Annotated in this window: 53 protein-coding genes and 1 pseudogene; 16 read left to right on the forward strand and 38 right to left on the reverse strand. The window is 39.3% G+C overall.

The features are described 5' to 3' along the window. A partial coding sequence (locus OA91_RS23105; RefSeq protein ID WP_157203881.1) for a transposase occupies positions 1 to 717 on the forward strand: 717 nt, incomplete at its 5' end. Between the two features lie 210 nt (positions 718 to 927). On the opposite strand, the gene OA91_RS23110 is transcribed toward OA91_RS23105, so the two are convergent. Beyond that, positions 928 to 1,704, reverse strand: coding sequence for a c-type cytochrome (locus OA91_RS23110; RefSeq protein WP_063336955.1), 777 nt, complete (start codon positions 1,702 to 1,704; stop codon positions 928 to 930). 259 nt (positions 1,705 to 1,963) lie between these two features. Here OA91_RS23110 and OA91_RS23115 point away from each other — a divergent pair, with 259 nt between their 5' ends. Beyond that, positions 1,964 to 2,842 carry a class I SAM-dependent methyltransferase gene (locus tag OA91_RS23115; RefSeq protein ID WP_063336954.1) on the forward strand — a complete coding sequence of 293 codons (879 nt, stop codon included), beginning with the start codon at positions 1,964 to 1,966 and terminating at the stop codon, positions 2,840 to 2,842. Between the two features lie 266 nt (positions 2,843 to 3,108). After that, positions 3,109 to 3,360, forward strand: coding sequence for a hypothetical protein (locus OA91_RS23120; protein WP_063336953.1), 252 nt, complete (start codon positions 3,109 to 3,111; stop codon positions 3,358 to 3,360). 91 nt (positions 3,361 to 3,451) lie between these two features. On the opposite strand, the gene OA91_RS23125 is transcribed toward OA91_RS23120, so the two are convergent. After that, entirely contained in the window at positions 3,452 to 3,703 is a 252-nt protein-coding gene (locus OA91_RS23125; RefSeq protein ID WP_063336952.1) for a hypothetical protein, read from the reverse strand. 519 nt (positions 3,704 to 4,222) lie between these two features. Here OA91_RS23125 and OA91_RS23130 point away from each other — a divergent pair. Beyond that, a complete protein-coding gene (locus OA91_RS23130) occupies positions 4,223 to 5,380 on the forward strand; it encodes a BCCT family transporter (RefSeq protein ID WP_063336951.1) in 1,158 nt (385 codons plus the stop codon). A gap of 155 nt (positions 5,381 to 5,535) precedes the next feature. Further along, positions 5,536 to 7,818, forward strand: coding sequence for a bifunctional diguanylate cyclase/phosphodiesterase (locus tag OA91_RS23135; protein ID WP_063336950.1), 2,283 nt, complete (start codon positions 5,536 to 5,538; stop codon positions 7,816 to 7,818). A gap of 33 nt (positions 7,819 to 7,851) precedes the next feature. On the opposite strand, the gene prpF is transcribed toward OA91_RS23135, so the two are convergent. The 5 genes from prpF to OA91_RS23160 form a co-directional block, all read right to left on the reverse strand. Further along, positions 7,852 to 9,030: a 2-methylaconitate cis-trans isomerase PrpF gene (gene prpF / locus OA91_RS23140; protein ID WP_063336949.1), complete on the reverse strand. Its 1,179-nt coding sequence runs from the start codon at positions 9,028 to 9,030 to the stop codon at positions 7,852 to 7,854. Positions 9,031 to 9,148: 118 nt separating this feature from the next. After that, positions 9,149 to 11,752, reverse strand: a complete 2,604-nt coding sequence (gene acnD, locus OA91_RS23145; protein WP_063336948.1) for a Fe/S-dependent 2-methylisocitrate dehydratase AcnD — start codon at positions 11,750 to 11,752, stop codon at positions 9,149 to 9,151. Between the two features lie 203 nt (positions 11,753 to 11,955). Then, on the reverse strand, positions 11,956 to 13,080 hold the full coding sequence (prpC, locus tag OA91_RS23150; protein ID WP_063336947.1) for a bifunctional 2-methylcitrate synthase/citrate synthase: 1,125 nt from the start codon (positions 13,078 to 13,080) through the stop codon (positions 11,956 to 11,958). A gap of 128 nt (positions 13,081 to 13,208) precedes the next feature. Further along, positions 13,209 to 14,114 carry a methylisocitrate lyase gene (prpB, locus tag OA91_RS23155; RefSeq protein ID WP_063336946.1) on the reverse strand — a complete coding sequence of 302 codons (906 nt, stop codon included), beginning with the start codon at positions 14,112 to 14,114 and terminating at the stop codon, positions 13,209 to 13,211. 24 nt (positions 14,115 to 14,138) lie between these two features. Then, the gene (locus OA91_RS23160) at positions 14,139 to 14,831 is read right to left on the reverse strand and encodes a GntR family transcriptional regulator (RefSeq protein WP_063336945.1); all 693 of its coding nucleotides are present in this window, start codon (positions 14,829 to 14,831) and stop codon (positions 14,139 to 14,141) included. A gap of 364 nt (positions 14,832 to 15,195) precedes the next feature. Here OA91_RS23160 and OA91_RS23165 point away from each other — a divergent pair, with 364 nt between their 5' ends. Further along, entirely contained in the window at positions 15,196 to 16,455 is a 1,260-nt protein-coding gene (locus OA91_RS23165) for an iron-containing alcohol dehydrogenase (protein WP_063336944.1), read from the forward strand. Between the two features lie 67 nt (positions 16,456 to 16,522). Here the strand turns inward: OA91_RS23165 and OA91_RS23170 are convergent, their stop codons facing one another. Then, entirely contained in the window at positions 16,523 to 17,782 is a 1,260-nt protein-coding gene (locus tag OA91_RS23170) for an HD-GYP domain-containing protein (protein ID WP_063336943.1), read from the reverse strand. 496 nt (positions 17,783 to 18,278) lie between these two features. On the opposite strand from OA91_RS23170, the gene OA91_RS23175 reads away from it, so the two are divergent. Together OA91_RS23175 and OA91_RS23180 are read left to right on the forward strand one after the other, a co-directional pair. Beyond that, positions 18,279 to 19,805 carry an extracellular solute-binding protein gene (locus OA91_RS23175; protein ID WP_082828096.1) on the forward strand — a complete coding sequence of 509 codons (1,527 nt, stop codon included), beginning with the start codon at positions 18,279 to 18,281 and terminating at the stop codon, positions 19,803 to 19,805. Beyond that, complete coding sequence (locus OA91_RS23180; RefSeq protein WP_063336942.1) at positions 19,798 to 21,498, forward strand: diguanylate cyclase; 1,701 nt, start codon at positions 19,798 to 19,800, stop codon at positions 21,496 to 21,498. Before OA91_RS23175 ends, OA91_RS23180 begins: the two co-directional genes overlap by 8 nt. A 60-nt stretch (positions 21,499 to 21,558) precedes the next feature. Here OA91_RS23180 and OA91_RS23185 read toward each other — a convergent pair whose 3' ends face one another. Further along, positions 21,559 to 22,890: a sensor histidine kinase gene (locus OA91_RS23185; RefSeq protein ID WP_063336941.1), complete on the reverse strand. Its 1,332-nt coding sequence runs from the start codon at positions 22,888 to 22,890 to the stop codon at positions 21,559 to 21,561. Further along, positions 22,887 to 23,612 carry a response regulator transcription factor gene (locus OA91_RS23190; RefSeq protein WP_063336940.1) on the reverse strand — a complete coding sequence of 242 codons (726 nt, stop codon included), beginning with the start codon at positions 23,610 to 23,612 and terminating at the stop codon, positions 22,887 to 22,889. The genes OA91_RS23185 and OA91_RS23190 overlap by 4 nt, the downstream gene beginning before the upstream one ends. A gap of 172 nt (positions 23,613 to 23,784) precedes the next feature. Here OA91_RS23190 and OA91_RS23195 point away from each other — a divergent pair, with 172 nt between their 5' ends. Together OA91_RS23195 and OA91_RS23200 are read left to right on the forward strand one after the other, a co-directional pair. Then, positions 23,785 to 24,222 carry a Spy/CpxP family protein refolding chaperone gene (locus OA91_RS23195; RefSeq protein WP_063336939.1) on the forward strand — a complete coding sequence of 146 codons (438 nt, stop codon included), beginning with the start codon at positions 23,785 to 23,787 and terminating at the stop codon, positions 24,220 to 24,222. Positions 24,223 to 24,320: 98 nt separating this feature from the next. Beyond that, complete coding sequence (locus OA91_RS23200; RefSeq protein WP_046017128.1) at positions 24,321 to 24,515, forward strand: hypothetical protein; 195 nt, start codon at positions 24,321 to 24,323, stop codon at positions 24,513 to 24,515. A gap of 117 nt (positions 24,516 to 24,632) precedes the next feature. On the opposite strand, the gene OA91_RS23205 is transcribed toward OA91_RS23200, so the two are convergent. From OA91_RS23205 to OA91_RS23240, 9 genes are all read right to left on the reverse strand, one after another. Then, positions 24,633 to 26,030 (reverse strand): YdgA family protein, encoded by a 1,398-nt coding sequence (locus OA91_RS23205; RefSeq protein ID WP_063336938.1) that lies wholly within the window; start codon positions 26,028 to 26,030, stop codon positions 24,633 to 24,635. A gap of 94 nt (positions 26,031 to 26,124) precedes the next feature. Continuing rightward, a complete protein-coding gene (locus OA91_RS23210; RefSeq protein ID WP_063336937.1) occupies positions 26,125 to 26,742 on the reverse strand; it encodes an RraA family protein in 618 nt (205 codons plus the stop codon). Between the two features lie 262 nt (positions 26,743 to 27,004). After that, the gene (locus OA91_RS23215; RefSeq protein WP_063336936.1) at positions 27,005 to 27,400 is read right to left on the reverse strand and encodes a hypothetical protein; all 396 of its coding nucleotides are present in this window, start codon (positions 27,398 to 27,400) and stop codon (positions 27,005 to 27,007) included. Positions 27,401 to 27,447: 47 nt separating this feature from the next. Further along, a complete protein-coding gene (locus tag OA91_RS23220) occupies positions 27,448 to 28,371 on the reverse strand; it encodes a hypothetical protein (RefSeq protein ID WP_063336935.1) in 924 nt (307 codons plus the stop codon). A gap of 103 nt (positions 28,372 to 28,474) precedes the next feature. Continuing rightward, positions 28,475 to 28,732 carry a hypothetical protein gene (locus tag OA91_RS24480; protein WP_082828097.1) on the reverse strand — a complete coding sequence of 86 codons (258 nt, stop codon included), beginning with the start codon at positions 28,730 to 28,732 and terminating at the stop codon, positions 28,475 to 28,477. Beyond that, positions 28,729 to 29,046 (reverse strand): hypothetical protein, encoded by a 318-nt coding sequence (locus tag OA91_RS24485; RefSeq protein ID WP_082828098.1) that lies wholly within the window; start codon positions 29,044 to 29,046, stop codon positions 28,729 to 28,731. Before OA91_RS24485 ends, OA91_RS24480 begins: the two co-directional genes overlap by 4 nt. Positions 29,047 to 29,387: 341 nt before the next feature. Next, complete coding sequence (locus OA91_RS23230; protein ID WP_063336934.1) at positions 29,388 to 30,146, reverse strand: transporter substrate-binding domain-containing protein; 759 nt, start codon at positions 30,144 to 30,146, stop codon at positions 29,388 to 29,390. A gap of 135 nt (positions 30,147 to 30,281) precedes the next feature. Then, positions 30,282 to 31,400, reverse strand: coding sequence for an aminotransferase (locus OA91_RS23235; protein ID WP_063336933.1), 1,119 nt, complete (start codon positions 31,398 to 31,400; stop codon positions 30,282 to 30,284). A 63-nt stretch (positions 31,401 to 31,463) separates the two neighbouring features. Beyond that, positions 31,464 to 32,450, reverse strand: coding sequence for an ornithine cyclodeaminase family protein (locus OA91_RS23240; RefSeq protein ID WP_063336932.1), 987 nt, complete (start codon positions 32,448 to 32,450; stop codon positions 31,464 to 31,466). Between the two features lie 312 nt (positions 32,451 to 32,762). Here OA91_RS23240 and OA91_RS23245 point away from each other — a divergent pair, with 312 nt between their 5' ends. After that, entirely contained in the window at positions 32,763 to 33,398 is a 636-nt protein-coding gene (locus OA91_RS23245) for a helix-turn-helix transcriptional regulator (RefSeq protein WP_063336931.1), read from the forward strand. A 75-nt stretch (positions 33,399 to 33,473) separates the two neighbouring features. Here OA91_RS23245 and OA91_RS23250 read toward each other — a convergent pair whose 3' ends face one another. Then, positions 33,474 to 33,803 (reverse strand): gamma-glutamylcyclotransferase family protein, encoded by a 330-nt coding sequence (locus OA91_RS23250; RefSeq protein ID WP_063336930.1) that lies wholly within the window; start codon positions 33,801 to 33,803, stop codon positions 33,474 to 33,476. 615 nt (positions 33,804 to 34,418) lie between these two features. Then, a complete protein-coding gene (locus OA91_RS23255) occupies positions 34,419 to 34,793 on the reverse strand; it encodes a tautomerase family protein (protein ID WP_063336929.1) in 375 nt (124 codons plus the stop codon). A gap of 153 nt (positions 34,794 to 34,946) precedes the next feature. On the opposite strand from OA91_RS23255, the gene OA91_RS23260 reads away from it, so the two are divergent. After that, on the forward strand, positions 34,947 to 35,621 hold the full coding sequence (locus tag OA91_RS23260) for a pirin family protein (protein ID WP_063336928.1): 675 nt from the start codon (positions 34,947 to 34,949) through the stop codon (positions 35,619 to 35,621). A 72-nt stretch (positions 35,622 to 35,693) separates the two neighbouring features. On the opposite strand, the gene OA91_RS23265 is transcribed toward OA91_RS23260, so the two are convergent. Beyond that, on the reverse strand, positions 35,694 to 36,773 hold the full coding sequence (locus OA91_RS23265; protein WP_063336927.1) for an SPASM domain-containing protein: 1,080 nt from the start codon (positions 36,771 to 36,773) through the stop codon (positions 35,694 to 35,696). Positions 36,774 to 37,097: 324 nt separating this feature from the next. Here OA91_RS23265 and OA91_RS23270 point away from each other — a divergent pair, with 324 nt between their 5' ends. Beyond that, positions 37,098 to 37,898, forward strand: coding sequence for a substrate-binding periplasmic protein (locus OA91_RS23270; RefSeq protein ID WP_063336926.1), 801 nt, complete (start codon positions 37,098 to 37,100; stop codon positions 37,896 to 37,898). Here the strand turns inward: OA91_RS23270 and OA91_RS23275 are convergent. From OA91_RS23275 to OA91_RS23320, 8 genes and pseudogenes are all read right to left on the reverse strand, one after another. After that, positions 37,841 to 38,452, reverse strand: a complete 612-nt coding sequence (locus tag OA91_RS23275; RefSeq protein ID WP_063336925.1) for a GNAT family N-acetyltransferase — start codon at positions 38,450 to 38,452, stop codon at positions 37,841 to 37,843. The genes OA91_RS23270 and OA91_RS23275 overlap by 58 nt on opposite strands. Before the next feature lie 78 nt (positions 38,453 to 38,530). Further along, a complete protein-coding gene (locus OA91_RS23280) occupies positions 38,531 to 39,538 on the reverse strand; it encodes a hypothetical protein (RefSeq protein WP_063336924.1) in 1,008 nt (335 codons plus the stop codon). A 24-nt stretch (positions 39,539 to 39,562) separates the two neighbouring features. Continuing rightward, positions 39,563 to 40,363 (reverse strand): annotated as a pseudogene (locus OA91_RS24650) (YHYH protein). A 276-nt stretch (positions 40,364 to 40,639) separates the two neighbouring features. Beyond that, positions 40,640 to 41,428 (reverse strand): GNAT family N-acetyltransferase, encoded by a 789-nt coding sequence (locus OA91_RS23295; protein WP_063336921.1) that lies wholly within the window; start codon positions 41,426 to 41,428, stop codon positions 40,640 to 40,642. Positions 41,429 to 41,572: 144 nt separating this feature from the next. Continuing rightward, positions 41,573 to 41,926: a hypothetical protein gene (locus OA91_RS23300; RefSeq protein ID WP_063336920.1), complete on the reverse strand. Its 354-nt coding sequence runs from the start codon at positions 41,924 to 41,926 to the stop codon at positions 41,573 to 41,575. 491 nt (positions 41,927 to 42,417) lie between these two features. Next, a complete protein-coding gene (locus tag OA91_RS23310; protein WP_063336918.1) occupies positions 42,418 to 42,672 on the reverse strand; it encodes a GNAT family N-acetyltransferase in 255 nt (84 codons plus the stop codon). Positions 42,673 to 42,830: 158 nt separating this feature from the next. Continuing rightward, positions 42,831 to 44,087, reverse strand: a complete 1,257-nt coding sequence (locus OA91_RS23315) for a MalY/PatB family protein (RefSeq protein ID WP_063336917.1) — start codon at positions 44,085 to 44,087, stop codon at positions 42,831 to 42,833. A gap of 139 nt (positions 44,088 to 44,226) precedes the next feature. Then, positions 44,227 to 45,141 (reverse strand): LysR family transcriptional regulator, encoded by a 915-nt coding sequence (locus OA91_RS23320; protein ID WP_331709785.1) that lies wholly within the window; start codon positions 45,139 to 45,141, stop codon positions 44,227 to 44,229. Positions 45,142 to 45,339: 198 nt separating this feature from the next. On the opposite strand from OA91_RS23320, the gene OA91_RS23325 reads away from it, so the two are divergent. Beyond that, the gene (locus tag OA91_RS23325; protein ID WP_063336915.1) at positions 45,340 to 45,828 is read left to right on the forward strand and encodes a nucleoside deaminase; all 489 of its coding nucleotides are present in this window, start codon (positions 45,340 to 45,342) and stop codon (positions 45,826 to 45,828) included. 203 nt (positions 45,829 to 46,031) lie between these two features. Further along, positions 46,032 to 47,210, forward strand: a complete 1,179-nt coding sequence (locus tag OA91_RS23330; protein ID WP_063336914.1) for an alpha/beta hydrolase — start codon at positions 46,032 to 46,034, stop codon at positions 47,208 to 47,210. A gap of 86 nt (positions 47,211 to 47,296) precedes the next feature. On the opposite strand, the gene OA91_RS23335 is transcribed toward OA91_RS23330, so the two are convergent. After that, positions 47,297 to 47,704, reverse strand: coding sequence for a GFA family protein (locus OA91_RS23335; RefSeq protein WP_063336913.1), 408 nt, complete (start codon positions 47,702 to 47,704; stop codon positions 47,297 to 47,299). Positions 47,705 to 48,005: 301 nt separating this feature from the next. Between OA91_RS23335 and rarD the strand changes: the two genes are divergently transcribed. Then, positions 48,006 to 48,911 carry an EamA family transporter RarD gene (gene rarD / locus OA91_RS23340; RefSeq protein ID WP_157197010.1) on the forward strand — a complete coding sequence of 302 codons (906 nt, stop codon included), beginning with the start codon at positions 48,006 to 48,008 and terminating at the stop codon, positions 48,909 to 48,911. Between the two features lie 125 nt (positions 48,912 to 49,036). Here rarD and OA91_RS23345 read toward each other — a convergent pair whose 3' ends face one another. From OA91_RS23345 to OA91_RS23375, 7 genes are all read right to left on the reverse strand, one after another. Further along, a complete protein-coding gene (locus tag OA91_RS23345; protein ID WP_063336912.1) occupies positions 49,037 to 49,336 on the reverse strand; it encodes a type II toxin-antitoxin system RelE/ParE family toxin in 300 nt (99 codons plus the stop codon). Continuing rightward, positions 49,324 to 49,581, reverse strand: coding sequence for a type II toxin-antitoxin system Phd/YefM family antitoxin (locus tag OA91_RS23350; protein WP_063336911.1), 258 nt, complete (start codon positions 49,579 to 49,581; stop codon positions 49,324 to 49,326). Before OA91_RS23350 ends, OA91_RS23345 begins: the two co-directional genes overlap by 13 nt. A 233-nt stretch (positions 49,582 to 49,814) precedes the next feature. Further along, the gene (locus OA91_RS23355; protein ID WP_231870449.1) at positions 49,815 to 50,315 is read right to left on the reverse strand and encodes a VOC family protein; all 501 of its coding nucleotides are present in this window, start codon (positions 50,313 to 50,315) and stop codon (positions 49,815 to 49,817) included. Between the two features lie 86 nt (positions 50,316 to 50,401). After that, complete coding sequence (locus OA91_RS23360) at positions 50,402 to 51,217, reverse strand: AraC family transcriptional regulator (RefSeq protein ID WP_063336910.1); 816 nt, start codon at positions 51,215 to 51,217, stop codon at positions 50,402 to 50,404. Between the two features lie 337 nt (positions 51,218 to 51,554). Next, positions 51,555 to 51,878 (reverse strand): hypothetical protein, encoded by a 324-nt coding sequence (locus OA91_RS23365; protein ID WP_063336909.1) that lies wholly within the window; start codon positions 51,876 to 51,878, stop codon positions 51,555 to 51,557. Positions 51,879 to 51,920: 42 nt separating this feature from the next. Beyond that, complete coding sequence (locus tag OA91_RS23370; protein ID WP_063336908.1) at positions 51,921 to 52,364, reverse strand: hypothetical protein; 444 nt, start codon at positions 52,362 to 52,364, stop codon at positions 51,921 to 51,923. A 53-nt stretch (positions 52,365 to 52,417) separates the two neighbouring features. Continuing rightward, a complete protein-coding gene (locus OA91_RS23375) occupies positions 52,418 to 52,732 on the reverse strand; it encodes a hypothetical protein (RefSeq protein ID WP_063336907.1) in 315 nt (104 codons plus the stop codon). Between the last annotated feature and the right edge of the window lie 173 nt (positions 52,733 to 52,905).

Genomic DNA, 52,905 nt, shown 5'->3' on the forward strand with positions numbered 1-52,905 from the left:
CCTGATAGTGGCTACATGGTGCGAGATCAAAAACCTAAAGGCTTTTTCTATCTCGATCACCGTACTGTTGATAGTAAAGTCAACATCATCACGGATGTGCATGTTACATCGGGAAATGTACATGATGCGCGCCCTTATATGGCAAGATTAAAACGACAGGAGGATCGGTTTGGTTTTGATGTGCAAGCCGTTGGACTCGATGCAGGCTATAACACAGCAGCGCTATGCAAGCAGCTGGAAGATAAAGGGATCTTCCCTGCGATCGCTTATCGCCGCTTAAATCATAAAGCAGGCATGTTCTATAAAAAGGATTATCAATACGATCCTGACACGAATACCTATCAATGCCCACAGGGCCAATCTCTTATCTATAAAACAACGACAAGAGAAGGGTATCGCCATTATCAATCTAACTCGGCGGAATGTGTCGCATGCCCAACGCTGAAGCAGTGTACGAAGAACGCGAAATATGTCAAAACAATCACACGTCATCTCTGGCAAGACAGCAAAGAGAGAGCGAATTTAAAACGTCTGAGTGAACGCGGTAAGAGAATTTATAAACGACGAAAAGAAACAGTAGAACGCAGTTTTGCCGATGCAAAAGAGCTGCATGGTTATCGTTATGCACGCTTCAGGGGTCAGCCTAAGGTCCAAGCTCAAGCATTAATGACAGCCGCAGCGCAAAACATAAAGAAAATAGCCATGCTAACGGGCTAGAAAGAGAAAAGACTTGATAATGACCATGACGGCATCATTTTGCGTTTTATAAGCGTAATAGAAAGGCAAGTAAGTACATTAAAAGGGAAATAATTTAAATAGAGAGAAAAGGTTTCAAAATAACAAACCCCAGATTTTAACTGGGGTTTGTCACTAATCTGAACGCCCATTATTTAATGGGCGTTTTTTTTATGTATCAAGAAAGATTAGTTAATTAGTATGAGACTCAGGAAGTTTAAGCTTCTGAATATAAGCACCTAAATGTCGCCTATCTTTTTCATTCAGTTTTTGACTAATCATTTGCATAGGATTATCAAATAAATTGTCCGTCGTACGCTTACCCTTGCTATAGCTTTCTAGGGTCATACGAACATACCTAGCATGTTGCCCTGTTAATTTAGGCGCTTTATCTAAACCAATAATTCGACCTTCACCATAAACCCCATGGCAGTTTTGACAGGCCTCTATCCCTCGTTTTTCATCCCCTTTTAAATATAAAATTGCGCCTAGCTTAGCCCATGCATCATCTTCTTTTTGAGTATGTCTTAGGGGGTCCAAACTCACATCAATCGCTTGAGATGTTCCAATAGATTGACCGGCATAATAATGCGCAATAGATTGCAACTCATCATCTGTATACTGATTGAGAGAGCCTTTCATTTCATTGGTAACTCGATAGCCAGATTTAAAATTAATGAGCTGATCATAAAGGTAACTCATATCCTGACCGGCTAAGTTAGGTACTTGCTTTAAGCTTGTTTCAGAAATGGCAGGATGGCCAGTTAATCCATGGCATTGTACACAAGTCACCCCATTCACATCCTTACGTTGAATTAAGCTTATAGGGCTCTGCTTTTTAAGCTCTCCTGCAAGTTCTTCTTGCTCTGGCATAGGCTCAGTATTGGCATTTGCATTAAACACCAAACTGTAAAATAAAATTACTACCGCCCTATTAAATCGATTATCTAACTCAAATAGTTTCTTCATTGAAGTTTACCTATCCTTTCTCAAACACAAACATGCGTTGATCTAATCCCTATCCTCATCACCTAAAGTAAGAACATGACGTGTCATTTATCAATCTATACAAGCTTTTTTAGTTATTCAAAGTATTAAATGTAGGAGATAGAGATATGCAAACTTAAGTCAATAAAGTGTCAGGTAATTCACTGGACAAAAATTTAATATTCACTTAAGACTCAAAATTTAGACTGTCTCCATTGATTAATAAGAGAGGAACTCAGGCATGTCTAAATTTTCAAAAATGTCATCAGCAGAAGTGATGGCCCTAGTTAGAACAATTGGCAATAAAGAAACTGATAAGAAACTTCAAGCAGGAGATTATTTAGCTGAACTCTTTTTACCTCGACCCTTTAAATTTGCGTTAAACCTCTCACCTGTGAGAAAGATATTAAAATCCATCTACGCAAAAAAAATCCCTGGCGGCTTTCCCTATATAGTCGCAAAATCTCGCGCCATCGACGATCTGTTAGAAGAATCGTTATCACAAGGCAATATTCAACAACTCGTGTTTTTAGGTGCAGGCTATGATACTCGAGCATATCGCTATAAAGAGCACCTAACGAGAACTCGTATTTTCGAAATTGATCACCCAGAGATACTAGAGAGGAAAAAGGCACTTATCGATAAGCGCCAATTAAACCTTGATAACCTAGTCTATTGCGCTGCAAATTTTGAAGATGGAAAAGATGAATTCACAAGCCAGTGGCTGCAAGATCAAGGCATTAAAACTGATGTCAAAACCCTATTTATTATTGACGGTGTTTCGTATTTTATTTCACCAGATGCATTTGATAATGTTGTTGAAGTCATTACTCAGTTTAAAACTGGCTCAGAATTAATTTTTGACTATGCCTATCACGAAATTTTAGAAAACAAAACTTATCGTGGTAGTGAAGAATTTAAAGCATCCTTAAAACGTATGGGAGAACCTGTTGTTAATGGTATTAAGGAAAACGAAATCAGTGCCTATCTCAAACGTTTTAACCTTAAACTGCTTAACCTCTTTCGCCCCCATGACTTGGAAAAAAGCTACCTCACAGGATCAAATGGACACACCACCAAGCCCTATGGCTTTTTAGATATAGTGCGTGTAAAAGTGTAATCAGAGCCTATTTTTTACAAAGGAGTGAGCTTCCATGGATGCTCACTCCCCTTTTGCGGCTACGCTTAAAACAGCTAATTTAATCTATAAAATAACTAGACTTAAGTAGAATTAACCTTCTTTATCTAACCAGTTTTTCTTCTTTTTACCATCAATAACTAATACTGGTTCGAATATCACTTTCTATAAGATGAAAATCTTTGACTATAATGAGAAGAGGTCTATACCCAAATTATCATTTTGTTAAAAATTTTAAGGAGGATGAAATGTCGATTAAATTACTTGCGAAGAAAACTGCAACAAATCTAATGGCAGAGTTTGAAAAGGACATGAATCAAGCTGAGCTCACTAAACACATAGAGGAGTTACTGGTAGAAGTTGTCAATATGACAAAAACTGAATGTGATCCTATTAAGCTTTCATGCTGTCAGTCAGACCAAGATATAGCCCATAAAATGGCACATGAGATAAGACACCAAGAAGACATAGTCATGGCTAACCTCATGGGTTTAAGATGATAGCATTTCTAATATTAGCTAGGTACTAGCTCAAAAAGTTAAGAAGGTAAAAACCTGATTTACAAAGGTTTTTACCTTTGAGACTTACAAGTTAGTACAAACGTTTTAATTGTTTTTTTGCATCCTTAATGCTGATAAAACCATCTTTGTCTGAATCCGCTTTTTTGAAGTACTTCTCTTTACCACCCGCTTTTTTAAACTCATGAAGATTAATCTGATTATCACCATCAAGATCAAGTTCTTTGACTTTATCTAACCCCTTTTTAGCTGACTTAAGATCAAAGGCAACCGCCGAACTCACACAAAACACCAAAGCAATAAAAACCACAAAAGAACGCATCATAATTTCAGCCTAAAATTGAGAAACCCGATAAAATATATAAACCAATTAGTTTTAAAACAGCATATCACTGTTAAGGAATCTAGAAGCTTTTATCACATTCTGAGGCAGAAAGGTTCATTCTCAGCTTCTATAAGCAAGATGATAGGAGAAATACGTTAAATCTACTATTACTAATATAAGCAAGGAAACAAAAAATTTCCTAGTGTAAGTTTAACTATAATCACGTTCACTTCTGTACTTGCTAATAAACCCTCTTGCTATATCATTACGCCCTTTTTGGGGAAACTATACTGAATCCCCCCTTCACACTCACTGAAAACGACGTATGAGCCATATCGCCCATCTCTTTATTGACTTTAAATTTAGTCAGTGCGATTTTTATATTAAATGATCATTTAATTAAACAACCATTCAATAAAAAAACAAATAAAATTCAATCAGTTGCTTAGGATGAAGTCATTTTCTTCTTGATTAGTGTAAGCACTGAGTAACCAAGTTTCTTAACTGCTAGGAGTGTTTATGAACACCTTATTGAGTGCAGGTATTATTTTTACTCTGCTCGCAATCGTATTTTGTCTCTATCGTTGGGGTAATTTGAAATGTGTTGGGGTCACCCCAGTCAAAACCTTTACCTTTATCGCGATTTTGTTCACATCTGGTCTAGATGTTGGGCTTATCATGTTCCCGCTTACTGAGTTCGCAGGTTATGCAGATCATACAGCTAGCCCTGAATATGCCTTTAGTAACCCACTCGCAATCGAATTTGCCTATTGGGGCTTTCTTATTTGGGGCTTCTACTTTTTAACTAGCTTCTACTTTTGCGTGATTGAACCAAAGGTTGGCTTTTTTGAAATTCCTTTTGTGAAGCTAATCAATAACATTGTCATTATTGGAACCTGTGCCTTCACAGCTTACCTTCTATTATCTAACCTACCTTGGTACCTACCAGAGCTAAGCGAAGAAGGCAGTATTGTGACTACCTTTTATGTCATAGTATTTGTCGTTATTATTGCAGCTATTTTCTCAAGCACGGATATCAAGTATGTTAGAATTTTGAGCTTGGCTTCCACTTGGCTCTTCCTAGCTCTGATTGCTGTCATGTGGTCACTTGCTGCTATGGGTCCAAACGAAATGCTTGATGCCGCCAACCTAATTGGTAACTATTTCGTTAATATTCATAAATTTGTCCTACCTATTAATGATTACCACGAGTTTTATCTTTTCTGGTGGTTTGCTTGGAGCATCATGATTGGGCAGTTTACATCACGTTTTGTCGGTGGTTTGCGCACATGGCAAGTACTAGCCGCTTTGCTTATCTTCCCATCTATTCCACTTGCTACATGGTTTAGCGTACTCTTCTTCTACCATGAGAATGGCTTAGACAGTTCTGGTTTTGTTGGCATATCTATGGTTATTGTTGGTATCACTTTTGTGATTAACTCACTAGACTCGCTTATACGTTTATATAGCGACAATCTAAAACTCACACCCAAACGTCTAGGTAAAGTGCCTTATATCCTAGGTAACCTAGTCGCATTGTGTGCCCTAACTATGTTATTCAAACTGGATTTCTTACAAATCCAATGGGTAGGTGCACTCGTTATCCTGCTTTATTTTGCTTGCTTTGGCTTTATTATGCTGAAGAAACGTAAAGAGGTATTAGCTATCAAAGGCTAATCCAAAAACTCTTGCTAAAGTTGAAAAGCCGCTTTATTTCAAAGCGGCTTTTTTATTACTCTAATAAAAAAGAAAAACAAATACTTCCTTAAACATAAGCTTAATGCCTCAAGTTTTCTTGATTAGGCTAGAATAAGTTATCAAGGAACCTAAATATGAGCGATAAAAACAAAACAAAAACACAATTGCTTGATGAAATAGCCAGTTTACAAGAGGAGTTATCCTTATTAAATCAGACTAAAAAAGCCCAGTCTGAAGAGCTATTTAAGAGTGAGGAAAGGTTCGCCCTAGCAATGCGTGGTGCCAGTGATGGTCTATGGGATTGGGATTTAATCACTGACAAAGTCTATTACTCTCCCCGCTGGAAATCCATGCTAGGGTATGAAGAGCATGAGTTGGGTAGTTCACTCGATACTTGGGCAAGCTTAGTGCACCCAGAAGAAAAAGAAACTATATTAGAATCAGTCCAAAATTACCTCTCCAATAAGACAGACGCATTTGAAGTAGAAATGCGCATGCGCCACAAAACTGGCAGCTATATTTATATCCGCTCAAGAGCATTTAAAGTCATAAATGAGCAGAAACAAACTACTGTTCGCCTCATTGGCACACATGTGGATATAACTAAACGAAAAAAAGCCGAACTCTTCAGCAAAAGAAGTACCAAAATTTTAGCCATGATAGCAAAGGGAAATGCGGCCTCTGAGATTTATGATGAAATCGCTTATATGTATGAAGAAAGGCACCCTGGTATGCGCTGCTGCATGCTGATATTAGAAAAGGATAAACTACTCTACGGTGGAGCCCCTAGCCTACCTAAAGCCTATTGTGAAGCAATAAATGGCTCAACGATTGGTCCAAATGTCGGATCATGCGGTACAGCAAGCTATACAGGCGAGCGAGTTCTAAGTGAGGATATTGCTACAGACCCTAGATGGGCCAGTGTGAAGCACATCGCTTTACCATATGGACTCAGATCTTGCTGGTCGGAGCCAGTAAAAGATGCCTCTGGAAGAATCTTAGGCGCCTTTGGTATGTACTATAACTACCCCGGCCTACCTAATGACGAAGAGCTAGATGATCTTATCTCAGCGGTAAGACTGGTTAGTATTATCATGGATAGAGAGAACAATCTAAAACGTATTAAAGAATTAGCTTATACCGATGAACTTACAGGCCTTTCAAGTCGCGCCCAACTCTATATCAGCCTTGAAAAATTGATTAAAGAATCAGAAAGAAACAAACGCTCTTTCAATCTTATCTACTTAGATCTTGATAACTTTAAGCAAGTAAACGATAGCCTAGGACATGATGAAGGCGATAATTTACTCAAGATAATTGCCTCAAGACTTACAAATCTAGAAAGCGATATTAAATTAGCTGCACGCCTAGGTGGTGATGAGTTTTGCATTATTGCCCATGACAACAAAGACAAGAAAAGCCAAGTTATTGAACTAGCCAAACTTTGTTTAAAAACCATATCCAAACCTGTCATTTTATCCGGCAGAAAATTCATTCCTACGTGTAGCCTTGGCATTGCTAGGTATCCAATCGATGGCAATAATCTCACCAGCCTATTAAAAGCCGCAGACACTGCTCTCTACTCAGCAAAAGAGCAAGGTAAAAACGGTTACGCCTTTTATAAAATCGAGCTTACCCAAAAGGCCGAATATAGATTTAAAATGGAGCAACACTTAAGAGAGGCAATTGAGCACGAACAACTAACTTTGGTTTATCAGTGTCAAGTTGCTATTGAGAATCGCGAAGTTGTTGGTGTTGAGGCGCTTGCAAGGTGGCATCATCCTTTATTAGGCGATGTTTCACCGAATGACTTTATTCCCATTGCAGAACGTATAGGAATGATTAAACCTCTAACTCATTGGGTATTAAAACAAGCTGCGAAACAAGCGGTGATCTGGAAAAAGCAAGGCATTAACCTACCCCGTATTGCCGTCAACATTTCTCCTAATCACTTCTTAGAGTCAGACTTTGTTAGCTTGATAGAAGACACCTTACAAGCAACAGAATTAGATGCAAAATGCTTAAAATTAGAAGTTACAGAAAGTGCAGTACAAATAAATAGAGCTAATCTAGACACTTTCAATCGATTAAAAGAGATTGGTGTCTTGATAGCAATCGATGACTTTGGCACAGGTTACTCTTCATTTGCATCACTAAAACACCTCCATGTGGATGTTTTGAAAATAGATAAATACTTCATCAACGACCTATTAACCAACGTTAAAGCCAGACACCTATACTCCTCCATGATAGAGATGGGACAAAAGTTAGGGTATGAAATTATTGCAGAAGGAGTAGAGGATCAAGCTCAGTTAGCATTACTTACTGAGCTTGGCTGTGACACAGTTCAAGGTTTTATCTTTAGCCGCCCAAAAGATGCCAAGGAAACCCAAAAATGCTTAAGCAAGTTATCTTAATAGACCTGCTTAGAGATATTGTAATAAACCTAGTTAGAAAGCATCCTGAGGAACACGAACCCAACCTTCCATCAAGACTCTAGCACTTCGACTCATAATCGCACGATCAACAGACCACTCACCCTCTGTCTCACTGGCTTTGGCTCCAACACGCAATGTGCCTGAAGGATGGCCAAAGGTCACAGATTGCCTTTCATTGCCACCAGCTGCGAGATTAACTAAGGTACCCGGAATTGCAGCAGCGGTTCCAATTGCAACGGCCGCTGTACCCATCATGGCATGGTGTAATTTCCCCATAGATAAGGCCCTGACACAGACATCAATATCTTTCGCACTTACATTTGAGCCACTTGAAGCCTGATAATCTTTAGCCGGTGCAACAAAAGCAACCTTAGGAGTATGTTGACGCTGCTCAGCTTCATCAATTGATTGAATCAATCCCATTTTTAGCGCCCCATGCGCACGAATAGATTCAAACTTAGCTAATGCTTTTGCATCACCATTGATTGCATCTTGAAGCTCAGTGCCTGTATAACCAAGCTCAACTGCATTTAAGAAAATGGTTGGAATACCCGCATTGATTAAAGTTGCCTGAAATGACCCATAGTCAGCAACATCAAGCTGATCTACCAACTGACCAGTGGGAAACATGGCTCCCTCACCGTCGGCAGGGTCAACAAATTCCACTTCGACTTCCGCCGCAGGGAAAGTCACGCCATCAAGCTCGAAGTCACCAGTTTCTTGTACCTCACCATTGGTCATAGGAACATGAGCAACAATGGTTTTTTCGATATTCGCTTGCCAGATATTAATGGTAGCTAAGCCATTTTCAGGTAATTTATCCGCATCGACTAAGCCATTAGAAATCGCAAAAGCCCCAACCGCAGCCGTTAAATTGCCACAGTTACCACTCCAATCTACAAAGGCTTTATCAATCGCTACTTGGCCAAATAAATAGTTCACATCATGATCGGCTTTGTCAGATTTAGAAATGATAACTGTTTTACTTGTGCTTGAGGTTGCACCACCCATACCATCCGTCTGTTTACCATATGGATCAGGGCTACCTATCACACGAAGCAATAAATCATCCCTCACTTTACCCGGAACACGTGCGGCTTCGGGTAAGTCTTCTAAACTAAAAAATACGCCTTTACTTGTACCACCGCGCATATAAGTCGCAGGAATTTTAACTTGTGGTAAATGTGCCATACCAAGTTACCTCTATTGGGCATGCTTTAATCAAAGCAATAAAAAGGGCGAGTGGGACCCACAAGAAAATAGGCAGAAAAGCTGCGAGCCCCACTCATAAACTTAAACAAAAGTGCAATTAAGCATTATTGGCTAAAAAGTCTTGTGCGAAACGCTGTAATACACCACCAGCTTCATATACAGAAACTTCTTCTGCCGTATCAAGACGACACGTAACAGGAACCTCTACACGTTCGCCATTTTTACGTTCAATAATCAGAGTTAATGTCGCACCTGGCGTTCTATCACCAATAACATCATAGGTTTCTGTGCCATCAATTTGGTAAGTATGGCGATTCTCACCTGCTTTAAACTCAAGCGGTAATACACCCATACCAACTAGGTTTGTTCTATGAATACGCTCAAAGCCTTCCGCCACAATCACCTCAACACCAGCCAGACGAACACCTTTAGCTGCCCAGTCGCGAGAAGAACCTTGCCCGTAATCTGCGCCAGCAACAATAATCAAAGGTTGTTTACGGTCCATATAGGTTTCAATCGCTTCCCACATGCGACTTTCTTGACCTTCAGGCTCAATACGCGCTAATGAACCCTGCTTAATCTCACCTTGTTCATCAAGGCACATTTCATTAAGCAGTTTAGGGTTAGCAAAAGTCGCTCTTTGCGCCGTTAAGTGGTCACCACGGTGAGTAGCGTAAGAGTTAAAGTCTTCTTCTGGTAAACCCATTTTGTCTAAATAAGCCCCAGCGGCACTGTTAAGCATAATGGCATTAGAAGGAGACAAGTGGTCTGTGGTGATATTGTCACCCAGTACCGCTAATGGACGCATACCTTTCATGGTTCGCTCACCAGCAAGTGCGCCTTCCCAATAAGGTGGTCTACGAATATAGGTACTCTGTGGGCGCCAGTCATAGAGAGGACTTGGTGCTCTATCAATTGCTCCAAGGTCAAACATAGGAATATAAATTTGTTTGAACTGCTCAGGCTTCACGGCTTTAGCAACGATTTCATCTATCTCTTCGTCACTTGGCCAAATATCTTTCAGGCTAATATCATTACCATCTTGATCTTGTCCTAGAATGTCTTTTTCAATATCAAAGCGCATTGTTCCTGCAATAGCATAAGCCACAACCAAAGGCGGAGAGGCAAGGAAAGCCTGTTTAGCATAAGGGTGGATTCGACCATCAAAGTTTCGGTTACCTGATAACACGGCTGTTGCATATAAATCTCTGTCAATTACTTCCTGTTGAATCTTAGGATCAAGTGCACCACTCATGCCGTTACAAGTCGTACAAGCGTACGCCACGATACCAAAACCTAATTTTTCAAGCTCAGGTAGCAAACCAGCTTCTTCTAGATACAGTTTTGCAACTTTAGAACCGGGAGCAAAAGAGGTTTTCACCCAAGGCTTTCGAATCAAGCCAAGCTCATTGGCTTTCTTAGCCACAAGAGCCGCAGCAACAACGTTACGAGGGTTTGAAGTATTAGTACAAGACGTAATTGCCGCGATAATGACAGCACCATCAGGCATTTGCCCATCAGCCTCTTGTGCTTTAGCCGCATCAAGCCCTACTGCAATCCCACGTGACTCTAATTCTGTGGTTGGTAAACGACGATGAGGGTTAGATGGACCAGCCATATTGCGGCACACACTAGAAAGGTCAAACTCAAGTACTCTTTCATATTGAGCTTCAACAAGATCATCTGCCCAAAGGCCAGTTTGTTTTGCATATTCTTCGACTAAAGCTACTTGCTCTGGTTCACGTCCTGTAAGTTTAAGGTAATCAATCGTTTGTTCATCGATATAGAACATACCAGCAGAAGCACCAAACTCAGGTGTCATATTAGAGATAGTGGCACGATCACCTATGGTTAACTTACTGGCACCTTCACCGAAGAATTCTAAGTAAGAGGACACAACCTTTTCGTTACGAAGGAACTCAGTAATTGCCAAAACAATGTCGGTAGCCGTAATACCAGGCTGGCGCTTCCCAACTAATTTCACCCCAATGATATTAGGTAAACGCATCATAGAAGGACGGCCTAACATAACGGTTTCGGCCTCTAAACCACCCACACCGATAGCGATAACACCAAGAGCATCAACATGGGGTGTGTGACTATCAGTTCCTACACAAGTATCAGGGAAAGCAACCCCATCTCTCGCCTGAATCACTGGAGACATTTTTTCTAGGTTGATCTGGTGCATGATGCCATTACCCGCTGGAATCACATCAACATTTTCAAAGGCTGTTTTTGTCCATTCGATAAAATGGAATCTATCTTCATTACGTCTGTCTTCAATTGCCCTATTCTTCTCGAAGGCATCTTTATCAAAGCCAGGTGCCTCAACAGCTAAAGAGTGGTCAACGATTAACTGAGTCGGTACAACTGGATTGACCTTAGCAGGGTCACCACCTTGATCAGCAATCGCATCACGCAGACCGGCTAAATCAACTAATGCGGTTTGTCCAAGAATGTCATGACAAACAACACGAGCTGGGAACCAAGGAAAATCTAAGTCTCTTTTACGCTCAATAATTTGAGTCAGAGCTGCTGTTAAGTTTTCAGGCTCACAACGTCGCACCAGATTTTCTGCTAACACTCTTGAAGTGTAAGGCAAGGTTGCATAAGCCCCTGGTTTAATAGCTTCCACCGCTGCTCGGGTGTCAAAAAAGTCTAGGCCTGTACTAGCCAAAGGTTTGCGATATAAAGTATTCATAATAGCTATCCAGCAGTATCAAGAGACAAACAGTTAATAAAAACGCCCATCTGAATAAAAGTTTAAGCGGTATTCAAGGCGACAAAACACTCTAAAAAAAGCTTTAGTAAGCGCTTTTTAGACATGCTTTATTGCGCATCAATAAATAAGGATCGGACAAATCAGGTGAGGCCGAGTTTTAATACTCAGCCTCACCAAGTCAATTAACGTTCGCCAATCGGTTTAACAGTACGAGGTTCAGAACCTGTATAGTCAGCGCTTGGTCGAATAATACGGTTATTCGCTCTTTGCTCCATTACATGGGCAGCCCAGCCAGTTAGACGTGAGCACACAAAGATTGGCGTAAAGAGCTTTGTTGGAATACCCATAAAATGATAAGCCGATGCATGGAAGAAATCAGCATTACAAAATAGCTTTTTGGTGTCCCACATAAACTCTTCACAAGCCACTGAAATGTCGTATAAAGAAGTATCACCATTCTCATGAGCCAGCTTCTCAGACCATTTTTTGATGATGACATTACGAGGATCTGAGGTGCTATATATCGCATGACCAAACCCCATGATTTTCTCTTTACGTTCAAGCATGCCCGCCATTTGCACCTTGGCATCTTCTGGCGAAGAAAACTTCTCTATCATATCCATTGCCGCTTCATTGGCACCACCGTGCAGAGGGCCACGTAATGAACCAATCGCACCTGTGACACAAGAATACATATCAGACAAGGTAGAGGCACAAACACGCGCGGTGAATGTAGACGCATTAAATTCATGCTCAGCATAAAGAATTAAGGACACATCCATTACACGGCGATGCTGATCAGAAGGGGTTTTGCCACTCATGAGTTTAAGTAAATGACCACCAATAGAATCTTCATCTGTATTACAGTCAATCTCGACACCCTCATGAGAGAAACGGTACCAGTAACACATGATGGCAGGGAAAGCGCCAAGAAGGCGATTCGCCGCTTTGTCTTGATCATTAAAATCAACTTCTGGCTCAAGGTTACCCAAGAATGAAGCACCGGTACGCATCACATCCATTGGATGCGCATCAGCCGGAATACGTTGTAAGACTTCTTTTAACGCCTGAGGTAAATCACGCATTCCTCTTAACTGAGTTTTATAGGTATCAAGCTGAGCTCGATTAGGTAATTCACCGTTAAAAAGCAAATAGGCGACTTCTTCAAAGCTAGCGTTATCCGCAAGATCTGACACATCATAACCACAATAGGTTAAGCCACTGCCCGATTTACCAACGGTGCAAAGGGCTGTTTCGCCCGCACTTTGTCCGCGAAGTCCCGCACCTGTTAATTTTTTAGCTGTCATAATTACACCTTTTCCTATAGCAAAGCCCTTTGAGACAATCCTTTATAGGCCATCTCGATAAAGACAGACCTACCAAAAGACAATGCTGATAATTTGATTTACGTTTTTGTTATTCTTTAACCATCAAGTTATTTGTTCTTACCTTGAGAAAATAGCTGATCAAGCTTTTGCTCATATTCGTGGTAACCAAGATAATCATACAGTTCCATGCGGGTTTGCATGTTATCAATCGCTGCTTTTTGATCGCCGTCAGCTAACAGGGTTTGATAAACATTTTCAGCCGCTTTATTCATGGCTCTAAAAGCAGAAAGAGGATAAAGCACCATAGCAGCACCCCACTCACCTAGCTCTTTCTTGTTCCATAGCTCAGTCTGACCAAATTCAGTAATATTAGCCAAAATAGGCACATCTAAGGCTTCAGAGAATGCTCGGTAATGCTCTTCTGTCTTCACCGCTTCAGCGAAAATGCCATCAGCACCAGCAGCAACGTAAGCTTTTGCTCTTGCAATTGCGGCTTCTAATCCTTCTTGAGCGAAAGAGTCAGTACGCGCCATGATGAAAAAATCAGGATCGATACGAGCATCGACAGCTGCTTTGATTCTGTCAGTCATTTCTTCAACAGAAACGATTTCTTTATTCGGTCTGTGACCACAACGTTTTTGCGCCACTTGATCTTCAATATGAACTGCAGCAGCACCTGCCTTTTCCATATCACGAATAGTTTTAGCTATGTTAAATGCGCCACCCCAACCCGTATCAATATCCACTAATAAAGGTAGACTTGAAGCAGACGTAATACGCTGAACATCAACGATGACATCGTTAAGTGATGTCATACCCAAATCAGGCAAACCGTAAGAGGCATTCGCCACGCCGCCACCAGATAAGTAAATTGCTTGATGACCTAACTGTTCTGCCATCATGGCGCAGTACGCATTGATGGTTCCGACAATTTGCAGTGGCGCGTTATTTTTAAGGGCTAATCGAAACTTAGCACCAGGTGATAACCTTGTTTGTGACGAATCTTGCGACATGATATGTGTCCCCTTACCTATTGATTATTGGTTGAGCTTATTTTGCTCAGCGATTTTGTTTTCGATATTTTTGCGAGAAGCCGCAATGTGACGACGCATAAGAAGCTCAGCAAGCTCTCCGTCTCTATCACTTATGGCTTCGATAATTCTGGAGTGTTCAGAAAAAGCACGGCTCGCCCTTGGGCTATTCATGCCAAATTGGCAACGATACATACGGACAAGGTGATACAGCTGTCCGCAAATAAGATTAATAAGTTGAGCGTTGTGACTACCTAAAATCACTTTATAGTGAAAATCTAAATCACCCTTTTCTTGGTAATAAGCGACACCATCTTGTAAATCCTGCGCGGTAGAATGTTGTGACAACATGGCCTTCATGTCGACAATTTCTTCATCCGTCATATTTTCAGCGGCTTGACGACAGGCCATACCTTCTAAAGCCTCACGAGTAATATAAAGCTCTAATAAACCTTTAATGCTGCACTCAACAACACGAGAGCCTACATTTGGCTTGCGTTCAACAAGGTGGCATTTTTCTAGGCGATTCAAGGCTTCACGCAAGGTAGAGCGGCTTACTTGATATTGTTTAGCTAACTCAGGCTCACTGATTTTACTACCAGCTAAAATGTCGCCCTCAACAATAGCATGCTGAATCTGCTCAAAGACTTTGTCTGCAGTAGTGACTGCTAAGGTTTTTGTTGGATTATCAAGAGGCATAACATTGTCTACAATTTGTTTGATTAATGAGCATACTAAAGAAAATTCAGCATATGTCAATCCTACTCAAAGCTAATTGTCGACAATTATAGTTCGATATCTGTTCAATTGAGGAAAAGAATCTAATTATTTGGCTAATTGTCTTACACTTTAATAGCTCTTCACCTAAAACCCACTTACTTTAATCAAATTGTCTTCGCACCTTTTAACGCTTCTTATAGCGCTCAGTTATCAAGTTGGTTAAACACGCTATTTCGGATAGAATCAAAAAAATGTTGTAAAATGAAAACATTAAAGTAAAAAAGAAAGAAAATCGCTAAAAAAGAACACAAAAACAATCACTAATGAAAATTAAAGGTGAGACATGACAGCTTTATTAAAGAGTTTTGAATTTGCTCAGTGGCCAAAAATTCACTATGGCGAAGGTATTAGTCAGAACTTAAAAACAGAATTAAGCGATTTAGACACTGTGTTATGGGTAACAGGCGGTAAAAGCGGTAACTATTCTTCTTATTTTAAGCTTTTCATCGAGCTCTCTGGTATTGAAATAGAAGCGGATCATATTGTCCAGATTGGCGCTGAACCAAGCCCTTGTGATATCGATGCCATCACTCGCCGTTTCCAAAACACCCAACATCAAACTCAGATTACTAAAGTCATTGCGATAGGTGGCGGTTCAGTACTCGATGCAGGGAAAGCCCTAGCTGCCATGTTAATGACAAAACACAGCTTATTAGATTATTTAGAAGGGGTCGGTAAAGGTTTACCTCTGCCAGATCAGATTCTTCCTTTCATTGCGATACCAACAACCTCTGGTACAGGCAGTGAAATGACCTCAAATGCCGTTTTTAGTCAGGTAGGAAACAAAGGTTTTAAAAAATCCATCCGACATGACAAGTTAATCCCAACAGAGATTTGGCTTGATTCACGCCTAACTATGTCCTGTCCTCCTCTTCAGACGGCTTGCTGTGGATTAGATGCCTTTACACAATTACTCGAAGCCTATCTCTCAACTAAAAGCAGCCTGATTACAGACACACTCGCTGAAAAAGGGCTTGAACTTATTATTAAAAACCTCATTCCAGCCTGCACAAATAAAGCTGATGATCCTGATGTAAGAGGCGAGCTTGCCTTAGCGGCTATGCTATCTGGCAGCTGCTTAGCCAATGCAGGCCTTGGTATAGTGCATGGTATCGCAGGCCCTATGGGAGGGTTTTACGAGATACCCCATGGTGTTGCTTGTGCAGGTCTTATTGCTGAAGCTAACCAAGCGACTCTGAATGCTTTGATCAAGGAAAGCAGTTCAAACAAGAGTGCTGAAATCTCTTCACAAGCAAGGACGAGTGCCATTTTTAAGATGGCAAAAATTGGTCGTCTCTGCGCTCAAGAAAGAGACCTATTAGGCGGTACCTTATCTGACGGTGACTTATCAGAATTGGACTACTGTCAGATATTAGTAGACACTCTGTTTGCTTGGCAAAAAGCGCTTAATATCCCTAAATTTCGCAAATATGGTTTGAATACAGATGAGCTTGACGCTTTAGTGAAGGCATCTAGCAATCGCAATAACCCAGTAGTATTAAGCCAAACAGAGATTAAAGCACTCATTACAGCGTGTATTTGAAGCTAGATTTAGGAATTTACAAGAAACAAAGAATAGGTCGCTTTATAGCGACCTATTCGAGACTCAATTAAGCTTTATCAGTGTGATCAAAGTAATAATTAACACGCATTCTTGGATTTAAGTAGGAAAACACTTCTTCAGATAACTGGCTAGGGTGAATCGCTTTTACTATCTTAAGATCTTCATTTTCGTCCAAATCTAAAATAACAGCCTCATCTTTAGGAACATGCGGGTCATAAATCAGGACATTTGGTGCAAGTAGTTTATTCAGATTGACTGAGATAACCAAAGCACATTGGCCGCTATCTAGCTCAACCACGGTACCTGGCGGGTAAATCCCCAATAACTTAACCAAAAGACTAAGCGAATCTTCTTCGTACTTTGCCTTATCCACTTTAAATTGATGTGCCAAAGCAGCAAAAGGCGTTTTCGCATTTTTAATATTAATAGGATGACACAAGCTATCGTAGTTATTTACCACAGATAAAATATGTGAAAGCGGATCAAGCTCCTTACCCTCTAAGCCCAAAGGATGGCCGCTACCATCATAAAACTCATGGTGCTGCTCTATCAGTTTAAGCGCCCTATCATCAAAGTTAGATGAGGTAACCAGCAATTCAATACTGTATTTAGGATGTAGTTTTAAAAAATTACTTTCAGCCGCATTTAACGGCTCTGTTTTTCGCAATATTTGAGCAGGTATCTTAAGTTTACCAACATCATGAAAAAGACCAGCAAGCCCTAACAAGGTTAAATCTTCCTTGCCTAGACCCTTTTTCTTACCCAATAGCATAGCCAGAACAGACACATTTAACGCATGATAATAAAGACCTTCATCTTCTTTACTCTCATTCATCAAATGTAAGACAGCATCACCCTTATTAAGTAGGTGGTCTGTAATTTCATCAATTAATTCAGTTGCTTGATCAACAGACTGCGCAGGTTTGTTACGCATATCTCGCATGATATTACGTACATGGTTCATAGAGTTCTGAAAACATTTTTCAGTACGGCCTAAATCTGATTTAAATGATTTAAGTTTTTGCATACGCTCTTCTTTAATCAGCGTAAGCTCGTCTTTTAACTCTTCAACCTCAGCTTCGTCTTGGGTATCTTCTACCAACTCCGACATGGGAATAGGTTTAGCATCACTTTTACTTGGAACAGCCATAACATGGCGCACTCCAAGGCTTTTAATAATCTTAATCTGATCATCTGTTTTAATCTTAAAGTGATTAAGAACAAACGGGTGCTGAAACCACTTTAAAGGCAGTTGCACATATATACCTGGCTGTAACTGCTCAACCGCTACCTTAACGCCCTTCATAAAATATCATTACACCTTAAAAAAAATTTACACTGGCTAACTTATTATATGCAAAACACTTGTTCTCAAAACTAGAATACATCAAACAACTGCAAGTATTTTTATAGTTAAGCTCAGTTTTATAACCTAAGTTTAACATTCTCTAATGAGAAAACCATAAAGCATTTACTCTAATCAATCCTATCTAGGCTTTCTTAAATAAACCTTAATTATCGAAAGCTTAGACTAATACCCCCTTATAAAATGAGACTTAACAGGCTCAACAAAAGGCTTAAGGAAAGGTTTTGTTTTATCGAATCAACTCAACTAAAACCGTCATTTTCAAGCCATCTAAAGTGATTAGGTTTCAAATTTTTACTAATTGGTAACAAATTTTGTAGACAGGAAACACTTACATAAAATAACATTGATGCGAGTATAAATTAATGAACTAAACTGAATAAACACCTAATCCATAACTCTCAGCCCGAGTAGGTTGATAAGATGCTGGCCTTTTATGATTACAAGGAATTTAGTTAGCATAGCGGGAACAATATTAAATAAAACCTTATTTAATCGTTATTTATTTAATATATGTTTGGCATATTGTGCTGTTTTCTATTCTAGCGCACAGGCAGAAGGCCATGGCTTGCACCCATTCAAACTCACTGACATTCCAGATATAAGCAACAAAAAATCGATTACCCTAGTTGCTGAAGATGGCTTTTGGACTGAACATCTCAAAAACGAACTACTGCCAAAATTTACCAAGCACACAGGGGTTTCTGTCAAACTGATTCCTATGTCCCTTGGGGACATGTATGAGACACAAACCAAATCACTAATGCATGGCAAAGGCAAATACGACCTGCTTACCATGGAAGCGGGCTGGTCTAAAGAGTGGGCAACCCGAGGTCTGACAACACCCTTGCACAGGCTTGCTTCAAAGTATGACAACTCAGGCCTACATGGCATCGATGAGCACCTCTCATCTTTTTACCCTAATCTATTACAGATACTCTCTTATAAGGGTCAATCACACTCTATTCCCTATAATAATTACACTATGGGTAACCATTACCGACAAGATTTATTTGAACACCCAGCAGAGCGTGCTGAATTTCAAAAAAGCTATGGTTATGCCCTATCGCCACCCAAAAGCTTAAATAACTTAATTGATGTTGCGCGCTTTTTTACACGTTATAAAGGCGAGTTTTTAGCAGGAAAAATATTACAGCATGACTTTTACGGCCTAACCCTAATGTCAGGTAATAAGCCTCATATTAACGATGAGTTTTCCTCCCTATTATGGGGATTAGGCGGAAGCTGGCTCACCCCTGAATATAATGACATGGGCGACATTGATCACTTTATAGTTAAAGCAAATAGTCAAACCGCCATAGAAGCAGCTAAGGCTTATTTAAACCTATTGGATTTTGCAGCACCAGCCGATGAAAGCTCCGCTTATTTAGAATCAGCGCAAGCGCTCGCCAATGACAGAGTGGCCATGTGGCCCTTTGCCTATAACAATCTCTGGTCAATTTCGGCACAAGTAGAAGAGAATATTCCTGGCGCTAAAATAGGTATTAGCTCCTCACCGCTTGGCAAACCTTATACAGGTGCTTACGCCCTAGCCGTTGCCTATGATAGCCAAAATCCAGAAGCCGCCTATTGGTTACTTAAATACATCACGTCTTTTGAAGGCCAACTTGCCTATGCCAAAGGGGGCGGTAATCCATGCCGATTAGACGTCGCCCTTTTAGACGACTTTAACTCTGCTGAAATGTACCCTATCAGTGGTTCGTTTAGACAAAACCATAAAGACAATCTTGCTTGGAGTGATCAAATCTTAAGCCTTGGGCACTTCACTAGTACTGCCATGGGTAAAATTTACCCAGAACTTATGAGAACCGCCTATTTAATTAGAAGCAAACAACTTACACCAAAAAATGCATTAAACCAGTTACAAGCTAAAATTTATGAATTGCAAAACTTACATGGTGAAATTGCCGCTTTTAATCAAGTAAGGATTGGGGATGACTAGCGTTAAACATTTAACCCTAAGAACAAAACTTATTTTAGCCTTTGGCTTGATTGCTAGCTTTTCAATCATCTCCTCTGGTGCTGCTGTCTATTTGTTTAAAGCCTATCAAGCCCAACTACTTAGCGTGTCACAAAGCCAAGGTGAGCCTCTAATAAGAAGCACAGACCACATAGAGAAACTAAGAACATTAAGCCTTCAGCTTGAAAGGATTAAGAGTGCGGATGGATTATCCCAACGTATTATCGCCTTAGAAGAAATAGAGCTTCAATGGAGCAGGCTATTAACCGATTTGGAAGCAACTAAAGCGCTCAATCCTGATTTATCTGAAATCTATACCTACAAACCAGAATCAATTAAACAGCTGTTAACTGCCATCCCTATCATGTCTCGTATCATTGGCGAGCTTTATTACACCCAAGAGCAAAACGAGACTATCCATTACGATGTGCTAAAACGACAAGAGAGCATACTCGCCTTTTACAGGCTTGAGATCCACTCTACGCGACAGCAAATCGCCGTTATCATGCAGGCAGAGAATAGCCGAAAGCTCAACTTACTCACTGACATAGAGCGCAGAATCAACAAACTCACAAGCCTGTTATTAGAAGGCTTATCAAGTAAACATAATCAAGAACTCTCCCGTCTTGCCCATAGGTCATTGATTGTCTTAAGAGAAATTGAACAACTTAACAATCTACTAGATCAAAATATACAAACAGCCACCGCTGCTTGGATTACTCAAGTAAAACCCTATGTAGCAAGTGTTGACTCAGTTTTTCAACAAAGAAAAAGGCAAATCAGACTTAAACGCATTTTAAACAGCCACATAGACCAACACGTCCTTAAAATAAACAAACTCGATAAGATCACTCACGACAGTGTTAAATTTCTAAAAAGTGAGATAGTTACCAATGCCTCGCAAATCACCCAAGATATCGCCCTTGCGAGTAAGCTATTAATCGCCCTGGCTATCGTCTGTTTAATTAGCGTATTTTTAATCGTTTGGTTATTCGTCGGTCGACATATAATTCGCCCTTTCATTGAAACTAGTCGCTCTATGCAGTTATTAGCAAAAGGCGAGACCCAGATATCCATACCCAAAAGTAGAGAAAAGGAAGTTAAGAAAATGCTTACTTCCTTAAAGGTATTGCAGAGATATGTTGCTAAAGTTAATGATCTTGCAGAAAAAGACAGCCTAACTAACATCTTTAATCGCCGCCACTTTGACAAGATACTAAGCCAAAGCCTAAGTGACAAAGAGTCTAATACGAGCATTAGCTTACTCATGTGTGATTTGGACCATTTTAAGCCTTACAACGACTATTATGGCCACCAGCAAGGGGATAATTGTCTTAAGTTTTTTGCTCAAATATTAGAAAGATTAAGCGATTGTGTCTCGGATCACGCTTGTCGTTATGGCGGTGAAGAATTTGCAATCATAATCCTCAACAAACCAAGCCATTATGCCGAGTCATTGGCACAATTAATTTGTAACGAGACAAGCAAGGCGTTAATCCCACACAAGCAATCTAAATGTGCCGATGTGGTGACAGTCAGCGTAGGCGTTGCAACTATGCAAATAGATGAAATTAAAGATGTGAACCATCTCATCTCCATTGCCGATAAAGCCTTGTATCAAGCTAAAAACAATGGCAGAAACTGCGTTTTAATTAATGAGAAGCGCTGCAGTTAAGCCGCTACTTTTCCGTTTTACTACTTAGCGTTAAAACGCTATCAACGCCCTTATATACGGCTACTCAGAGTAATCAAGCTGAATTAGAACCTTAGTTCCCTGCCCTAACTCACTTTCAATATCAAACTGGCCAGCATGGGCCTGAACAATCAAATGACATAGATAAAGCCCAAGACCATAACCACCTGTTTTTCTCTGTCTAGCATCATCTACACGATAGAATGCTTGAGTAAGATGCGGAATATGCTCAGGCACAATGCCCTCTCCCTTGTCTTGCACATTCACTTGAATTACACCATCTAGCTTATTCAAGCTCACGGTAACAAGAGATTTAGAGTGCTGTAAGGCATTCATAATCAAATTTCTAAACAGCAACCTGATTCTTGCTGGGTCCAAAGACATACTCTTTATGTTATGAGTCTCAAAAATGATTCTGTCATCAAAATTTAGGTTCAGCTCTAAAATGAGCTCATTCAATAACTCATCTAGCTGGACTTTTTCTAGATTCAGCACCTTATGGTTTGTATTTAAACGTTCTGATTCTAAGATCTCATTGATAAGGTTTTCCATTTCCTGAATGTCACGGCGCAGACTCAATTGCTGTGGATCATGCTCAAGGAGTTCGGTAGCCAGCTTCATTCGCGTTAATGGGGTTCTTAGTTCATGACTAATTGCCAGTAACATTTGGCGTTTAGCCTGCAACATTTTATCAATCTGTTGGGCCATGCTATTCATGACTTGCGTAAGGCTACCTAGTTCATCATCCCGCTTTATCTCCACTTGATGCGTTAAATTACCTTTGGCATATTCCAAACTCGCCGCTTGCAATGTCTTAATTGGTGCAAACAAACTTTTCGTTAAGCGGTAACTCAAATACAACACTACAGGAATAAGTAAAAACACAAGGATGGCGCTGATGGGCATATTAAAGTCGACAAACTCACGCCTTTTACTGATATAGATAAAGCGCTTGTTATCACCTTCTCCCGCTAGAATACGCACATAATAATTACCGCGGGTTCTTGCAACACTGGCATTTTGCGTACTGCTTTCATCATATTTGAGCTCAATCAGCCTCGCCATATCATGCTTACTGCTTTTTGGCTCACTATGCCAAGTTTCATTTGGGCCAATAATGCTGATATTGAACATGAGATTCGTTGCAAGATCTTGCGCAACATCATAGTCAGAAGGGGTTCCAATTCTACTTGCTAATAATTGGCCATAGTCGGCAAAGATATTTTCAAAGCCTTCCCAATTATCCTTGTTTTCATTGGCGATAAAATGAACTCCCGTCACCATCAAAGAAAGTAGAATAAAACAGGTTGTTATAAAATTAATCAGCAGCCGCAACATTAAAGGCATACGATTAAGCCAATTAAGCACTATCATATTTCCTCACCTACAAAACAATAACCCGCACCCCACACGGTTTTAATAAACTCAGTGCTTGTCTCATTGGTAGAAGATGAAGCATGTTTAAATTTTTGTCTTAAACGGCTAATAGCAATATCAACAGAACGGGAAAAGAGTTCGATCTCAACCCCTTTCAAGTGATTCAAAATATCATCTCGAGAAAATACCGTTTGCGGAGACTTAGCCATTAATAACAACAAGCGATATTCAGTTGTAGTTAGCTCTAAAGCCTTACCAAATAAGCACACCTGCTGTCGCTCAAGGTTAATACTCAAGCCTTTAAACTCAATTAAGCCTTCAGAACTTTTGCTCCCCTTGCTGGACTGTGAATCAGTTTGTTTAACCGCTCGTCGAAGAATGGTTTGTAACCTAGCGACTAGCTCTCTTGGCTCAAAGGGTTTAGCAAGATAATCATCCGCTCCAATCTCCAGTCCAATGACCCTATCCATTACATCACCGCGAGCCGTTAGCATAATAATAGGAATATCGCTCTGCTTGCGTATTTGTTTACACACCTCAAAGCCATCTTGTTCGGGCAGCATTACATCTAAAATGATGGCATCAGGCACGTCATTCTCAAGTGCCACATAGCCTTTAGACGGACAATCCGCACTCACAAGCTGCATGTCATAACGAGCAAGATATTGCTCAAGCAAATCGGCCAACGAATCATCGTCATCGATTAAAAGGATCTTCACAGTAAACCACCTTAATACAGAGATTCCGCTCAGATTATAGGATTAAAAACCTAAGTGATACGTCAATTTGCATGAATGTTACAGATTGATACAACTGGATACCTCCATGAAAAGTTTCAAAAAAATAAGTCTCTAATATGGTAATCAATCATATAAACCCAAGGAGATAAGCATGAAACTCTTTAACAAAAAGCACCTTAAAAAGTTACTCGTAGGATCACTGACTCTTTCATTATTTCTTGGCTTAACAGGCTGTAATCGCTCTCCTGAAGAAAGAGCGGATAAGTTTGCAGAAAAAGTCAGTGACAAGTTGGAGTTAAACCAAGCACAAGAAGCACTGTTAATCGATCTTAAAAACAATGCATTAGAAGCAAGTCTTGCGTTAAAAGCCAACAAGCAAACGATGCATTCAGATTTTGAAGATTTAATTAGTCTTAACAGCATTGATCAAGAACAAATGAATCAATTCGCCGATACTAATATTGAACTGTTACATGCCAGTATCAAATCTGTTGTACCTAGCTTTGTTGCCTTTCATGCGAGCCTAAATGAAGAGCAGAAGCAACAGGTGATCGACTTCATTAGTAAGCACAAAAAAGACCGTGACTAACGCTAAATAAGCATGTTGCTAAAGACTTTAATCGTAACAAAGTGGAAAAACTGGCCCTATAGCATTTAGGGTTCAACTTACCTTTTTAGGAAGATGATATGAAAAGCATTAGACAGATTAATGATCAAATCAAGCAAGGATTAGAAGGCATAATTAGTCAGCAAAGGCAGCAACATTTATATCATCAAACTAAATTACGAGAACAAGTTGTCTCTAAATACCTGCAGTTTAATGCCTGTTTATCAGAACAGGAAAGAAGGCAGATAAAGCAGTTTATTGAGCAAAATGCCTGATCTATGGTGTCTGCCCGATTTATAAACGCGGCTCTTTCCACTTGTATAAAAAAGGCCAATACAAAATTACCTGTATTGGCCTTTTCAATTAATTTAGAAAATCATGCTTAACAAAGATTAGAAAGGTAAAGGAACTTGGTTGTTATTTACCTTAAATACATTGTCTTTCAAGCTTAAACTTGCGCTATAGCCCTCATTATCAAGCACAATTAAACCTTGCATATTAATTGTCTGTAACAACATAGGCACTTGAGACTCAGCCAATTGCTCTAGCTGTGCTTGGCTCATCCCTTGAGTTTGTGGGTTCGATGCCAATTGCGACAACATAAACATCTTAGCCGCTAGCTCAACCACAGCCTTATCACCATAAATCTGACCATCTACCAAGGAGTGAGATAACCAGAATTGAGGGTCATTCAAATCATTTGGTAAAGCCGTAATACCTTTTAAACTCGCATTAAGATGTGAGTTAAAAGAACCTTCAGGAATTATTCCCTTCAAATGAGTAATATTAAACTCAGGCTCTGCAATCAATAATGGCAACAAACTTTCATTCAATATTTCCATCATTTCAATTGGCGTAGTATCCGCATTAAAGCTGGCTGTGTGCTTCATCATATCTTGATATTTAAGGAAGAAATCTTCACTTAAATGCTTCAACGATAGACCAAGCTCAAGTTCAGATCCTTCAAAATCATTTGTTTTGATAGTGTCTATTCCGTAAACCATCTCCACATCTAACGCTCTCGATGCTTCATCAATCAGGGTTTTACTTGTAATGTAGGCATTATCAATATCTAACACTTCATTCTTATAATTATGACGGAATGCGGTCTTGGCTAATGCCATTTTGAATTCAGAGTTATAAAAGCCTGAGCTAAAAACATCTTCAAAAGAGCCTTCCATTTCCATATCAACGGATAAATCATTCGAATCAAATACACCAATATCACTTGATGCATTAAAGCTTTTAGCATTGCCTTGATAGTTAAATAACTCGTCTTTATAGCTACCTTGGCCTTGGTAGCCAGAGAAACTGAATTTAGTTGTAGAATCCTCATGAGACGTAAAAGCCACAATCTCATCTTGGTACACACCATTTAATAAAAAGTCATTCTGGCCTTTTATCTGATAAAAAGGCTTGTCTTCTGGCCAGACGACACCTTCTCTAAGCTCATCAGCAGCAACCTTCACTTGCCAATTTAATAAACCTAATGCGAAACCATCATCAGTCAAAATAGGGCCATGAGAAGTAGTCAAATCAAGGTCTGTAATGAGTAACTCGCCTTGGTAATCAGGGCTAGTTGCAGAAATATCATAAGAAATAGACAGCTTACTTTGAGAACTAAACCAACCCATATTTTGCTCAAGAATTTCTAACTTGTAGCCAGGTATCTCATTGATTGCAGCAATAGATTCATTTAATTGCTCCTCTACTTTAGTACCCACAACTTTAGGTGTAATTAGAGCGCCTAGAATAACGACAGAGGCAGTAATAGGAATCGCTTTATTCATATCATAAGTCCATATATTAGTAATCGCTGTACTTTACTTCAAACAATAATAATTATCAGTAACTAGCGAAAAATAAGCTAAAACCAAATATGCTTTATCCCGCTTGTTTAGCCTGTATTAATGCTTCTTTTATTTTTGCCTCATGGTTTTCACGCCATATAGCTAACCCCATTTGCGCTTCTTTATTTGCTTTTTCAAACGCCTTGTCATAGGCGGCCTTTAAGTTATCCTGCGGTAAGACTGCAATACCCTCAATATCAGCCACTATCATGTCCCCTGTTTTTACCTTAACGCCACCACAAGCAATGGGCTGAGCAGGCTCAAAATAAACAGATTTAGCACCTGGTACTGGGAAAACACCTCTGGCATAAACCGGAAACTGCATCTGGATGATCTCACCCAGATCACGAATAACACCATCAATAATAAAGCCTTTAATGCCACGCTCCTTGGCAACCGCACACACATTACCACCTGCCACAGCAGCAAGATCATCAACCCCATCCACCACGATAATGCTACCCTTCGGCGCTTCATATATCGCTGCATGTAACATCAAATTATCGCCAGAAGCTAACTGCACCGTATAAGCAGGCCCATAAATCGCTGGCATATTTGACCAAAGCGGCTTGATTTTATAATCCATAAAATGCTCACGCCCCAACACACTGCCATAGTCAGTCACAGCTAATTGATTAAAGTTAATTTCCATATATACCCCTTTTGAGTTGGCTGGCTTTTGCTTAATAAATTTAGGGAACAAAGGATAAAAGATATGAGAAGTGAAAGCCAAACTAGGGACTTCATAAGGTAAAATTTCCAGATAAATCTGAGGCTTTATTTGAAACTTGGTACTTTGATAGATCCGTTTTTTTTAACTGCCCTCACATGAGTTCATAACCAAGGCTCATTTCCAACTAGGTTAAGATTGTTCAAGTTATTAACAGTATCAAATTGCTTAGGCTGCTCAAATATTATTTAAATAATTCTGAATTTAAACCATCTAGCCATATTGTCCTTGGCAAATTATTGTCGATTAGGCATATCTTATTTCCTATTTCAGTATCAAACGGAAACACAACACAGCTTTCTTCAATTGATGTTGCCCATTCTGTAATATCGTACATACCTAACATTTGATAGTGTTTATTCAGAATGATGAGTCTAATACTTGCCCGCTTAGCTTGCCCCCAAATTGAAGTATAGTTATAGGCAATATACTTATTTTTAAGCACTCCTAGCTTTTTAACTTCAACCTGTTCGTCAAACCTTAGATATTCTGAGATACCTTGTGCATTCTTAACGTCTTCAAGATCACTAGCACTAGATAGTGAGGAACAAAGCATTAAAGCCAAAAGTAAGAGTTTCATATGAATCCTATAGATTTAGCACGACCCCAACATTAAAAAAACTAACTTTAGTTATTTTTTGGTAATTTTAATAATTGATAGATCTCATATCTTCCAACAATTTCTATCATGTCTTTGGTTACAGGGGTTTGTTTTGCACCTTTACCAAGTAAATAAGTAACAACCTCATAACTACTACCTGTTATGGCATAATCAAGCGCATTCCCTCTATATTCTATTTTACTTGGATTGGCCCCTTGTTGAATCGACTTCTTGATTATCTCAAAATCATTATTTTGAGCAGCCAACCATAATTTTTCTTGAGGTGTTAAACCAGAGTAATCAATTTTATCATTCTGCTCACTTTGGTCATGCTTACTTGCAGTTTTAAGCCCTAGTTCTATCTTCGTATAATCAATCACTTTGTAAGGTGGGATGTGAAGATTGAAAGTATCTAATTCACTGTAACCTGTATTCTTTAACACCCTCCCTGATGCGTCATACTCTGTTCTCTTACATATATCATAAAAAACAGCATGCTTATGCGTTGGTTTAGGTCTTGTATAAATAGCACAACTAGAGAAAGGAGAATGACCCAAAACGATCATGTAGTCTCTCAACAGAGATCTATCTTGCTTCAACTCATATTGTTCTTGCGTATCCGATAACACTTTGTTCCAAACCGAGTCTAAAGTTGATGGACGAAAGTTTACTGCTTTTTTCCAATTTTTATTAAGCGGGTCAACAACATCACCGCCATAATTGTTAAAAAGGTAATTTAGATCCTTAGCTGTTCGCCTATATATAAGAACTACTCTGCCTAATGCATTTACCTCTAGTATCTCACCCGGTTTAATATCCTTTAAATCTATAGAGACGGTTTGATTGATCTTTTTTAGCTCTTTCTCAAAATAAGACTCTGGAAAATTATCAGCGTTAGCAAGAGATGAGGTTAAGAATAAAAATATGAAAATCTTTTGGACGAGCTTCAATGATGACTCCATTACATTTATATAGTGCAGTTTGTTAGGTGCTTTCAGCTAAGTGAAGCGATTAGTTTTCTGCATAACATAATAAGCAGGGTTACCGCCCTCTTTACTGAGCGCACTTTACACTAGCAGATAAAACCTCTTTCCAAGCAGAATCTGAGTCAAAGTGTTCAATCAGACCGCTTGTCTTACCTTGATCCGTAAATGCTCTAATACCATGTTGAACCATATAATTCGGATAATAGACTGGCGCCCCTAAATTAATAAGGCTCCTGCAAACCTCATTATTATCAGAGATGATTCTATTAAGCTCTGCTTGCAGCTTTTCCATCACATCTTGTTGTTGAGATGAAAACACGTTCATACGAAAACAAGAATTGCTTGGTGCGCAGTGTTATCGGAAACACGCTTAGCATCAAAAAGGCCATAAGACATACCTGCAAAATATAACTCCGCAGCATTCTTGTAATCATGATTGACCAAGCAAGTATTTATACCTGTAAATATATCAACTGGATTCTGTTGATTAGTAAGTTCATTTACCTTAATACATCCAGCTGGATTTGGGGATTCTAGATTCCCCTTAGATTCATAATTGGTAACGTTAGCTTGTGCCGAAATGTTGCAAACAGTCAACAAGATTGAAACGGCTATACTAGATATTATTTTTACCTTCATATTTTAAAATTCCCTTTTAAGTCTTACTTACAAGTGCACAAACTCTGTATTTAATTAAAAAGGTAAGTACTTTTCACCTGTTAATGTCTTTCTAGCTAAACCTACCTGCACGATATTTCATTTCCTGCTTTGCTTGTCATGGAAGGCTATTTTTACATTCTTCTTATAACTAATTGATTCTAATTATTTAAAAATTTAACACAACGACGACGCGTACTTATTTTTAACTCATTCCCAAATAAAAAAATCCCAGCCTAGGCTGGGATAAAATCATTAAACTTAAAAAACCTTACTCTTTAAACTGACAGCACCAAGTTATGGCTTCAGCTTAAAGCTTCAACCTAGTAAATTGAAAATGGAAAGTACTTGGCGTTGATCTTGGCGTAAGTGCCATCTTCAACAATTTGCTCGATAGCCTTGTTGAAACCTTCTCTCAGTTCATCATTACCTTTACGAACAACGATGGCGATCTTGTCATCTTTAGCAAAGGCTTCACCTTTAAACTCAAAGTCTTGCCCACCTTCTGATTTTAACCAGTCATAGGTCGGTAACTCATCAGACAAAGCACCATCTAAACGCCCTGCTTGTAAGTCTAAATAAACATTATCGTTATTGCCGTAAAGCTTGATATCAACCACATCAGACAAATAATCTTCTAAGTATTTAGCGGCGATGGTCGACCTTTGTGCACCAATGGTTTTGCCTTTAAGGGCACTTCTTGCGGTATCAAAGTCTTTGTTTTTTGCCGCCATAAAACGCAGACCACCAGAATAGATAGGATAAGTGAAGTCTACTTGCTTCATACGCTCTTCAGTTATTGAGATACTGGCTGAGATAGCATCGTATTTTTTCACTTTTAAGCCAGGAATCAGACCATCAAAGTCTAATGTGACTATGTCACACTCTTTGTTCATTTTGATACATAGGGCTTTGGCGATATCCACATCAAATCCTTGTGGCTCACCATTCGCATCAATAAAATTAAAAGGTGCCCATGCCCCTTCTGTTGCTATGGTAATTTTATCTGCCGCCTGTGCCACGCTGCCAAGAGAGGCGATAGAAACTGACAAAGCAAGCATGAGTGTTTTAGTTATTTTCATGGTTTTATCCTATCGTTTTGGTTGATTTTGACCGAGCGAAACCCGCCCCACAGCAGGTTAGGCTCAGTATCTTTTATTAGTAGTTATTAATTAAAATAAATAGTTGTGAGAAATAGCCGTGATTTATGACTTTAGTTAGATGCCTTTCAAAAAGTCACTAACCAGCTTTAAGCCCACTTTCATCACATCAGGATTATTAGCAAAACCAATACGGACATAACCTTCCATATCCATAGCACTGCCAGGGGTAAACATAACGCCTTTGGCTTTTAGTAGGGAGACACAAAAATCTCTAGAGTTCATGTCGGTATCAAACTTGAGCAAGGTAGTCGTACCAGACTTTGGCTTGATGTAACTCACCTTATCTTCCTCTTGAACCCAAGCATCTAGAAGGGCTAGGTTCTCGCGTGTCATTTGCTTACTTCTGTTAAGAATGGCGTCGCGATTCTCAAGCGCCATGCAAGCAAGATAGTCGTTAATCATGCCAACACTGATGGTGTTGTAATCACGGTGAATTGCCACCTGATGTATCACTTCTTCTGGTGCTACTATCCAACCCAAGCGTAATCCAGCGAGAGAGAAAGCCTTTGACATACTGCTAGTGCTGATGCCTTTTTCATAAAGATCGGCTATAGACGCGGTTGTGCCCTCGCCTTCTTGGTCTATCCCGCGGTATACCTCGTCACACAAAACATAAGCGCCGCAAGTACGGGCGATTTCAACGATTTTCGTTAGAAAGTCCGCATCCATTAAGGAACCAGTTGGGTTGTTGGGGTTATTCAGTACGATTAACTTGGTGTTCTCATTCACCAAGCTCTTTAGTTCTTCTAGGTCTGGTAAAAACGCATTGTCTTCACGCAGTTTTAGAATTTGAACATCCGCCCCATAGCTTTCAGGAATAGAATAATGCTGCTGGTAAGTGGGTAATACAGAGATGATTCTGTCACCTGGGCTAACGAGTGTTTCGTGTATCAATGCATTCGCACCAATCGCACCATGAGTCACTATGGTGTTTTGACGTGACTGCTTAGCATATAAAGACGCAATGTGATCCCTAAGTCGATCAGAACCTTCGATAGCGCCATAAGTAAGTTTCATGGCTAACATATCATCGGCAAAACTGTCTTTTTTGCCTGCCATGGTCACTAGTTGGTCTAATGTTAGGGACTCAACACAGGTTTCTGCTAGGTTATAGTCACAGTTATTTTCGTACTCATTCATCCATATTTCGACGCCAAACTCTCTGATTTTCATCTACTGTCCTCTTTACCTAAGGTAATACGTGTTTGTTATTGTGATTTTTAGGTTAAAAATTAATTAAACTTGGCTGCTTTCTAATTGGGTCCAGATACCATACGCCATAGCGATGTCTTCGAGCCCTAGGCCAATCGACCTAAAGAAAACAGGCTTTTGATAGCTAGGCTTTTCAATATCTTGGTTAACCAAGTCAGCAAGATCCCCCTTTACCTCTGCACTTGTCCAATTAGCTTGCTCACTCGCTAGTTTCATTTCACCGGCACTGGCTGGTGTGGTGGCTTTATAATCACAATAGACATCCATCTGGCTTAATGCACTTGGCGCAATCTCATGAGCATTAGCCACATTGGTACTAATAGAAGTGATCAGCACATCTTGTTTTGTCAGGTCTTGCATCTCAATTACAGGGGTTCCTGATGAGGTGCAAAGCATAATCACATCAGCACCTTGTATGCACGCGCTACTCGTTGAACTTATCTGGACTCTTTTGTCTATCGTCATTAGTTTGTCTTGAAGAGAAGCATCCTCCCCTAAACTTGGTGAGTAAACCGAAATGCTCTGCCACTCTCTTAAATTTAAGACATGTTTTAAATGGGCTTGGGCAACACTGCCGCAGCCAATAATGGCTAGATGTTTTGATTCTGCTTTTGCAAGTTGATCAACAGCCAAAGCGGTGGTACCAGCAGTACGTTCTAAGGTCAGTAAGCCTGAGTCACAACATAACAAAGGCTTGCCAGTGCGTGATGACATAAGCGTTGTCCAAGCGGTAATGATTGGCTTATCTGAGGTGACAAGATATGGCGACAACTTGGCTCCAAATACATCCGCACCTGCAACAGCCCCTTGATAGGTGATGAAATCCCCTTTATCTTCCGGCAAAAGTGTTAAAGATTGCGCGGGTTGTACTGCCTTATCTTGTGCAAGCGCTAAAAATAAATCACGCAAACATGCCGCAACATCAAGCCTATTTAAATAAGGTTTTAGTTCTGTTTCCGTTAAAAAAACCGGGGCAACATCATGATTAAACGCAGAAAGACTTGCTGACATAAAAGACCTCTTAACCCATATGTAAAAAGCTATTTGATATACAATAAAGTCCACTGTAGACTTTTAGGTATTCTTCGTCAATCCTGTTTTTCTAACTATCTCAAGATTGATTAGCGTTAACGGGTTTGAGTTTTGGAAAATCTGCATACTTTCTTGAACAAGAGAATCTTAAAAATTGATTAATAAGCGCTACAGGAAGTACCTGGTTAAACAATGAAGAAGACAAGCAATAACAATTGCTTAAGATGAGAAGGCTTTACACTAGAAAGCGACAGTCGGTATGATTGTGAGGTAATTTAAAAAAGAGTTTTTATGATTAAAAATCAAGACAGTGACAACATTCTAATTCAACGATACGGCAACCTTGCAGATGGCATAGTGCTTCTTTTTTCTGGTTATGTAGAAGTCGTTATCCATGATTTACGTACACAAACTGTGGTTTATATCGCCAATAATATTTCCAAACGAAATCTTGGAGATGACGCAGCGTTAGACGAAGTCGAGTTTGATGAAAGCGAGAATGTCATTGGGCCTTATGAAAAGCTCAATTGGGATGGCGTAAATATCCGTTCCACCAGCATAGTTTTAAGAGATGATGATAATCAGCAAATCGGCATGCTATGTATCAATATGAATATTGCCAGCTTTGAAGCAGCGAAAACCTTATTGGATACTTTTTTGTCTGGCGCTCAATTAGTACCCCAACCAGATAAGCTTTTTCACGATGATTGGCAAGAGAGAATCAATTCCTTTATTCATCACTGGTTGAACGAGAATAGATTAAATATGAATAGTCTAAGCCATAAACATAAACGAGCCTTAGTAGAAGCCCTGTATGATGAAGGTGCATTCGAGGGGAAAAGCACGCAAAACTATGTTGCCAGTGTGCTCAATATGGGGCGTGCGACTGTGTTTAAATACTTAAGAGAAATTAAGCAGGGTAAATAAAGTAAAAATTTACCTCCACTCCCCTGACACACTTGATCAGGGGTGAAATAAGACTAAGAGCGTTAGCCAAGAAGGCTAAACTAAGAAAACATCCGTATCAGCCCAAACATAGACCCAAGCTCTTTGGCCAGATATCACGTCTTCTTTAACACGGATACAGTCATCAACAACCGAATAATCATCCGCCTTACACAACTCTGAAGGAGAAACTTCAAACAACATGCCTTCAACAACATCTGTTTCATCACCTGTATAGGTCAAACTTGCCTGCTGTAACCTAGCTTCGGTAGAGTTTGTTAGCAAATAGCCAACGAGCTTATCTTTTGTTCCGATTAACTCTCTACCAAAGGTGGCAACTTGTACTGAATCCTTTTGTAACGTGCCATATGAAAATATTTTTTCCATGACTCACCTAATTTATTTTGGATTATATGAAAACATTTTAACATAAAGATACATAACAAATTAGGCAGCCGAGTCCAAATTCACAGAAAATACACTTTTTTACTCACATAAAATCTTAATGGAATAAAAAAAATCAGTTTTCTTTAAGGTTTGTCAGGCCGGTGCCTATAAAGTCAAAGTTAAGTATCAATTTGCCATATTTTCGCTTTCTTTTATGACAGTCACTATGTGATTTGGTTGCTTTTAGTTTAAAAAAATTACTTTTCAATTCTTCTTCTAAGCAAAAGTTTAATAAAGTTTTGTATCGCAAGCTTTTCTGCCGTACTTAAAACTGAATGGGATTTTGCATTAAAGTTCATTTCTTTTTTAGATTTTTAGAAACTCAAAACAGAAAACCTGACAACTCAATGCGATTAATCATAAAAGCATCCAAAAAATAAAAAATATGACATATATTGAAACGAAAAAGATCAATTAGCTTGCTTCAAAGCTGAATTAATAGAATAAAAAAGCCACGCTAAATAAATGATTTAGGGTGGCTTTTTGTGAAGTAGTAACATCAAACAAACAGTTTTATTAAGTATTGCCTAACAACTCTATTATTGAGCTTGATGATTAAATAAGGTCACAGGCAGCTTGCCCGCCTCTTATGCCCCAATTTTCATACTGTACTTCACGTAGCAGTATTTCGACATGATTTTTGGGAATGCCAAGCACGTCTAAATTAGTCACTATGTTTTGATAAAGTTCCCGCTTCATTTCAATACTGCGGCCAACAAAGGTATCTATGCTGATATGCGTATGTAGCTCACCTTGGTCTAAATCAGGGTCAGGCTGATATCTATGAGGTTCGTGTACAATTAAACGTATGGTGCTATCAGAAGGCGAGATATTAAAAGCTGATTCCATAGCCTGATAAACCACTTTTATAATCTCACTTTCTAAAGCTTGACCATGATTTTTTCTCACCTCAATCACCACGCTTGGCATAGTTTATCCCTCTCTTAGCGGCGCTATCTTCTTTCAGCATATTAGTTATCAATAAAGCAACAATATGTTCTAAGTAACGATATATATCCAGCAATTAACAACAACTATAGTTTGCTTATCGATTTAAACATTTAACCGTATGGGAAGATCAATATGCAAACTCTAAAGTACGATGATTTACCTCAAGGTGACTTTGCAGGCTTATTAGAGCGCCAATTTGTTACCGATCAAAAAGTATTTGGGGCACGTAAGCACCCTGCCGCGTTCAATGGTTTGGAGAACTTTGTTTACCTTGCTGATGCTAACTTTCAACCTAATGGCACAACAGGCATGCATGGCCATAAAGAAATAGACGTTATTTCTGTTATGGTCGATGGCAACATTAGTCACGCGGGTTCACTAGAACATGGTCAGAGTTTAAGTGCAGGCATGTCGCAGGTACAAAGAGCGGGAGCCGAAGGTTTTCGTCATGATGAGATAAACCCTGACACTACTCCTAACCATATGATTCAACTCTGGGTTCTACCTGATGAAGCAGGTGAACCAGCAGGCTATCAAGTGTTTGAACCTGTGATAGGTAAAAGAGTGCAAATATATGGTGGCGATAAATCACAAAAAGAGCGCTTTTATAGCCGAACTGCTATCGATGTTGCCAACCTTGAAGCGGGTCAAAGCTTGGAGCAAACGGGAAATGCCATGGTATTTCTTAGTAAAGGAGGCGGCGTAATCAATGGCCAAACCATTCAAGCAAGAACACTTGTTCGTGATGCTAGTATTCACTTTGTCGCTAATGCAGATTCGCAGGTAATCATCATTTACCCAGCCTAAGCTGGGTAAATGAATAAGGCTTTTAACTGAACAACCTGAAAATGAAGTTAAGCTTAATAAACCAGTGGCACACTAAACCTCTAAGAAACGAGAAGCCAGATAAGCTTCTCTTTCTATCAGCTGAGTCTCTGCTTGCTCCTCTTCAATCTGCACTTTGCCAAACTTATTAGAAAGCGCACCCACAAGGCGATCTGAGCTTTTTTGGTAAAAGTCGCACACCTGACATTTTTCTAACTGAGCGTAATCACCAATGGCAGTTTTGTTTCGCATATTGGCGTAACTATCACTCATTAAAATATCACTGATTGGCGTATCTAAAAGGGAACCGTGCATCCAGGTGTCTGCTCCTTCTTCCATATGATGTACATTGCAACACATCTTCAAATTACCCTTATAATCTATGGATAAAGTGCGTCTTGGTAAGGAACAAATTCCTTGTCTGCTTACTTGTTTATCTGAGGCGATAATCCCCCCTCGATTACTCAATTTTTGAGTTGATAAGAAAAGTACCCGCACTAGTACTTCTTCCCCTTGGTACTCAGTGTAATGGGAGAACTCAAGACGATTCTTAATTCTATTCTGATAGCGCTTAAAAGCACATCTCTCTATACCTAAACGATCAAACACCTTTGATTTATCTGGGTTTGCATCATAAATAGAAATGCGAATATGCCGAATCCCTACCCCGTAGAACTGCTCAAGAGAATAAAAGCCTTTTTTCTGGCTATGTATCATATCTCCATTGGTAAATAAGGTAAGTTTCGCCTTAGGAAAAGCCCTTCCAGCAAGGCGATATTTGTCCAGTATGCTTCTATCTTTTAAAGGCTCATTGTATTCATGTAGGCTCAAAGAAAAGGCTTTATGCTTAAAGATGGAAAGATTAGACAGTATGCGAGAAAAGTGGCTATCAGTCACACTACTTGCCGTTAGCTTATCCGCAATGTCACTCGTTCCTACAGGGCAAGAAACACACTTACGGTTACAGACATTGGTTGTGCCAATCTCTATACAATCGACATCGTTAAGAACACTTTCTACTTGAGAGTGGTAAGAAATGGGATTCAGCTTGATTTGCCTTTCTTTGAGTTTCAAAGGCTTTGAAGGTGTTTGTGGTTTTAGTGTTTTTACTGGAGTATCTGCAAGCGGGCTCATAATGACATCCTTGAAAAAATTCAATTAATCTTCCGTTTAAAGACGTATTTATGCCGAGCTTAAAAAGGCGTACTAAGCACAACATAAAACGCTTACACCTAATAACAATTGAGTGCGCCTTCAGTATAGAAGAAGAATATTGAATTGGAGTTCAAGGTCTTTTAAACATAAAAGTGTCTAACTGATAAAGCATAAAAGTGTCTAACTGATAAAGCATAAAAGCTTAGCAATGAAGCTAGTTAAAGCAGTGATCTTTGTAATTTTGGAATAAAAAAACGGCGCTAGTCTACACTTAATCATGAACATACATATGACGAAAAACTCATGATAAAACATCTCTTATTTATTTTTCTTTTAGGTACAACCAGCTTACCCAACTTTGCTTCCACCACATTAAAGCTTGTTTCTTTAGAGTACCCTCCCTATATCGAGGTAGTTGATAATCAAGTCACAGGCATTGCAGTAACTCTCATAGAAGAGGTATTTCAGTCAATAAATCAGCCTATTAGCATAGAGGTTTTACCTTGGGCGAGAGCGATAGCTTATGCTAAAAAAGGAAGAGCAGATGCCATTTTTACGGCGTTTAAGACCAAGGAGAGAGAAGTTTTTTTAGACTACAACCAAGGAGTATTATTTGACCAAAAAATAAGACTTGTTGTTCATAGTGATTATGCCAATTCATTAAGTAAAGTGGCTCAAACATCGCCAGATTATTCATCTTATCGGCTATGTATTGTAAACAAGGTGAGTTATGGCCCTCTCATAGATGAAGCCATTGAGAACCGTGAATTTAAACAGGTTCAGAGAACAATGAGTTCAGGATCTTGCGCCAAAATGCTAGAGGCTAAACGTATTCATATCTGGGTAAGTAATGAATTTGGTGCAAAAAATGATATCGCAAAATTAGGCTTTAACGAGTCACTCAGTCTACTCTCTCCTCCCATTCAAGTAACACCAAGTTATATTGCCTTTTCAAAAAAGAAAGACCACACACTATTAATTAAAGAGTTTGATAGAGTTTTAAAACAACTTAAAGACAATGGCCGCTATCAAGAGATTGTCGATAGTTATTTTTTGAAAGTCCGTACTAAAGCAAACTCAACAGCTGATTTGATACAAAACTGATTTAATAAGCATACCTCGGCATCTGCCCGGAGCGAGTTTGTCGCAAAAGCTGCATAAACTTCTCGAGGGCCACGCGTCTGTGTCTCGATCGTTTTGAAATGAGACATGCCTATCTTTTTTAGCACTGATACAGAGGCTAAATTTTTAGGTGCAACAAAGGCTAACATTCGGTCATGGCTAAGCGTGTCTAATCCATATGAGATTTGCGCCTTGCCTATCTCAGTTGCATAGCCTTTACCCCAAGAATCTTTAGCAAATACAAACCCTATTTCGTAATCCTCTTCGCCAAAGACAGAACTTGCAATCAATCCACCAAAGCCAATAGTAACGCCCGTACTTTTTTCGATTATGACCCCTGCTTTTTTACCCGATGCTTCTAAATCAAAATTTTTTAAGAAGAAAGCCATGGCTTCTTCACGAGAAAGTACCTTAGCTTCAAAAGCATGTTGCATTACATCTGGGTCAGAAAAAGCCATTTGAAAGAGAAGTTCAAAATCTGACTCCGTGACAGATCTTAAAAAAAGACGCTCTGTGGTAAGAATATTCGTTGTCATAAATACCTATTTAACCAGTGAAAGTTCATTATTCTATTCAATTAGTTAACTATATAGGCATTCATATACCATTGATACTTAGTTTTCTATAGATGCGAACACTCGCACATAGTAGTCAGAGATGAGGCTAATACCCGCTTTTTCTTGAGGAAAACTGAGATACAAAAAAGCCAATGCATCAGCAAGAGTCACCTGATGCAAATTATGACATTGCTTAAAAACCAGATGCTTAAGGCTTAGTTCAAAGACTTCTTGGCTTTCGCTACTTTGGCTCATAGCAAAGAGCCCCTTATCTAATTCATCTTCTGGGTCATCTAACGGGTTAGTTGCTTGCTGATAAAGGTTTTTGGTCAATCCCACCAGCTGAGGTTCATTAAACTCAGCTTTAGATCGCATGATCCAAGCCAGTGTGATCAGGTTATGGCCAAAAAAGCTAGGCTGTTCTAAACACGCATTTATCAAGACTTTAAAAGCAATGGGCCTTTCAGCTTCCAGCTCAATTTCTTGTTTTACTGAACCTATTTTTTGGCGTTTACCAGCGAAACTTGATGTTACAAATTCCGTAAACCTATCCAAAAAGGGTTCGATCTGAGTAGCATCAAGTTGTGGGTAAAGTCGGTTAAATGCAAGTAAAATGGTCACATTGTGAGACAAGTATTCATTATGGCTTGCGGCCACTGATAGGTAATGAGCAAAGATAACGGCAAAACCTTTACTCTGATACCATTGTGACATCGCCTGATAAGCGGCTGGATAAATACCTAGATCCAGTACTTTAAAAATACGAAATTCTGAGAATTCAGGCGCACTCACTAGAGAAGCAAACTGACCTTTTACTTGTATTTCACTTTCTGCAATTAAGTCTGATGTCCGCTGCCAAATATCTGGTTTTTCAATAGGCTCTTGTTTAAGTCTTTTTTCTCGCCCTTTCTGTGTAATAGTGGATTTTTTTTCCTGAGAAAGAGCGGAAGACGTTCGAAAAAACTCAGCTACATTCTGTGCTGCCAAAAAGGCTTTTAACCCATGTGGCTGATGAATACTGGCACAGGCATTAAGCTCTTTATTTAATAACTCAAGTTCTGTCATCTAATCATCCGTGATAAATTGTTTTTAACCTTGTCGCTGAAATCTCGGTTTATGCCCTACTCGATTACCACGCTCTGATTTTCGGACAAAATCGTCACTTGCTTCCCCCCATAAACAACGAGGAATAAAGGGATAGCTATTTGTTAGAAAGTAAACCGACTTACCTTCAAGTTGCCCCATATTACACTCATCTAAGCCAAGTGCTGTGTTAAATTCATAATTTTCATTATAAGTACCATCAAAATCCCCACTTGGTATTTTAGTTGGACGCTGGCCTTGCTTTAACTCATAGCCAGATTGCACATTATCACCCACATAATGAATTTCGAATCCATCAGCGGCATAACCAATCTAACTAGATTGATGCTCTTGCTGCGCCTTAACTAAAGCCGTTGGTAAATTATGGTAATGATATGAGCCAAGCTTCCCAACATGAGCATTATTAGCATCTAGCCCTCTTTGTTTCGGCGCCCCCGCTAAATCAAAGCTCCAATTCTTATCACCATTACGGCCATGGCCACGAGGGCTATTCGGGTCGAAAAAGCCAGATGTATTAGGTTTAAACTGAATCCCATTAAGCGCAACGCCCATAGCTCCCTTGAGTTTTTTAGGCCATTTGCCTTTTACCGGGTGCGTTGTTATGCAAAGTATCAGCGTTAGTGCTTTTACTTGAGTACCATTTCTAAAAGGGCCTGCTGGATGGTCTGGCAAACTGTTGGTTGTAACGCAACGCTGGTCTGCAAAAGTTTCGATTGTTACCTGATTATCAGCCATTGAAGCTTGGCTGTAAGCTAGCAAAATAAAAACAGAAAGCTTTTTGAGCATAATAGATCCTTTATTATTAAAGCAATTTAAATCAATTAGTTATATTAATGAAACCCAACATTGAGCGCACTATATAAGCGTAGAGTGCCAGTTTATCTAACGATTAGACTCATATGGATTTAAGCTAATTAAGCTCACTTTTAAAAAAGAAATTTCATCAATGTCAGATTATAAAGAATTGATGATTCATCACGTCATTCAGAAGAATAATTTACCTTATGAAAGCACTATGAAGCGTCTAAAATGACACTCTTGAATTGATTCTATGAATAAAGCCTAAGCTTGATGGGAATAAGCATAGCTAATAGAGCGAGCGATACACTCAAACCCATGTTTAGCGACAATTGGCTGGCTCATTTTAGAGGCATGAATACTCAAATACTTAAGCCCTTGGGCTTTAGCATCCTGAATACGTTTAGAGAGTAAAGCTGAGTAGAAACCTCTACCTCGATACTTTGCCAAAGTATTACCAGCCCAAATACTGCCAAAAGGGCTGTCAGGATGGCATATTAACCAGGCAGATGAAACGGGCTGATTATCCTGATAAATCACATAAATACGTATTTGTTCTGGCGACTCTTGCTTAAGTCGCAACAAATGGGACTCTTGAGCAATACAGTCGCCACCCCAAACCTTCTTTTGAACTGAAATAGCATCTTTAATGCCTTTTTTATCATAAACCTCAATACAAATATCTTCAGGCTTTTCCATATGCTCACTCGTATCATTGAGCGTTACATCATCAAGGTTCAACACCATCAAAGCGGTACTCTCTTCCGCTACAAAACCTTGTCGAATAAGGTTTTCACCCAATGAACTAGGTGCGTCCGTACTGAGAGTGTGCCATTTAAAGGGTACATTAAGTTGCTGATAAAACTTGATTTCAGCTTTTATTCTTTCCTCTAATGCTTCGACCTGAATATCAGAGTAAGAGATGCAGCTTCCTAAATCATAAGCTGAAACAAACTTCACTAGATCAGGAGTCTCCAACTTTTGACAACCCGCTAAGGTAAGCTCAATTCTTTCATACTGGTTATACGCCTTTAGAAGCTTGTTAGTACTCAATGAGGTTTCCTTGAAAATGATCCAATTACTGAGAACAAGCACGTCTTATAAGTGCTTTTTTACAACTGTTTGTTAGATAAAAGCATTTTATACAAGAAGCATGAAAGAAGCTCAAACAAAGCATCAGTATTGGAGAGAAAGCCTTTAGTTTGGACAGACTTCCTTTCTTAAAGCCATATACTCTTTGTGCTTCTCGATATCTTTCGAGCATTGTAAAGCACCTTGCTGAAAGCCATGCTTATAGCATCCGCTTAGTAAGGCGACTGCGCCACAATACTTCTTTCTAGAAGATTCAAGCAAACAAGCCCACACTTCTGTTTTTTCATCTTTGGTTAAACTAATGGACTCTGCTGTTGAGAGTTCATTCTCTCTCATTCCCGTCTCACGAAAAGAGAGATCGAAGAAGCGTCCATATTCAATAGAACCATCTATTGAAGAAACACCACAGCTACCTACATCCGTATTGATTAGCAATGTGATTGCAAATATCAAATTCATTTTATGCCTAATTCGTTTTTACGATAACTATTTCGCGGTTTTAACGTCAACTTAAATTCAGCGCCATCACGGTCGCTGTGTCAGGACAAAGTGACGAAAACTGATCGGTATTTTGAATAGCCAAAGGCACTTCGTTTCTTATTACTGGCGAGAAACCCAAAACTTTAAAGTAGTTTTCTGCGCTATTAGTAAGTAGATATAAGCTGGAAACACCTTGCTGATGTGCACTAGCTTGAAGATGTAGAACAATAGCTCTAGCTAGGGAACCTGCGATTAAGTCACCTCTTCTCAGTCTTTTCAGAAAAAGTATCACACAAGGCGTTACTTTGACGTAATGTAGGTACCTTTCGAGAAGTGACAACACAGGATGATACTTTTTTCTGAAAGACCCGAAGGGCGTGGTCTAAAAGCCCTATATCTATGTTGAGGACCTTATCAATAGAATAACTATTAAGTTACGCTCCTCGCCATATATCTAGCGGCTTTTATCCTCACGCTGAGGCGGGAGGACTTATTCGCAGGTTCCCTAGATCCTTTCCCCTATATTCTTGCTGTACCACTATCGAGCGAATTAATGCCACACGCCCATAAATCTCAGTACCACCCACTGCAATAATCTTGTTATCTTCCCGACAAACAATGAAGTTTGAAAGATGTTTTTGACAATCTTCATAGGGTAAATCAGACTCTTGCAGTAACCTTTCAATCTCATTTAAGTCTTTAATTTCTGCTTTGCTAAATACCATTTTTTCATCCTTATAATCTGCTTTATTAGCGTCACTCTTTCACCAGATAATAGACGTTAACAGGCATTCTGTAAGGAAGTAGCAAGATAAAAACGGCAACTTAAAAGCAACCTCTTTAGTAACGAGAACCTTTAAGTTGCCAATAAATAATTCACTAGTTAACAACAGCCAGAAATATTATCTTCTTTCGCTTCTTTTTTAGCCGGCTCAAATGTACCCATTGCGGCGACAGCAGATTTAAGAAGTTCAAACGATTTAACTATGTTAAAGCGAGAGGTTGCTATGTTCATACGCATATACTGCGGGCTCTTAGCACCAAACCAAATCCCTGGGGTTAAACCCATTTTGGCTTGTTTGAAGACTAAAGATTTCAGTGTTTCTTCATCTAGACCAAGCCCTGAGAAATCAAACCAAACTTGATAAGTGCCCTCAGGTTTAAAGACCCGTATTTGGGGAATATTGTCCGCTATAAAGTCTTGTATCCAAACCTGCGTTTCTTCTAGATAAGCCAACATTTCATCTAACCAAGCAGCACCCTTTTCATAAGCTGCTATCGTAGCAAAACTTGTAAAGGCATTACCGTGATCGAGATACATACCACTGACTTCATGCTTAATTGTGCTAAGGAGTGATTGGTTATTCGTATATACATACCCATTTGAAATACTGTGCATGCCAAAAGTTTTAGCGGGTGAGCCAATCAGGGTAATAATATTCTCATAATCAAAGCTGGCTAAACTGATGAATTTGCTATCAAAAAATATAATGTCTGAATGTATTTCATCACTGATAATCAAAACCTGATGCCTTGCCGCAATTGCTACTAGCAGCTCAAGTTCAGCCTGAGACCAGACTCGCCCTGTTGGATTATGAGGATTGCAAAAGATTATGGCTTTAACATTTTCAGCTTGGATTTGGCGCTCGAACTGCTCAAAGTCAATTTGGTAGCCGTTACCATCTACATCACTCAGTTCATTTACATCATCAATAATAAGCTCGCTTTTAACCAGCCTACGATCTGCTTTATTAATTAAATTAGCAAACTGATGGTAGGCAGGTGTATGGATTAAGACAGCATCACCCGCTTGAGTGAACTGTCGGAGCAAGAGCGCGATACCAGAAAGTACAACTGGTACTTGTACAAAGTTTTTCTCTGATAATTCAATATGATGACGTGTTGAATACCAATGACTAATAGCACTAAAGATCCCCTCTTCGTTAAACTCATAGGCAAATACACCACGCTTAACTAATCGGTCAAGCTCTTGAGTGATGGGTTGAGCTACCTGAAAATCTATATCAGCAACCCAATAAGGGAAAATATCCGTCGTACCATAAAAGTTATTAAGCATCTCAGGCTTAGTTTTGATAAAAGTATTGTCGCCACGACTTAAAGTATTATCGAACTGACTCATAGGGTCTCCGTTTATTGTTAAAGGTTGAATACCTAATAAGACGGAGCCGAAGAAAAAAAGACGACGTTAATGGTTATTTAGATGAAATTAATGCTCAATGGCGTTAATAACACTATGTAAATTTGCCCTCTGTAAAAGCTCAATCCCCTTGAATGATCTTATCAAGCTGTACCAGTATCGCCCTCATCTGTTGGTTCATTGGCGTATTTGTTGAGAGACACAAACAGAGCTTTTCGCTTAAGCGTTTTTCTTTTAATGGATGAAAGCATAATTCGTTATTAGCAAGCTCTTTTGCCACATCAAACTGAGTTAAAAAAGTCACCCCACGACCTGCTATCACCCACTGTTTTAATACATTTACCGAGTTACTGGTGGCACACAAAGTATGGGCCTTTTTCTGTCGCATGATTTCGGCGTAAATTCTGGGTTGAAAAGACAACTCATCATCGGCTAAACAAAGCGGCCATTGTAAGCATTCAGCCAAAGGAACCGGGGTATTTGAAACTAGATTTGACTCTGCAAGATTTAAACTTGGTGGATAAATAAGGCCAATTGGGCAATCAACATGGCTAAAAAGACGAACTTGGCGATTATCTTGTACATTAAACGCAATAATGACATCTAACTCACCCGACTCCAATTGTGCTAATAAGGCATGAGTGTTTCCGACTTTAATATCCAATCTATATTGTCCAAAAATGTGGTCCAACCCTTGCTCAATTTCTTGAGGTAAGGTTTGGCTTAAACATTCCATAATTCCGAGTTTTAACACCACTAGACTTTCTTTATTAATGCGCTGCATTTCAAGTCGTAAGTGTTTATCTTGCTTGCGCCAAAATTCAGCCTTGTTCAGCAACTCGCGACCAGACTCAGTCACCTCGATACCCCGAGGTAAACGAATAATTAATTTAGAGCCATAGTCTTCCTCTAAAATACGCATTTGTCGGCTTAAAGCAGACGCAGAAATATTCAACTTATTGGCAGCTTTTCGCACAGACCCTTCGTTCGCTATTTCGATAAATGAAATCAGCTCTTTTGAAAATGCTGTAATAATTAACTCCTTACCAAAGCTGAAGCGTGCTAATTTTTAGAACGCATTTTACCAATCATTATAGTTCTTAATAAGCTTTTCATAAAATAGAATGTCGCCTTCTCTCAGACCATTCCTCCTTAAGAAACGAGGCTCCCAGAAGAGAAAGAAAAGAATGGCTAAATAGAAGCTAAACAGGCACACATTGAAAAAGGTAAAAATATGAATCAAGCAGAGCAAGATAACCATTGGCTTAAGCAAACACTAAACCTATCTCAAGCTTCAGTCGATGCAGGCAACCACCCTTTTGGCGCCTTATTGGTAATAGATAATAAACAAGTATTAAAGGCTGAGAACACAGTTAATACTTGTCACGATGCGACTCGCCATGCTGAGATGAACCTTGTTAGCCAAGCGTGTCAAAACTTAAGCGAGAGCCAGCGTAAAGAGGCTGTACTCTATACCTCAACAGAGCCCTGTGCCATGTGTGCTGGTGCCATTTATTGGTCTGGCATCAAGCAAGTCGTCTATGCTTGTAGCGGTAGTGAATTAAACGACATTGCTGGTAAAAGCTTAATTTGCCATAGCGAAGACGTGTTTACAGGCGCGGTAAATCCACCAAGAGTCAGATCTACTCAATCACAATTACTCATTGAGCAAGCTTGTGAACAACATAAAAAATATTGGATTGAAGACTGGTCATGTCTTTAGGTTAAACACTCCAAAGACTAAGCGCTCAAAAGACTAACGACTTAAAGACACGTTATAAAGATATCAAGACTGTTACACATTTGCTTAATAGTTACACCAAATGCTGGCTTGTCAGACTTGATCGCCAGCCCGTTATTTGAGGATAATGAGTTCATCTTAAAACTTGGTTTCTTAAGCTAAAACCTTAAATTGAAGTACAGATTATGAGTAGAACAAACACCTTAACCTTCGGTGCTATCGCACTTGCCTCAACCGCTTTAATTGCCTGTTCTACTCAACCTCAAGACCCTGCATTTCAAGCGGCTAAAACGCTACCTAAGTATGATCAAACAAGTTTTTCTGACTATGTAGCAGATACTAAGCAGTGGTTAGAAACAAACCGGGTGTTTATGACTCAGGATAAAGAGTCTGAATTACTCGACGTTTTACCCAGAGAATACAAACCACAGCACCCTAATGGCCAAGGTGTACTGCTTGTGCACGGCTTGGGAGATACGCCCTACTCTTTTATTAACGTTGCCGAGCATTTAGCGAAGAAAGGCTACCTCGTACGTACTGTTTTGCTCTCTGGTCACGCCAGTAAAGTTGGGGACTTACAGCTTCCTTCGCTGGAAGATTGGCAAGGTATTGTTGATCATCACGCAAGGCTATTAAAAACGAATGTTGATTCTATCTGGGTAGGTGGCTACTCCACGGGGGCAAACCTAGTGACCGATCTTGCCATCCAAGATGAGTCGATTAATGGCGTACTGCTTTTTTCTCCTGCATTCCAACCAAACTCGTCTTCGGTAAAATATGCAGGGCTTGCTAGCTACTTTGTTACCTGGGCCGATCAAGACCCAGAAGATAACCCACTTAGGTATAATTCACTGCCCATGAGCGCAGCCGCTGTCTATTACGAAACTTCTGTCGAAGTGAGAGACCAGCTAGAAGACACCAAATATGAGAAGCCCGTTTTCATGTTAATGAGTGAAGGCGATAGAGTCATAGATACTCAATTTGCTATCGATGTTTTCACACAACAATTTAATAATCCGAATAGCCGCTTAATCTGGCAAGGAGAACAAGCATTAGCAGAGCCAAGGTCCACCACTTTATCGATGAGATTACCTGAACAGCGTATTTCAAACGGTTCGCACATGGGCTTACTTTTTGCCCCTAACAACCCAAATTATGGCGTTCAAGGACAAAGCCGTATTTGCAGCAATGGTCAGACAGAAGAGCAAGAAGCTGCATGTATGAACGGGGATGATGTGTGGTTTTCAGCATGGGGGCACAGAGAAGATAACAAAAACCATGCCCGCCTAACCTACAACCCCTACTTCACAGAGTCCATGGCCTTGTTAGATCAAGTGATGGGAAGTGAAAGCACTACAAAGTAAATACTAGCCTGAGTTTGCTGACTTTGAAAGCGAGTCAGCATCCGCTAATTAGCTAGAAAGCACCAGCCATATTTGTAATGATTTTATCAGAGCCTATCAGCAGGATGATTCACCCCATCATAGGTTGGGATATCATCGATCATCAATGGGTTTATGCCTTCCAAGCAAGCGACATTAAAACCATATTGAGCTGGGTTTGATCGTCTCTGATGATGAGTATAAATACCGCAGTTAGCACAGAAATAATGCTTAGCTGTCTTGGTATTAAACTGATACAAGGTTAGAAGTTCTTGCCCTTTAATGATATGAATACCAGATAAAGGAATTGATGCCGCAACAGCTCCTCGCTTTCGACACAAAGAACAATCACAACGCCTTATATCAAAAAGGCCATCGGGCAAATCAAGTTCAAACTCGACAGAGCCACAATGACACGAGCCTTTATGCCTTTCTTGAATAGCAACACCACCAACACTTTTTAGATTAATAGTCACACTTAACTCCTTGTATGGTTATGCAGATTAAATACTAGCTGTAGGAGAGAATCTGATAAACACTTCAATCCAAATGGCATTTCCATTTTCTATATTAGTATCAAACCACTGCTCAATTCTGCTACTTAATTTAATAGCAACAACCTAACTGGTTCACAGACACTCTAGCTGAACAAAATACACTTTAGTTTTTATCGTGTTATTCACGATCTTTACCTAACATGCGCTAATGTCATGATATCATCCACGCCCGAACTCTCATTATCTAATCAGTTTAATTTGATAACTTATGACTTTCTCCATGTTTAAGAATAAAACCGTACATTTTTCAGCACGTAAGAAAGGCGTATTGGCATCGATAATCGCGTCTTGTTTATTTGCCATGCTGCCCCTTTATGTACAGTTTCAACCGAGCCTAACAGGAACCGCTTCTGAAGCGGGCCATTGGTTAACGGGTCAAAGAGTTTTGTGGAGCTCTGTCATTATGTTATTGGGATTAGCCCTGGTTGGGCGAATCTCTAAATTATGGGAACAATTAAAGCAGTGGCGGTTGTGGCCGAGCTTTTTTCTTTCTGCCTGTTTGATTGCACCACAGTTTTGGATTTTTGTCTGGGCGCCATTACAAGGTGAAATACTTTCTGTGGCGTTAGGTTATTTTGCACTCCCTCTGACCTTGGTTGCCGTTGGCTATTTTGTGTATGGTGAACAATTAACCCGAGCACAATGGCTTGCATGCATGATTGCAGCTTCTGGTGTAATTTATGCCTATGTGATTGCTGATGGTATCTCGTGGATTGTATTAGTCATTGCATTAGGCTATCCATTGTACTTTATGAATCGCCGACGTTTCTCAATCGCCAGCGACATAGTATTTACCTTAGACAATCTCTTTATATTGCCAATCGCACTGCTTGCCATGGTCTATTTACACCCTTTCAATGAATGGCCACACATTGAGCTTTGGTCTTGGGCTTATTTCCTAGGGTTAGGGCTAATAGGCACTTTACCCATGCTTTTATTTTTATTCGCCTCACAAAAACTCCCGCTCAGCCTGTTCGGATTACTGACTTATATAGAACCCACATTGGTTTTTTGTCTTGGCCTAATACTGGGTGAACGTATCGAGCTAATCCAATGGCCAATCTATGGCGCGATTATGCTTGCCTTGTTATTAATTGCTATCGATAGAGATAAACGAAATCGTTAGTGGGCATGATGAGGGAGCGGCTAGATGAGTGTTATGGGTGGTAATTCGCAGACTGTTATAGATTGCTGCTACATAATAAGAAGGGAAATAAAAATACAGTCTTATGAAAGCTTACTTAGCCGTGTTTAACTTTTTAATAGAAATCTACGTAAATCACGTTCTTGGCGCATAACATGAAGAATATAAACTTTGTCACTATTCACTTTATAGAATATACGACAAGGATTAACATTAACTTCACGGTAATTTAAGTTCGCTAGTTCCAGTGGTTTTTTACCTGATTCTGGATGATTTTCTAATCTAGATATTTTATCAAATATTTTTTGAGTTAACTTCTTCGCAGCAGGGAAATTACTTAAAGCAATGTATTCCGCTATCTCATTTAAGTCATCAAGGGCTGGTGATGTCCATATTACTTCAGCCATTTACTCATTTTCTCTTTTGCTTCTTGATTTGATAAGGTTTCACCATTTTTAATTGCTTGCTCACCTCGTGCAACACCTTCAAGAATTGCCATTCTTTGTTGCATAAACTCATAATCTTCCACATCAACTAAGTAAGCAGATGGTTGACCATGCTCAGTAATTAATACAGGTTCTTTTGATTCATGTAAGTCAGCTAGAATTTTAGTCGCTTGCCGTTTAAGTGTTGTTACAAGTTCAACTTTCATAATAAAGCCTATAAAAATTCAAAATATGTATCACAATAGTATCACATTAGCTCAAGCTCACAAGGATATAGCTCCCTTCCAATAACCCTCTGTAAGAAGCTCAAAAAGTATTTTAATTAAGACATATATGAATCGCATGAGTACGTCCATATATGTCTTATGAAAATTAACAAACCTAACCCTGTCTGATCTAACCAACAGATCTTTTCATTAGCTATTCGCTTTCTCTACACTTAATTTGGTGAGTGCAAGCCCATTTTATTACCCTCTGAATCAAGGAAAATAGCGAAATACCCCATATCATCCGCATGGGCTGTTTTGGGAATGAGAATTTTACCGCTATTCTTTTCAACTCTATCAAGAATGGTTTGAAGGTTTTCGCCACCATTGAGATATATTGTCACACCATCTGTCGAAGGTCGTAAACCTTCTTCCTTCAAGATGACACCAGTAACCGCTTGCTCTTCATAGGGGAGTATGCCCATTTCCATTCCTGGCATTTCCACTTTCTCAATATTCATGTCTAAAATGGCTTGATAGAATTCAATTGCTCGTGAAATATCTGTTGCTGGAATTTCGAAAATTGAAATATAAGTATTCATATCTGCTTCACTTTTATTAATGTTTGTTCCGCTCTTTTGCCTTTCCATTTCAGCATCATCTGCACTAAAAGCAGAATAGCTAAATATACACATTGCTAAGGTCAGGCTAAGTCTAGTGATTACATTTCTCATATGGCCTCGCAGCGACTAATTAAAATGTATAAACAAAACTAAACTTATGGAGGGAAACAGAATTGTAAAAATGCGACAGATTTAAATTACTTATAAAAAGCGGAAGAGAGAGCCATATTTTCATTTCCTAAAAAGTCTTTTGGCGCGACACCAGTGAAGGCCTTAAAGTCTTTGATAAAATGCGCTTGGTCGTAGTAGTCATGTTGATATGCAATATGAGTAAGACTCTCCCCTTCTTCGTTAAGCAGCATCTTTAAAGCACTTTGTAAGCGAATCAATTTGCCTAATTGCTTCGGGCTCGCGCCAATTTGCTTTACGAACATTCTTTCAAGCTGTCTTCTTTTAGATAAATCTTCTTTAAGAATTTCACTAATGGAAGTGCCTCCCTTGGTTGCCAAAAGTGTTTCTACCGTTGTTTTAACGATACTGTTAACTCTCACCTGATCACTGAGTTTCTTCAGAAAAAATGATTCAATTATCTCGATCCGCTGTTTTGTACCAGTAGCTTGAATGATGTCTTGCTCAAGTTGATCTGCGATATCTTCTTCAAATAAGGTATTTATTGGCGTCTCTTTATCTGCCAATGTCCTGATAGGCGCAGTCACAAAGTTAGCAAAACCATAAGGGTAAAAACGAATGGCAAAGGTATTAACGTAACCAGTGGGTTCAATATAAAAAGGGTCAATCGTTTGGCCCAGAACCATAGCGCGAGGCTGAATAATGAAATCATCTTCTGATGTATAGCGTTTTATATCATCACCAAGTATAAAAGCCATTTCAATTGTGCCATCAGGAATGATTCGCTGTCGTTGCGTCTCTTCCGTTTTAGGGACTTCCAAAGTCCAATAACAACTGATGAGCGATGCTAAATCCGGGTGGGGCTGAAAAGTCTGATAATCCATAGTCTGGTTGTTTTTCCTAAGTGATACATTTCAGGTTTAAATTTAAAACTAATATATAAGATTTTATTGCTGGTAACATTTCCCCATCAAATTGGAATGGGTGTCTGTTTTAATTTCTTGGTCGAGATAAGGTTCTTGAAACCAAGTGGGAGATAAAGGCAGTTAAGTGCTGATCTCATCAAGGTCAGAAAACCAACAAAAAGCGTTTTCATAACAAGCCGAATATATGTCTAGTACGGCCCTTCATCGAGTTTGTGGTATTGGCAAAGGTCAAAAGCAGTTAATAAGAAAATGACACAAACACTTAATATTCAGAATTAAAAAGTGGTTTGGGTAACTATTGCCTTGACTGCACGGGAGCGTCCATATATATATCAATAGAACTTTTTGATTTCTTTATTTTGTTACTAGCTTTTTTACATTTAACCTTTATCAACGTTAGTAAATTTTCCCACTCACCAACGGTATAGTTTGATACTTTTAAATCACCTAAGGCCTTAGTGTGACACCAATCACTCAATGCCTCTAGTGAAATTATTTTTAAAGACAAACTACCATCTATATAAGTGTTGTTTAACTTTGTTAATTCATCATACGCAATTGGTTGATTTGAAACTTTTAATTCTTCTAATAGTTTCTCAATGAGCTTTTCCAATGACATATTTTGTAATTCTCCTTGAGGCAGTCCGACTACCTTAACCTGTTAGGCTACATTTTCAATTGCCTGCCCAAAGATAGCAACAGTATCTTTCTTCCCATAAGCCGATAAGGCTTGATTGACGATTACCCAGCTAACATCAAGTTTATGTGCGATATGATATTGATAGAGGTTATAAATAGAGTAATAAGCCATTTCCATATCATCAGTAAATGCTAAATCATTATCTTGTAGTGCTGCGGCTGGCTCTTGATTGCGCTCCGCAACATTTAAGGTATCTATTCCGTTTTTAACAGCCTCAATTGCATCTTTAGGTAGAGAGTAATCAATAGTCTGAATTGTGCCTGCTACAGATTCTTGATATTCACAAATTCCATTTTCACTGACGTAATCTAACCACAACCTGTATACCTTTATGCACAGTTCAACTTGGACAAGCTTTTGATCATCAAGAGTTAAATCAAAGTATTTTTTCGCTACTGGGTGCATAAGAATCCTAACGCCTAGCTAAGAATTTAAATCGAGACAGCCATTTTAAAATATTAACAAATTTCAATACTTGTAAATTGGAAGCAGATATTGTCTTTATCAAAATCAGCAATTTTATTTAACTCATCAAACGGATCTAGTGAAAGATAAGTTTGTTCACCAATATTCATCATTTTAACATGAGAAATATGCTTACTACCAAAGTCTTCATATATATTGAACTCAGTTAAACCATCTAACTTAAAATTTTGTTCGAGACCATTTTGATCAATCACTGTTATCATTGCTGAATGTAATAAACCATCCCAAGCATATTTAATTGAGATTTCAGTAATGATTTTGTCTCTGAAATTCGATGGATTAACCATATTTTCCCGTATAGCTAACGATTAACAAATTAGAGTGGGTGATGGTATGGACGCTCCAAAGTAGCACCGGCGTCATAATGCGCCAAACTGTATGTGCTAACAACAGTTAATACTAAGGAGCGTCCACATGAATAAGATTAATACGATTGCCATTGATTTAGCAAAGAATGTTT

Origin of the sequence: Marinomonas sp. SBI8L, from assembly GCF_001624705.1 — a bacterium.
Lineage (GTDB): Bacteria > Pseudomonadota > Gammaproteobacteria > Pseudomonadales > Marinomonadaceae > Marinomonas.

Coding starts and splice junctions, on each gene's coding strand:
- OA91_RS23110 (WP_063336955.1), bottom strand. CDS start 1,704: ATGAAGAAACTATTTGAGTTAGATAATCGATTTAATAGGGCGGTAGTA.
- OA91_RS23115 (WP_063336954.1), top strand. CDS start 1,964: ATGTCTAAATTTTCAAAAATGTCATCAGCAGAAGTGATGGCCCTAGTT.
- OA91_RS23120 (WP_063336953.1), top strand. CDS start 3,109: ATGTCGATTAAATTACTTGCGAAGAAAACTGCAACAAATCTAATGGCA.
- OA91_RS23125 (WP_063336952.1), bottom strand. CDS start 3,703: ATGATGCGTTCTTTTGTGGTTTTTATTGCTTTGGTGTTTTGTGTGAGT.
- OA91_RS23130 (WP_063336951.1), top strand. CDS start 4,223: ATGAACACCTTATTGAGTGCAGGTATTATTTTTACTCTGCTCGCAATC.
- OA91_RS23135 (WP_063336950.1), top strand. CDS start 5,536: ATGAGCGATAAAAACAAAACAAAAACACAATTGCTTGATGAAATAGCC.
- prpF (WP_063336949.1), bottom strand. CDS start 9,030: ATGGCACATTTACCACAAGTTAAAATTCCTGCGACTTATATGCGCGGT.
- acnD (WP_063336948.1), bottom strand. CDS start 11,752: ATGAATACTTTATATCGCAAACCTTTGGCTAGTACAGGCCTAGACTTT.
- prpC (WP_063336947.1), bottom strand. CDS start 13,080: ATGACAGCTAAAAAATTAACAGGTGCGGGACTTCGCGGACAAAGTGCG.
- prpB (WP_063336946.1), bottom strand. CDS start 14,114: ATGTCGCAAGATTCGTCACAAACAAGGTTATCACCTGGTGCTAAGTTT.
- OA91_RS23160 (WP_063336945.1), bottom strand. CDS start 14,831: ATGCCTCTTGATAATCCAACAAAAACCTTAGCAGTCACTACTGCAGAC.
- OA91_RS23165 (WP_063336944.1), top strand. CDS start 15,196: ATGACAGCTTTATTAAAGAGTTTTGAATTTGCTCAGTGGCCAAAAATT.
- OA91_RS23170 (WP_063336943.1), bottom strand. CDS start 17,782: ATGAAGGGCGTTAAGGTAGCGGTTGAGCAGTTACAGCCAGGTATATAT.
- OA91_RS23175 (WP_082828096.1), top strand. CDS start 18,279: ATGATTACAAGGAATTTAGTTAGCATAGCGGGAACAATATTAAATAAA.
- OA91_RS23180 (WP_063336942.1), top strand. CDS start 19,798: ATGACTAGCGTTAAACATTTAACCCTAAGAACAAAACTTATTTTAGCC.
- OA91_RS23185 (WP_063336941.1), bottom strand. CDS start 22,890: ATGATAGTGCTTAATTGGCTTAATCGTATGCCTTTAATGTTGCGGCTG.
- OA91_RS23195 (WP_063336939.1), top strand. CDS start 23,785: ATGAAACTCTTTAACAAAAAGCACCTTAAAAAGTTACTCGTAGGATCA.
- OA91_RS23200 (WP_046017128.1), top strand. CDS start 24,321: ATGAAAAGCATTAGACAGATTAATGATCAAATCAAGCAAGGATTAGAA.
- OA91_RS23205 (WP_063336938.1), bottom strand. CDS start 26,030: ATGAATAAAGCGATTCCTATTACTGCCTCTGTCGTTATTCTAGGCGCT.
- OA91_RS23210 (WP_063336937.1), bottom strand. CDS start 26,742: ATGGAAATTAACTTTAATCAATTAGCTGTGACTGACTATGGCAGTGTG.
- OA91_RS23215 (WP_063336936.1), bottom strand. CDS start 27,400: ATGAAACTCTTACTTTTGGCTTTAATGCTTTGTTCCTCACTATCTAGT.
- OA91_RS24480 (WP_082828097.1), bottom strand. CDS start 28,732: ATGAACGTGTTTTCATCTCAACAACAAGATGTGATGGAAAAGCTGCAA.
- OA91_RS24485 (WP_082828098.1), bottom strand. CDS start 29,046: ATGAAGGTAAAAATAATATCTAGTATAGCCGTTTCAATCTTGTTGACT.
- OA91_RS23230 (WP_063336934.1), bottom strand. CDS start 30,146: ATGAAAATAACTAAAACACTCATGCTTGCTTTGTCAGTTTCTATCGCC.
- OA91_RS23235 (WP_063336933.1), bottom strand. CDS start 31,400: ATGAAAATCAGAGAGTTTGGCGTCGAAATATGGATGAATGAGTACGAA.
- OA91_RS23240 (WP_063336932.1), bottom strand. CDS start 32,450: ATGTCAGCAAGTCTTTCTGCGTTTAATCATGATGTTGCCCCGGTTTTT.
- OA91_RS23245 (WP_063336931.1), top strand. CDS start 32,763: ATGATTAAAAATCAAGACAGTGACAACATTCTAATTCAACGATACGGC.
- OA91_RS23250 (WP_063336930.1), bottom strand. CDS start 33,803: ATGGAAAAAATATTTTCATATGGCACGTTACAAAAGGATTCAGTACAA.
- OA91_RS23255 (WP_063336929.1), bottom strand. CDS start 34,793: ATGCCAAGCGTGGTGATTGAGGTGAGAAAAAATCATGGTCAAGCTTTA.
- OA91_RS23260 (WP_063336928.1), top strand. CDS start 34,947: ATGCAAACTCTAAAGTACGATGATTTACCTCAAGGTGACTTTGCAGGC.
- OA91_RS23265 (WP_063336927.1), bottom strand. CDS start 36,773: ATGAGCCCGCTTGCAGATACTCCAGTAAAAACACTAAAACCACAAACA.
- OA91_RS23270 (WP_063336926.1), top strand. CDS start 37,098: ATGATAAAACATCTCTTATTTATTTTTCTTTTAGGTACAACCAGCTTA.
- OA91_RS23275 (WP_063336925.1), bottom strand. CDS start 38,452: ATGACAACGAATATTCTTACCACAGAGCGTCTTTTTTTAAGATCTGTC.
- OA91_RS23280 (WP_063336924.1), bottom strand. CDS start 39,538: ATGACAGAACTTGAGTTATTAAATAAAGAGCTTAATGCCTGTGCCAGT.
- OA91_RS23300 (WP_063336920.1), bottom strand. CDS start 41,926: ATGAATTTGATATTTGCAATCACATTGCTAATCAATACGGATGTAGGT.
- OA91_RS23310 (WP_063336918.1), bottom strand. CDS start 42,672: ATGGTATTTAGCAAAGCAGAAATTAAAGACTTAAATGAGATTGAAAGG.
- OA91_RS23315 (WP_063336917.1), bottom strand. CDS start 44,087: ATGAGTCAGTTCGATAATACTTTAAGTCGTGGCGACAATACTTTTATC.
- OA91_RS23325 (WP_063336915.1), top strand. CDS start 45,340: ATGAATCAAGCAGAGCAAGATAACCATTGGCTTAAGCAAACACTAAAC.
- OA91_RS23330 (WP_063336914.1), top strand. CDS start 46,032: ATGAGTAGAACAAACACCTTAACCTTCGGTGCTATCGCACTTGCCTCA.
- rarD (WP_157197010.1), top strand. CDS start 48,006: ATGTTTAAGAATAAAACCGTACATTTTTCAGCACGTAAGAAAGGCGTA.
- OA91_RS23345 (WP_063336912.1), bottom strand. CDS start 49,336: ATGGCTGAAGTAATATGGACATCACCAGCCCTTGATGACTTAAATGAG.
- OA91_RS23350 (WP_063336911.1), bottom strand. CDS start 49,581: ATGAAAGTTGAACTTGTAACAACACTTAAACGGCAAGCGACTAAAATT.
- OA91_RS23355 (WP_231870449.1), bottom strand. CDS start 50,315: ATGAGAAATGTAATCACTAGACTTAGCCTGACCTTAGCAATGTGTATA.
- OA91_RS23360 (WP_063336910.1), bottom strand. CDS start 51,217: ATGGATTATCAGACTTTTCAGCCCCACCCGGATTTAGCATCGCTCATC.
- OA91_RS23365 (WP_063336909.1), bottom strand. CDS start 51,878: ATGTCATTGGAAAAGCTCATTGAGAAACTATTAGAAGAATTAAAAGTT.
- OA91_RS23370 (WP_063336908.1), bottom strand. CDS start 52,364: ATGCACCCAGTAGCGAAAAAATACTTTGATTTAACTCTTGATGATCAA.
- OA91_RS23375 (WP_063336907.1), bottom strand. CDS start 52,732: ATGGTTAATCCATCGAATTTCAGAGACAAAATCATTACTGAAATCTCA.